This is a genomic window from Vibrio sp. 10N.239.312.C11, assembly GCF_041466065.1.
In the GTDB taxonomy this organism is placed as follows: domain Bacteria; phylum Pseudomonadota; class Gammaproteobacteria; order Enterobacterales; family Vibrionaceae; genus Vibrio; species Vibrio tasmaniensis_A.
In genome coordinates this window covers 1-57671 of sequence record NZ_JBFSRZ010000022.1, presented here as the reverse complement: position 1 = coordinate 57671, position 57671 = coordinate 1, and the positions used below count along the sequence as shown (strand labels likewise).

Genomic DNA, 57671 nt, shown 5'->3' with positions numbered 1-57671 from the left:
AGGCCTTGGTGCTTCTTACGTCGATGTAGACTGGGCAAAAGATAAGTATGGGTTCTCAACCTCTATCTTTGGTGGTTTAGAGTACAAATTTAGTGACCGATTAGCGTTAAACACACAACTACGTTGGTTAGGTACCGTTGTCGATAACGACACCTCCGGTGTTTGTAACATCCCAAGTAACGGGCAAGAGTGCATCATCCGCTTTGATACCGACTGGATGAACCAATTCCAAGCCAATGTCGGACTGAGTTTTACTTTCTAAGTATCGATGACCATCTCATACCAATAGAACCTCCGAATAGTTGGTCAGTTCAACTATAGAGTGTATGAATTTCAGTCATACGCTCTACTTTTAAATAAAGTCATATAACCTAATAAAACAGAAAAAATTAGACACATAAACCAATCAGAAAACCCCAAACCAATTCATACCTCTAAAATAACCATCATTTAACATCTTAAAGACCATAAGACCACAGTTATTAAACATACCTAATCTATTGCTTTAACCATTCTAACTAGGTAGGCTCATTAGCACGCATCAGCTGAATATTTCAGGTTATGCAAACACACATCAAACAATTAAGAATTATCCGCTGAGTTCTCCAATCGCTAACAACATAATAATCTAAACTTTTGCTTAATCACGGAAGATAAAGTAAACAGTCAAACCGTTTGCCTGTTTTAACTATCATCTCCTTACCAAGCACAGCGTGACGAGAAGCTTCATACCTCAGGGAAGTTGTAAAGGAGTTAAATATGAAGCGAGAACAGTGGGGATCCCGAGCAGGATTTATCCTTGCCGCAGTAGGATCTGCTATTGGTTTAGGAAACATTTGGCGTTTTCCATATATGGCTTATGAAAATGGCGGCGGTGCTTTTTTCATTCCATATCTATTTGCCATGCTTACGGCTGGTATCCCATTTATGATCCTAGAGTTCAGTATGGGTCAAAAATATCGTGGCTCTGCACCTGCAACCTTAGCGCGCATCAACTCAAAATTTGAGTGGCTTGGCTGGTTCCAAGTGGGTGTAGCGGCTGTAATCGCGGTCTACTATGTTGCCGTTATCGGTTGGGCAATTTCATACTTCGGTATGTCATTCAATCAAAGCTGGGGAACAGACACTAACGCATTCTTCTTCAGTGAATATCTAGCTCTAGGTGATAACTCACCGACGAACCTAGGTAGCATCCAATGGGGCATCGCTGGCGCAATGTTACTCGCTTGGGCAATCACTTATGCAGCTATCGTGGGTGGTGTTAAAGCTGGTATCGAACGTGCTTCTAAAGTAATGATGCCAGTGTTGTTCATAATGGTGATTTTGCTTATCGGACGCATGGTTTTCCTTCCTGGTGCTCTAGATGGTGTGAACTACATGTTCGAACCTGATTTCAGCAAGATCTGGGACGTAAAAGTATGGGCTGCTGCTTATGGACAAATCTTCTTCACGCTAAGTATCGGTTTTGCGATCATGCTGGCTTACTCAAGCTACCTGCCTGAAAAATCAGATATCACGAACAACGCGTTCATGACGGTTCTTATCAACTGTGGTTTCTCAATTCTTGCGGGTATTATGATTTTCTCTGTTCTTGGCTACATGGCTCAAGAACAAGGTAAACCATTAACTGAAGTAGTATCCGCAGGCGTTGGCCTTGCGTTTGTTACGCTACCTGCTGCGATTAATTTACTTCCAGCACCGTATATTCTGGGTCCACTATTCTTCTTTGCACTTGTTGTGGCTGGTTTAAGCTCTCATATCTCAATTATGGAAGCAGTAACATCTGCAATTATGGACAAGCTGAACTGGAGCCGTAAAAAAGCAGCAAGTATTGTTATTGGCGTTGGTGTTGTGGTGTCTATGGCATTTGCAACTAACGGCGGCCTACTTCTACTAGACCTAGTCGATCACTTCGCTAACAACGTCGGCATCATGGTAGGCGGATTCATTGAAATCCTTCTAATGGCATGGCTACTAAACAAAGTTAGCGATGTACGTACGTACGTCAATGAGATTTCAGATTTCTCTATTGGCGTATGGTTTAACGTATGTTTACGCTTCGTCACTCCAGTTATGCTTGCAATCATTCTTGCAACAAAACTAAGCGCATTGTTTACAGACGGTTACGGTGGCTACGACCTGACTCTTGGTTGGGCAATGATCGCAGGATTACTAGCGATTGGCATTATCATAAATATGACAAGTAAGAAGGAAGCATAATCATGACAACGAGTGCGATTATTATGATGGTTCTTGGTCTTGGTATCACTTGGGGTGGTGCTGCAATTTGCATAAAGCGTGCAATGGACAAACAGAAATAACCTTATTTAAACCATTCAAAAATGCCAGCTACTAAGCTGGCATTTTTTTGTCTCATCACCTAGAACTTATAGGTGATACCCAGTGCACCACCCACTTGTAATTCAACACCTTTATACATGTCGAGCTCTGGGTGAACTTGAGCGTACGCATTCCAACCTTCGTAGAAATTCACTTTAACACCTAAAGGCAAACGTAAGCCAAAATCATCATTCCACTCAGCCCAAGCACCTGCACCGACATACCAACTCAACGGAGCTTCAGTCTCAAACTGACCACGCTTCAAAATATAGTCAAATGCAGCACCGTCGTTGCCAATCGTGGCACGGTATTTCTGATCAAATTCGACAACGACACTCAGGTCTTGGTCAATGGCTAATCCAACTTCCAAATCTGGTGCTTCAGAAGCATGCACAAACGCGGCTCCGCTGCAGCACATAAGGCCGACCAAATAACGATGTTTCATAATATTCTCAGACTGTTTTTAAAAATGGTAGTGTACTGGGTTCACAAAGAGAGGTGTCATCGCTAGGTAAAAGCGAACTGGCGCTCAAGGTTCGGTATCGGCCTTCAACACATAGAGTTGAGTAGAACTAGTTGAGTAAGAAGAGCTTATACCAATCACAGTAAGTAAGTGTTCAGGAATAGCGCAGGAAAAAATCTTGAGAACAAGGCATAATTTTTTGATAAGTAGCTATTCTACAATCAAAAATTCTAACGAAGTTATCGAGGTTTTTAACAAGCTAGGATGACCAGTTATTTACTACGATTGGTATTAAACGTGAGGATATTTTGCATATTGCAGAAAACAAAAAAGGAGGCCGTAAGGCCTCCTTTCAATTTATTGAATCAGCGAATTAACCGTTGTTACGGATCCACTCATCCATGTCTGTCTTAAGGTTGTCAGACTTAGTACCGAAGATAGCTTGTACGCCACCAGCAACTACAACAACACCTGCAGCGCCTAGTTTCTTCAGTTTGTCTTGGTCAACAAGAGCAGTATCAGCTACTGCAACACGTAGACGAGTAATACAAGCGTCAAGACCAGTGATGTTCGCTTTACCACCGAATGCAGCAACTAGCTCACCAGCAAGTTCAGAACCTGTAGCAACTACTTCTTCTTCAGATTCGTCTTCACGGCCCGGAGTTTTAAGGTCAAGTGCTTTAATCACAGTGCGGAATACGATGTAGTAAATTGCAGCGTAAGCAACACCACATACAACCATTAGACCCATCTTAGACGCATTGCCAGATAGAACTAGGAAGTCGATTAGACCGTGTGAGAAAGATGTACCGTGTACAAAACCTAGAGTGTTCGCAAGAACGTATGCAGAACCAGCTAATAGAGCGTGGATTGCGTACAGTACAGGAGCAACGAATAGGAATGAGAATTCGATTGGTTCAGTGATACCCGTTAGGAATGAAGTCAACGCAGCAGAAGCCATGATGCCCATTACTTTAGCGCGGTTTTCAGGTTTAGCTGAATGTGCAATCGCGATTGCAGCAGCAGGTAGACCGAACATCTTGAACATGTAACCACCAGCTAGCTGACCGAAGCCATTGCCCGCAGCACGAGATGCGTCATCAGCAACTAGGTAACAAGTAAGAACACCGTTTTGAGTTTCGCCAGCAGCGTTTACACAAGTACCAGCTTCGAAGAAGAAAGGTACGTTCCAAACGTGGTGAAGACCAAATGGAATCAGAGAACGCTCAACGATACCGTAGATACCAAACGCCACTTGTGGGTTTTGGTGAGCAGCCCAATCAGAGAACGCAGAGATAGCGCCGCCAACTGGTGGCCATACTACAGATAGTAGGATTGCTAGACCAATCGCAGAGAAACCTGTGATGATTGGCACAGCACGCTTACCAGCGAAGAAGCCAAGGTACTCTGGTAGTTGAATACGGAAGAAACGGTTGAATGCCCAAGCAGCAACACCACCGACTAGGATACCACCTAGTACACCAGTGTCGATTTTATCAACGCCCATTACACCAGCCATTACGCCTAGTGTAGCAGTCATGATGCCGTAACCAACGATAGCAGCTAGACCAGCTACACCGTCGTTATTAGTAAAGCCAAGTGCTACGCCTACTGCGAACAGTAGTGCCATTTGACCGAATACTGAACCACCCGCTTGTTCCATTAAGTTTGAAACAATTTCTGGAATGAAAGGAAGGTCTGCTGCACCGACACCTAGCAAAATACCCGCAACTGGTAAAACTGATACTGGTAGCATCAGAGACTTACCAACTTTCTGCAGGCTAGCAAAAAGGTTCTTAAACATGTTTATGCTCCTGATAAAGATAAAATAATTATATGGGTCCTAACGGCACACCCCCGTAGCCTATATGTTAGCACCCAGTGAAAATGTAACCATGTATTGCATTATATTTTCTGCCGCTAAATATATATTGATGGGGAACTAACTTTCTAGTCACTTACGAAATTTAGTTTCAAAACACGTCTTGGATCACATGTCAAATATAGAAATGCAATGCTTTACAAGCCTATAACTAACTGAAAAGTAAATGAATTATAATACCCTTCTATTATTTTACTGAGTAAATAAAATAGAGGGTAATGTTATTTTTAGTAACAAAATTACAAATGTTGTAATTCACGCTCTCAAGTTCAACATATTCCGTAAACATTAAAAAAAAACGCATTTTTGGTGATCAAAAACACAAAAAGGGAGCTTTCGCTCCCTTTTGTTTGTTTAGTTAGATTTCTATCGCAAAAAAAGTTTTTGGTAATTTTTGGTCGTTTGTTCAGCAACCTCTTTCATTGATACCCCTTTTAACTGGGCGATATAAGCCGCAACTTCGACTACATATGCAGGCTGATTCTCTTTACCACGATATGGAATTGGCGCCAAATATGGCGAATCCGTTTCGATCAGCAACCTATCTAGAGGTAGGTTTTTCACAACGTCTTTAAGTTCAGTGGCTTGTTTAAAGGTCACAATACCTGAGATCGAGATATAGAAACCTAGTTCCATTGCCGCTTCAGCGAACGCTTGATCTTCAGTAAAGCAGTGAATCACACCACCACACTTCTCTGCTCCGCCATCGCGTAAAATAGCTAACGTATCTTCACGCGCGTTACGCGTGTGGATGATCAAAGGTTTATTAAGCTCAACAGCCAACTCAACGTGCTGCTTGAACCTGAGCTGTTGTAGCTCTGCAGTCTCTGGTTGGTAATGATAATCTAGGCCAGTTTCACCAATCGCCACCACTTTAGGGTTGCTCGCGTACTCACGCATTCTTTCTAAACAGAAGTCGCTCTCTACGTCGAGAGGGTGAACGCCACACGAAGCCTTAACATTATCAAACGGCGAGATCATCTCGATCATATTTTCAAACGAATCCAGCGTCACACCGACAGAAAGCAGTTGGTCAACGTTGGCTGCTTTCGCCTTATTAACCACGTCTTCTACGCTGGTGTGTAAATCTTGATAATCCAGTTTGTCTAAATGACAATGGGAATCTACGAACATGTTTCCTCGCAAGTGGCTATCAGCCAATTCATTATGAGTAGCTCCGTATTGAGCCCAGGGTGTTGCTTTAACTGCTCAATCAATATCAGCAGTTTATTCGACGCTGCATAAGCACTTTGATAAGACATCACCTCATACAGTGCTTTCGCACTCGGAATGATAGCCTGATTAGCTAAACCAAAATGCAGCTTTTGTACATCTGACAATAAATGCCAAAGCCAGCTAAGTTGAATCAAAGGGTCTTTGCTAAGCTCTGTAGAGAACTTCAGCATGTCGGGTTGAGTGCCTTTTATCACATTCACAAAGCCATCGAGCGCTTTTGTTGAAGCTTCGACGCCACCTTGATCAAACATTGCTTTCGCTTTCAGGGGGGCGTTGTCGTTCAATGTCAGTATGTACTGAGGAACCGTTTTACCAACTTCTCCATTTAACCATGCCGATCCTGCATCCAATTGTGGACACACCACATTAAATTGCTGGCAACGGCTAAGAATAGTTGGCATTAAGCGATTACTGTTGCGCGTTGAAAGGATGAAAATACAATTACTCGCAGGTTCTTCCAGTGTTTTCAACAGCGCATTAGACGCCGATTCATTCATCGCTTCAGCTGGACTCAGCAAAATGACACGCAAGCCACCCAACTGTGACGATTGTTGAGCCCAGCGGTTACTCGCACGCACTTGGTCAACGGTAATCGATTTACCTTCTTTCTCAGGTTCGATCACATGGAAATCAGGGTGACTCCCCGACTTCATTAATTCACAGCTGTGACAAAAGCCGCACGCTTCACTTTCGTAGTTAACACACATCAGTGCCGACGTGAGCTGACTAACCAGCGCTTCCACACCAAGCCCGTCAGGCGCATTAACGATCACAGAGTTAGGAAAACGTTCTGCATCGAGACTTTTTTTCCACTCACTCCATACAGGTGTGAGCCAAGAATAAACTTCAGCCATGACTACCTACTGTTTATCGAGCCAAGCACCTAGCGCAACTTTAATATCAGCAGCCACTTGCTCAATCTCTTGCTGTGCATTAACCACAAGAACCGTTTCGTCTTGTTCTGCAATCTCAAGGTAACGTTCACGCGTGCGATCGAAAAATGAGATGTCCATTTTTTCAATTCTATCAAGCTCACCACGGCCTCTGGCACGCTCTAGTCCTACTCTAGGGTCTAGGTCCAAATATAGTGTTAAATCTGGCTTAAAGCCGCCTAGCGTGGTTGCTTTCAGTGATTCCATAGTGCTACGAGCGATCTGACGACCACCACCTTGGTATGCTTGAGAAGACATATCATGGCGATCACCCAACACCCATTTACCACTGTCTAGTGCAGGCTTGATGACGTTTTCTACTAATTGAACACGCGCTGCGTACATCAGCAGCAACTCAGTCATGTCTTGCAGCTTCTCGCCCTCGTGTTCTTCTTTGACCAACGAGCGCATCTTCTCGGCAAGCACGGTACCACCGGGTTCACGAGTATTAACGATGTCAGCGACACCAGCTGTTTTCAATGTCTCAACGATGGCATTGATTGCTGTACTTTTGCCAGCACCTTCAAGGCCTTCAACCACGATAAATTTCGACTGATTCATAATTCTTTCTTTATTTGTTTTTTCTTAATTGCTTTAAGTAAGCTCGTACTGCACGGTTATGCTCAGTCAAACTCTTTGAAAATACGTGACCGCCGGTTCCACTCGCAACAAAATAAAGGTAGTTGCTCTTCTCTGGATTCAGAGCCGCGTTGATAGACGCTTTACCCGCCATCGCGATCGGTGTTGGCGGTAAACCGCTCATTGTATAGGTGTTGTACGGCGTTGGTGTGCGTAGATCTTTCTTACGAATATTGCCTTTGTAGCTATCGCCCATGCCGTAGATAACCGTTGGGTCAGTTTGCAAACGCATACGCTTGTTCAAGCGGTTAACGAATACAGAAGACACACGCTCACGCTCAGAAGCGACAGCAGTCTCTTTCTCGATGATAGACGCAAGAATTAAAGCTTCATAAGGCGATTTAAGAGGCAGTTTATCGGCTCTATTTTCCCACTCATCATTGACCACGTTCATTAGATCTCGGTGGGCACGTTTCAACAAATCTAAATCCGTTGTGCCATAGGTGTAGTGGTATGTTTCCGCTAAGAAAAGGCCTTCTAGCTTTTCATTTTCAATACCAAGCTTTTGTGCGATCTCTTTTTCAGAGACATCATTCAACGTCTGCTGAATGAATTCGTTGTCTTTTAGCTGAACAAGCCACTCGTCAAAACGACTGCCTTCTACAAAGGTAATGGTAAATTGGTGCTCCTTCCCTTCTACAAGCACTTGTAGCGCCTGCTCTAAGGTTAAACCCGGTTCAAGCAGGAATGTACCCGCTTTTACGTCTACAAGCTCAGGATGTAACTTACGGATTAATTTCTCATAAGGAGAAGCCTCGAAAAGCCCCTCGTTAATCAACTGGGCTAGAACGCGGTTAAAGCTGCTACCTGAAGCAACAGTCACGACTTGTGGTTTTTCTAATTGAATAACTTGTTTCAGGTTATCTTGCGCTTGGTTGTAAACATAAAAACCAGCAGCCGCGGCTGCGATTAGGCACAAGATAATAAAAATAAATAACTTTTTGATCACGAGTTTAGTTGTCCTTGAAGGCTACGAGTAACGGTTCCAATGTTGAATTGGGTATCACTAATACGGGTAACTGGGGCAACCCCTAAAATGGAGTTGGTCATGAAAACCTCATCAGCTTGCATGAGTTGAGATAAGCAGTAGTCACTAATAGTAACGGAAAGTTCAGCTTGATTCAGCGCGGTTAACACTTGCTTACGCATAACCCCAGCAACGCCACTTTGCGTCAGTTGAGGAGTGTGAATCGTCTGCCCTTTTCGCCAAAACAGATTAGCCATGGTGGTTTCAATCACGTTACCGGATATATCCAGAACCACGCCATCCACTTCACCGGCCTGATCCATTTCATCTTTCATCAAGATTTGCTCAAGGCGATTATTGTGCTTATGACCGGCCAATAATGGGCTCAAACCCAGTGCTTGTTGGCAGATACCGAGGTCTACACCGGAATCTTGCCACGCGGAATAATGATTTGGGTAATCAAATGTACTGATGGTTATCGTTGGCTTGGCGATATTCTTGGCACTGTAGCCACGACCGCCAGCCCCACGGCTAACGTGCAGCTTGAGCCCTGCTTTTTCATCATGAGGCTTGTTTTTATCTTGAAGATTCGTTGAACCATTAAGGCTCTTTGTACCAGGAAGCGCATTGTGTTGGATATGTTCAAGTGCATTATCGAGCCAAAGGTTAACCGTATTCCAATCAAGTTCGGAAATGCGTAACGCTTTAAGACAATCATCAACACGACGCTGATGATCGTGAAAATATTGAATCTGGCCATCTTGAACAAGCATGGTAGTAAAACAGCCGTCTCCATACTGAAACGAGCGATCTAAGATATCGACAGTTTGCTGACTTTCTCCATCAACCCAAAACATGTTTTTCCCCATAAAAAGAAACGGCTCAATGCTAAAGCATCGAGCCGTTTAAAAACAGTTCTAATTATGACTATCTACGATGTTTGACTCTTATATAAGATGATTAAATCTTTTTGAAGATCAAACAGCCGTTAGTACCACCGAAACCGAATGAGTTACATGCAGCATATTCCATACCGCTAACTTTACGCGCAGTGTGAGGTACTAAGTCAATATCTAAGCCTTCTTCAGGATCATCTAAATTGATTGTTGGTGGAACAATTTGATCAATTAGAGACATCGCAGTGATGATCGCTTCAGCAGAACCTGCAGCACCTAGAAGGTGGCCAGTCATTGATTTCGTAGAAGAAACCAAGACTTGCTTGCTGCCTGCTTCGCCAAGAGCACGCTTGATGCCCTTCACTTCCGCTACGTCACCTGCAGGAGTCGAAGTACCGTGTGCGTTAACATAACCGATTTGTTCACCAGTAATGCCAGCATCACGCATAGCCGCTTCCATTGCTAGTGCGCCACCAGAACCATCTTCACTTGGAGATGTCATGTGGTAAGCGTCACCCGACATACCGAAGCCAACTAGCTCACAGTAAATCTTAGCGCCACGAGCTTTAGCATGTTCATACTCTTCAAGAACCATCATGCCTGCACCGTCACCAAGAACGAAGCCGTCACGGCCTTTGTCCCATGGACGAGAAGCTTTTTGAGGCTCATCGTTACGAGTAGACAGTGCTTTAGCCGCACCAAAACCGCCCATACCTAGTGGTGTCGATGCTTTTTCAGCACCACCCGCTAGCATTGCGTCAGCATCGCCGTATGCAATCATACGAGCCGCGTGGCCAATGTTATGTAGGCCAGTCGTACATGCTGTAGAGATCGCGATGTTTGGACCGCGTAGGCCACGCATGATAGACATGTGACCCGCAATCATATTCACGATCGTCGACGGTACGAAGAACGGGCTGATTTTACGAGGGCCTTTTTCAGTTAGAGCCTTGTGACCGGCTTCGATCAAACCAAGACCACCAATACCAGAACCGATAGCAACGCCTACACGAGGAGCGTTTTCTTCAGTAATAGTTAGGGCTGAATCATCTAAAGCTTGAATACCTGCTGCGACGCCGTACTGGATGAACAAGTCCATCTTACGAGCATCTTTTTTAGTCATATACTCTTCGCAGTTAAAGTCTTTAACTAGACCTGCAAAACGAGTTGAGAAATTGGTTGCGTCAAAATGATCGATATTAACGATACCACTTTGACCAGCTAGCAGGGCTTTCCAAGAAGATTCTACAGTGTTGCCTACCGGCGACAACATACCCATGCCAGTGACAACTACACGACGCTTGGACACGATATTACACTCCGGGGATTGAGGTGATTTAAGATGAGGATAGATGAGTTAGATAAAACACAGGCGGTCGAGGTGACCGCCTGGGAGAGATTATTACTGAGCGCTAGTTACGTAATCGATAGCAGCTTGAACAGTAGTAATTTTCTCAGCTTCGTCATCTGGAATCTCAGTGTCGAATTCTTCTTCTAGAGCCATTACTAGCTCAACTGTGTCTAGAGAATCTGCACCTAGGTCATCAACGAAAGAAGCTTCGTTTTTAACTTCAGCTTCGTCTACACCTAGCTGTTCAACAATGATTTTCTTTACGCGTTCTTCGAGGTTGCTCATTTTTTCTTTTCCTTTACAGAGTTCGCTTTATGCGATGTTTTCCGTAGTTTATTCAATCTATTGAAAGTTGCAAGGTCAACTTTTCTGGTCAAACCACAATTTTCACGATTTTAACCGAAATTACGTATGATCTTGACTTAAATCATGCACAAATGTTGCACATAATTTACACCATGTACATACCGCCATTGACGTGAAGTGTTTCACCTGTGATATAAGCTGCCGCAGGTGACGCCAAAAATACCACAGCTTCAGCGATTTCGCGAGGGTCACCTAGTCGACCTGCTGGTACATTCGCCAAAGTTACTGCACGTTGGTCATCATTTAGCGCTTTAGTCATGTCAGTTTCGATGAAACCAGGTGCTACAGTGTTCACTGTAATACCACGAGACGCAACTTCACGAGCCATTGATTTAGTAAAACCAATTACGCCTGCTTTTGCAGCTGCGTAGTTAGCTTGACCAGCGTTACCCATAGTACCGACTACAGAACCAACGTTTACGATACGTCCTTGACGCTTCTTCATCATGCCACGCAATACAGCTTTAGACATGCGGAAGATAGGCGTTAGGTTAGTATCGATGATGTCATTCCATTCATCGTCTTTCATACGCATAAGTAGGTTATCACGAGTGATACCTGCGTTGTTAACCAGAATGTCAATCGCACCGAATTCATCGTTGATGGTTTTCAGTGTAGCTGCAATTGAGTCAACATCCGTTACATTAAGAGCAAGACCTTTACCGTTCTCACCTAGGTACTCACTGATTGCAGCAGCGCCGCCTTCAGACGTAGCAGTACCGATAACTTTAGCACCACGCTCAACTAAAAGTTCAGCGATTGCACGACCGATACCACGGCTTGCGCCTGTAACTAGTGCAACTTTGCCTTCTAAATTCATCATAACTTCTCTATTAAGTGTTTATTTACTTAGCAGCTTCTAGTGATGCAGTGTCATTAACTGCAGCAGCTGTCATAGTTTTTACGATTCGTTTTGTTAGACCGGTAAGAACTTTACCTGGGCCTAATTCTAGTAGCTTCTCTACGCCTTGCTCATTCATAGCTTGTACACCTTCAGTCCAACGAACTGGGCTGTACAGCTGGCGAACAAGTGCGCTTTTGATTTTTGCCGGGTCTGTTTCAGCAATAACATCAACGTTATTGATAACAGGCAGTGCCGGCGTGTTGAACTCTAGAGCTTTCAGAGCAACCGCTAGCTTGTCTGCTGCAGGCTTCATAAGGGCACAGTGAGACGGCACAGATACTGGTAAAGGAAGTGCACGTTTAGCGCCTGCTTCTTTACATAGTGCACCAGCGCGCTCTACTGCTGCTTTGTTACCCGCGATAACAACTTGGCCAGGTGAATTGAAGTTAACTGGAGACACAACTTCGTCTTGTGCCGCTTCTTCACACGCTTTAGCAATCGCTTCATCATCTAGACCGATGATTGCGTACATTGCACCAACGCCCGCAGGAACCGCTTCTTGCATCAGTTGACCACGTAGCTCAACCAGCTTGATCGCTTCTTTAAAGTCGATAACACCCGCACACACTAGTGCAGAGTATTCGCCTAGGCTGTGGCCGGCTAGGTTTGCAGGTTGCTCTAGACCAAGCTCTTGCCATACACGCCAGATTGCAACAGACGCTGTTAGTAGAGCCGGTTGAGTACGGAAAGTTTCATTTAGATTTTCTACTGGACCATCTTGAACCAATGCCCATAGATCGTAACCAAGTGCTTCTGAAGCTTCAGCAAATGTCTTTTTAACAACATCATACTGTTCGCCTAGGTCAGCAAGCATACCGATAGCTTGAGAGCCTTGGCCTGGGAATACGATAGCAAATTTGCTCATAGTAATTTTCCTTTAAGCAAAGCAAAAAATTGAATAAGGCACATAAGTTATGTGCCTTGTTTGTTGATTATCGCTTGGGGTTAGAATTTAACTAACGCAGAACCCCAAGTGAAGCCGCCACCAAACGCTTCAAGTAGAAGCGTTTGACCACGTTTAATTCGCCCGTCGCGAACAGCCTCATCAAGGGCCGTTGGTACGGTAGCTGCCGACGTATTGCCGTGCTTATCAAGAGTAATCACAACTTGATCAAGCGACATCGTCAGCTTTTTAGCGGTTGCCGAGATAATACGGTAGTTCGCTTGATGTGGAACTAACCAATCAAGCTCTGACTTATCCATATTGTTCGCCGCTAATGTGTCTTTCACTAGCTTAGAAAGCTGAGTTACCGCCACTTTAAATACTTCGTTGCCCGCCATGTGCAACCATTTGTCCGCATCACCGCCACGCTCTGGAACTTCTAGGCTTAGAAGCTCACCATATTTACCATCAGAGTAAATGTGAGTAGACAAAATACCTGGCTCTTCGCTTGCGCCAACAACCACCGCACCTGCAGCATCACCAAATAAGATGATAGTAGAGCGGTCAGTCGGATCACAGGTTTTTGACAGTGCATCCGCACCGATTACCAAAACGTTCTTACACATGCCAGTCTTGATGTGTTGATCAGCAACAGACAGTGCGTAGACAAAACCAGAACACGCCGCAGCCAAATCAAACGCAGGGCAGCCTTTGATACCAAGCTTGCCTTGTACCTGACATGCCGAAGACGGAAATGTGTGGCTACTGCTGGTTGTCGCAACGATGATTAAATCAATATCTTCTTTGTCGATACCTGCCATTTCAATGGCATTCTCAGCAGCGTAAAACGCCATATCCGCAACAGTTTCGTTTTCCGCTGAAATACGACGCTCTTTAATACCTGTTCTAGCAACGATCCACTCATCGCTAGTCTCTACCATTTTCTCTAAGTCTGCGTTAGTACGCACCTGAGATGGCAAGTAGCTGCCAGTACCTAAAATTTTGCTATACATGAAGACTAATAATGCCTCTCGAGTAAAACCGCTTCCAAACGATCGCTAATGCGACTGGGGACTTGTCGTTTGACCTCGTGTACTGCCTCACCAATCGCGTTGACGACTGCAGACACATCAGCACTTCCATGGCTTTTAATGACAATGCCGCGCAATCCTAACAAACTTGCGCCGTTATACTGGTCGGGGTTCAAGGTTTTTAATTCAGTAAATAGCTCAGAAAACAACATTCTGGCGATCCAACCCTTTATTGTTGAAGCCATCATGCGCGTTTTTAGCTTATCAATAAAGAGCTGAGCCGTACCTTCACACGTTTTTAAGCAGACATTGCCCACAAAACCATCACATACGACGACATCAGCAGCATCTTGAAGTAATTGATTACCTTCAATATAGCCTATGAAGTTCACAGACTGAGTATTCGACAACATTTCAGCGCATCGTTTTACAAGGTCATTGCCTTTGATTTCTTCAGCGCCGATATTCAAGATAGCGACACGAGGCACGCGACCTAAATGTTGTTCTGCTAATGCACTGCCCATTACGGCAAACTGAAACAGTGAATCCGCGTCACTAGAAACGTTCGCTCCTAAATCAAGCATCCATGTACGGTTGCCAGAAGCGGTAGGCAAAGCTGAAACCAATGCAGGCCTATCAATACCAGGAAGGAGTTTGAGTCGGAAACGAGATAACGCCATCAGTGCGCCGGTGTTGCCACCACTCACACAAGCATCAGCTTGTGACTCGGCAACCAGATCGATAGCAGCACGCATAGAGCTACCCTGACTGTTGCGTAGGGCCAGTGAAGGTTTTTCAGAATTGGAAATGACTCGATCACAATGCTGGATACTCAAACGAGAATCAGGCATTCGACCTAATGAAGATAATTGAGATGTGATCGCGTTTCGATCACCTATTAGAATGACTTTTAGCTCTGGGAAATACGACAGTGCCTGCACGGCGGCAGGCACTGTAACACGAGGACCGAAGTCCCCGCCCATTGCATCAAGCGCAACGGTTAGATTTTGCAAAGGTCAACCTTACTTGTTGATAACCTTTTTGCCGCGGTAGAAACCTTCGGCAGTCACGTTGTGACGTAGGTGAGTTTCACCTGAAGTTGCGTCTACAGAAAGTGCAGCTGTAGTTAGCGCATCGTGTGAACGACGCATGCCACGCATTGAACGTGATTTCTTGCTCTTTTGTACGGCCATTGACCCTACTCCTATGTAAATTCTTAAAGATACTTACTAATAAGTTACTTCTTTAAGTTTTTTAAAACATCAAATGGATTCGGCTTTTTATCTTCCTCAATTTCTTCAGGAAGTTCACCAAACACCAAGTTATTTGAGTTAACGCTACATTTCGCATCGTCGTGCATTGCTATTTGTGGCAATCCAAGGATGAACTCGTCTTCAACTAATTGAATCAGGTCTAACTCACCGTACTCGTTTAGATCTACCAAATCGTACTCTTCCGGTGCTTCCTCTTCACTTTTCTCGCTGTAAACAGGAGTATAAGTAAATTGGACATCGCACTCATGTGCGAAAACCTCATTACAACGTTGACACTCTAAATCGACTTCGACGTTAGCTTTACCAGAGATAACGACTAATCGTTGTTCATCAAGCCCAAATGACATTGAGACTTGCGCGTCACGTTTTACGCCTTCAGTTGTTTCGGTTAAACGCTTTAAAAGACTGACTTGAATGATACCATCCATATCGAGTCGTTTTTGAGCCGTTCTTGCCGGATCAACTGTACGCGGTATTTTTTCCTTTTGCATAGGGCGCGAATCTTATCTTCCAAATCGTGTTTAGTCAAAGGAAATGGCAAAAAAAATGTACTTTCCTACCTTTCCTGTTCAGAGCATTATGAATAGCAGGCTAAGTTACGTTATCCTGAACTAAATGCTTACACGAATTGTAAATTAAAATGAGAAATTACCAACTAGTTTTAGCTTCTACATCTCCATTTAGGCAAGAGATCCTCAAAAAACTACAGTTAGACTTTGTCACAGCGAAGCCTGACTGCGATGAAACGCCACTTCCAGAAGAGACTCCTCAACAATTGGTAATGCGTCTTGCTGAAACCAAAGCCAAGTCTTGTGCTGTCGAACAACCAAGCCTAGTGATTGGTTCCGATCAAGTATGTGTGATTGACGAAGAAATTATTGGCAAACCTCATACTCGTGAGAAAGCGATTGAGCAGTTGTCTCGTCAAAGTGGTAAGAGCATCACTTTCTATACTGGGATAACGGTATGGAACAGCGAGACCAGTAAAGCTGACACGCGTCTCGACACCTTTGTTGTGCATTTCCGCGATTTAACTGAGCAACAGATCATTTCTTATGTTGAGAAAGAGCAGCCTTATTACTGCGCGGGCAGTTTTATGTGCGAAGGGTTAGGTATTGCATTGTTTAAACAGATGGAAGGTAAAGACCCAAACACGCTGATCGGCTTACCTCTGATCGATTTAGTCGATATGCTTGAGGCACAAGGAATGAACGTGTTGTAAGCGATACTTACCACTCTGTTGGAGATTCCCTACTCCTTCCTTCGTCAGTCCAGGGAATGACGGAACGCGAATTTTATCTAATCCGCTAATGATATAGAACGTGACCTTAAAAAGTCGTCATCCTCAAGAGCGAGGAACGAGCGAGTTGGGGAGCTTCTGCAACATATGAAAATAAAAAAGGTTGACGATATTCGTCAACCTTTTCCATTTGATGCATATTATACTCAATTCACGAAAAATCTCGTATCTTCTTAAAGCTTACGTAAACCAGTTAAGGCTTTCTCTAGCCTTCTTTCCATTGGCGCCGAGATATCCATCTTCTCTTCGCTACCCGGGTGGGTAAACTTGATGTTGGCTGCATGTAAGAACAGACGATTCAGTCCTACTTTGCCCGTATAAGCATCGAAACGACGATCACCGTAACGATCATCCCAAGCTATTGGATGACCAGTATACTGAGCGTGCACACGGATTTGGTGTGTACGGCCTGTAATTGGGCTAGCTTGAATCAACGTCGCCTCTTGGAATTTCTCTAAAACCTTAAAGCGGGTTTCAGAAGCTTTACCATTCGGGTTCACTCGAACAATGCTATTCACTTCATTTTTTAACAAAGGTGCGTTGACGACTTTACAGCTGTTTTTCCATTCGCCCATCACTAAAGCGAAATAGTATTTTTGAACCGTTTTTTCACGGAACTGTGCTTGAAGGTGTCTTAGCGCCGAGCGCTTCTTAGCAACAAGCAAAATGCCAGACGTATCTCTATCAATACGGTGCACTAACTCAAGAAAACGAGCATCAGGGCGAAGAGCACGTAATGCTTCAATCGCGCCAAACTTCAAGCCGCTGCCACCATGAACCGCAGTACCTGATGGTTTATTGAGAATCAGCATGTGATCATCTTCATAGATGATGCACTGTTCCAATTCCGAAACCTTATTGAGTTTCGTACTCGGTACGTTCTCTTCCGTTTTCTCTTCAATAGTAACGGGAGGGATACGTACTAAGTCGCCAGCTTTTAGTTTGTACTCAGCCTTGATACGTTTCTTGTTAACGCGGACTTCGCCTTTACGCACGATTCGGTAAATCATGCTTTTCGGGATGTTTTTTAATTGGTTGCGTAAGAAGTTATCAATACGCTGACCAGCCATATCTTCGTCAATGTCGACAAATTGGACTTGGGTTCTAATTTCGCTCATTGGGTTATTGTATCACTGTCACTTTTGATAATTGAGATTTTCTTAACCCTATTCTGAACTTATTTATCTAAAATCCCGGCGACTCTATCCCTAAAAGGTCATTGAAGTTCTATATTTCTTTGATTCTTCGAACAAAAAAGCACCAAGCTTCCTGCAAATTAAAATATCAATTGATAAATTATTTATAGACAGTGAGTTAGAGCTATCAAAACCCAAACAAAAACTGTTTTTTTTACCGCATTACGACAAAGCAGATTGCTGTGTTTACCGACCACTGCTATAGTTCACAGCTGCTATCAATGGATTGACTAATATTTAAACAGCTAACCATTCATAAGCAAGTAAATGAGTAGATGACTCAGATTAGACAGTGCTGCAATCGGCGTAAGACACGGTCAACTGAGTTCCTTATCGCTCTACTCACGTACACTCATGTTGAGTATTCACCGCCACATCGCGGATCATAGGCTAACTCCCTATGATGACTGACGTGCCCCAGAGCATCCCTCTCCAGCCGGGAGGCTGCACCGATAAAGCCATGGGATCTGGCACCATGAGAAACGAACTAAAGCGATAAGACCAATGATGAAAATAAGAAAAGACAATGAGAATTTCTAAATGAAAAGAATGTTAATTAACGCAACTCAAAAAGAAGAGTTGCGTGTCGCTTTGGTTGATGGCCAGCGACTGTTCGATCTAGATATCGAAAGTCCAGGTCACGAATCAAAGAAAGCGAATATCTACAAAGGACGTATTACCCGTATTGAACCAAGCCTAGAAGCGGCATTTGTTGATTACGGCGCAGAACGTCACGGTTTCCTCCCTCTTAAAGAAATTGCCCGCGAATACTTCCCTGAAGGTTATACATACCAAGGCCGTCCTAGCATTAAAGAAGTGCTAAGAGAAGGACAAGAAGTAATCGTACAAGTTGAGAAAGAAGAACGTGGTAGCAAAGGCGCTGCACTGACAACTTTCATCTCTTTGGCGGGTAGTTACTTAGTTCTTATGCCAAATAACCCTCGCGCTGGCGGTATTTCTCGTCGTATCGAAGGTGATGAACGCACTCAACTGAAAGCAGCATTAAGCACTCTTGAGCTTCCTCAAGGTATGGGCTTAATCGTGCGTACAGCGGGTGTAGGCAAAAGTGCAGAAGAGCTTGAGTGGGACTTGAACGTTCTATTGAATCACTGGGGCGCTATCAAGCAAGCTTCTGATTCAAATGCAGCTCCTTTCCTTATTCACCAAGAAAGTAACGTTATCGTTCGTGCGATTCGTGACTATCTACGTCGTGATATTGGCGAGATTCTAATCGACAGCAATACTATTTTTGAACGTGCACAAGCGCACATTCAATTAATACGCCCAGATTTCATGAATCGCGTTAAGAAATACGATGGTGAAGTACCACTATTCAGCCATTACCAGATTGAAAGCCAGATCGAATCTGCTTTCCAACGTGAAGTTCGTCTTCCATCTGGTGGTTCTATCGTAATCGACCCAACAGAAGCTCTGACTTCTATCGATATCAACTCTGCTCGTGCAACAAAGGGCGGCGATATCGAAGAAACAGCACTTAACACTAACCTAGAAGCAGCCGATGAAATTGCACGTCAATTACGTCTACGTGACCTAGGTGGTCTTGTTGTTATCGACTTTATCGATATGACTCCGGTTCGCCACCAACGCGAAGTAGAAAGCCGTCTACGTGATGCCGTTCGTTTAGATCGCGCACGTGTTCAGATTGGTCGTATTTCTCGCTTTGGTCTTCTAGAGATGTCTCGTCAACGTTTGAGTCCATCACTAGCAGAAGCAAGCCACCACATTTGTCCTCGTTGTACAGGTACTGGTGTTGTTCGTGATAACGAATCTCTAGCACTATCTGTTCTACGTCTGATCGAAGAAGAAGCTCTAAAAGACAACACTGCGCAAGTTCTTGCTGTAGTCCCTGTTCCTATCGCTTCTTACCTATTGAACGAAAAACGTCGCTCAGTAAACCACATCGAGAAGAACCAAGAAGTTAAGATCACTGTAGTTCCTAACTCTGACATGGAAACACCGCACTTTGAGGTTATCCGTGTTCGTGAAGGTGAAGAGTTCGACCTACTGTCTTACTTGCTGCCTACCAAGCTAGAAGCTCTAAAAGAAGCAGAAAGCAAAGAGCCTGCAGAACAGACTATTCGTCCTAAGAAGATCGAAGAGCCAGCTCTTAAAGGCTTCGCAGCTCCTGCTCAATCAGCACCGACTCCTGCTCCAGCTCCTAAAGCTGTAGAAGAGAAAAAAGCTGAATCAGCAGCGACTCAAGAACCAGGTTTAGTTGGTCGTTTCTTCAAAGCTATCGGTAGCTTCTTATTTGGCTCTTCAACTCAAGAAGAGAAAAAAGAAGAAGAGAAGCAAGAAGAGAAACCTAAGAACAATCGCAACAACGGCAACCGTCAACGCCGTGATCGTAACGATAACCGTCGTCGTAACCAACGTGGTGACCGTGGTGAACAACGTGGTGAGCGTGGTGACAATCGTAACGAAAACCGTGACAACAAACGCCGTCGTAAACCAGTTCGTGATGAGAAACCTGAAGAGCAGAAAGAAACTGCTCCACAGCAAAATCGCCAGCCTCGTAAGCCTAAGCAAGACCGTCGCAATAAGTCACGTGATGAGCAGAAGCAACGCGAAGAGCTAGCACCATCTAAATTAGCAGAAGAAGGTCTACAGCTAGCGGCAGAAGCTCAAGCTGATAAACTAGAAGCGCCTAAGGCTAAGCCAGAAGCGAAAGCAGCTAAGATTAAAGAGCGTCGTCAGCGTCGTAAACTGAACAAACAAGTTCGTATTAAAGACCAACAAGCTGAAGCTTCAGAAAACTCGTCAAATGAGTCTGCTGTTGCTAAAGAACAGTCTATTGCGAAAGAACAATCAGTAGCTCAAGAGCAAAAAGTTGCGGAACAAGTAGAAGCAACTCAAGCAAACGCTGATGAACAAACAGAACAGGAAGAGCCGAAGCAACGTCGCAACCGTCGTTCTCCACGTCACCTACGTGCAAGTGGTCAACGTCGTCGTCGCGGTCGTGATCGTCGTCCTAACCCATTCCGCCTACGTAAAGGTGGTGTAGCTTCTCCAGAGATGGCTATGGGTAAAGTGATGCCTCGCTTCATTCCAAAACCTCACCATAATCAGGCAAAACCTGAAGTGGCTGAAGTTCAAGTAGCAGTTGAAACTCAAGTTGCTGTACAAGAGCAAAACGTAGCTCAAGAGACGGCACCACAAAGTAACACAGCTATGGCTGGCGGCTTTGCATGTCCTGAACTTGCGATGGGTAAAGTCATTATCCGCCGTGAAGAAGCTGAAACTGTCGTTGAAACTCAGGTAACTGAAGTTCCTGCGGTAGTTGAAACTGAGAAAGTTGAAACTCCAGTGATTGCTGAAACTGCGAAAGTTGAATCGCCTGTTGTAGCAGAAGCTGTGCAAGTAGAAGCAACACCAGTTGTTGAAGCTGAAGCACCTAAAGCTGAAAGTGTAAAAGTAGAAGAAGCTCCTGTGGTAAAAGCAGAAGCTCCTAAAGCGGCACCAAAGGCAGCTGTTGCTAAAAAACAAGCAGGTTCACCAATGACTAAAGCTCCTGGTCCTCAAGAGATCAAAGAGATTCAAGTTGTTGCGGCTCCATTCCGTACTGAGCGTTTTGTATCGAAAGGTGCAGGTAGCCAAGCAGCGTCAAATAAAGCCGGCGCAGGCATGACTAAACCTCAATACTAATGAGCTTCGCAGAGTAATCTGCAGAGAACTATCTAAGGGCGACTTATTCATAAGTCGCCCTTTTTTTATATCCACAGTTCCGATTAGTTATAATAGATATATTGCTCAAAATAGGGTTCAACCTTGAACTTAATCACATTTTTGGGTAGCATTCGCGCACTTATATTTTCGACACTTAGCTATTGCCGCTCTTTTTCATCACTGTTTGGCTACGCAATACACTCGTGTCGGTAAACCCATTTTAAGCATAGCTGAGCAAACATGTTCGAATTCCCACAATTTTCAAAGCACTCTGTAAAAAATGATGTGCTTTCAGGTCTTACCGTAGCCTTAGCTCTAGTACCTGAAGCCGTAGCATTCGCCTTTGTTGCAGGCGTTGACCCAATGGTTGGTCTTTACGCAGCATTCATCGTAGGTTTAATCACTTCTGTCTTCGGCGGTCGTCCAGGTATGATTTCTGGTGCAACTGGCGCAATGGCTGTTGTAATGGTTAGCCTAGTAGCAACCCATGGCGTTCAATACCTATTTGCGGCAGTTATGCTAGCCGGCCTTCTGCAAATTGCAGCGGGTGTATTTAAGCTAGGTAAATTCATCCGTATCGTTCCGCACCCAGTAATGATTGGTTTCGTGAACGGTTTAGCGATCGTTATCTTCTTAGCGCAGCTTGGACAATTTAAAGCACCAGACGTAACAGGTGCGCTAACTTGGTTACCAAGCGGTCAAATGACACTAATGCTAGGTCTAGTCGCACTCACTATGGGTATCATCCACTTCCTACCTAAGCTCACTACAGCAGTACCTTCTTCATTGGTAGCTATTGTTACAGTAACAGCTTTGGTTGTAGGCCTTGATCTTGAAACTCGCACTGTTGTTGATTTCCTACGTACTATGTCTGGTGACGAAGCAGCAACACTAGCGGGCTCTCTACCAACATTCTCTATTCCAGCAGTACCGTTTAGCCTAGAAACGCTATACATCATCCTGCCTTACGCAGTGATTCTTGCAGCGATTGGTCTAATCGAATCACTACTAACGCTAACCGTACTAGACGAAATGACAAACACTCGTGGCCAATCTAACCGCGAATGTGTTGGTCAAGGTATGGCGAACGTGACGTGTTCAGTATTTGGCGCGATGGGTGGTTGTGCGATGATCGGTCAATCGATGATCAACGTAAACTCAGGTGGTCGTGGTCGTCTTTCAGGTATCGTAGCGGCAGTTGCACTACTGATGTTCATCCTGTTCGGCTCTGCACTGATTGAAATGATTCCTCTAGCAGCACTTGTGGGCGTTATGTTCATGGTTGTTATCGGTACGTTTGAATGGGCAACCTTCAAGTTGGCACGTCGCGTTCCTAAGCAAGACTTCTTCGTTATCGTCCTTGTAACTGTAGTTACAGTACTAACAGACCTTGCGGTAGCAGTTGGTGTGGGTGTTGTTGCTTCTGCACTAATGTTTGCATGGCAACATGCTAAGCACATCTACGCAGACACATCGGTTAACGCTGAAGGCTCTAAAGAGTACAAAGTTAACGGTCCAATCTTCTTTGGTTCAACCGCTAACTTCCTTGAGTTGTTTGACTCATACAACGATCCACAAGATGTTATCGTTGATTTCGCAAACTCACGCGTTACTGACCACTCTGCTATTGAAGCGATCGACACGATTGCTGACCGTTACGCGGCACTAGGTAAAACACTTCACCTTCGCCACCTAAGCCAAGACTGTGTTGCTATGCTGCACAAAGCCGGTAGCTTAGTTGAAGCGAACGTTGCAGAAGACCCAATCTACAAAGTAATGTCTAAGTAAGCTTAGTCATAGCTTAAAGCTAGATTTAGAAAGGCCGACATTCAATGTCGGCCTTTTTTATATCGATGAACCTTGATACTTTATCGCCCACCAAGAACACAGCCTCTACACTATATTGAACGCAGTATCGCTTCGCTCGACTCTTCGATTAAATCCAACACTAATTCAAAGCCATTCCCCTCACCATAATAAGGATCGGGAATTTCTTGATATTGTGACTCTCCAAAACTCAAAAATAACGCGAGCTTGTATTGGAGGTGAACTGGACACTGGCTCACTAAGTCATCTAAATTCGCCTTGTCTGCCGCAAGTATCAGGTCAAACTCTTCGAAGTCATTATCTACCACTTTACGAGAAGTAATCCCTTTAAAGCTGTAGCCTCGCTTCTCTCCTGCTGATTTTGAACGTGAGTCTGGCGCGTTGCCTTGATGAAAGCCAATTGTCCCAGCGGAGTCGACCGTTACATTAATATCCATCTGCTGAGCTTTCTTTCTCAGCACCGCTTCACCTGTTGGCGAACGACAAATATTCCCCATACAAACCACGAGTATCTTTTTCATCCGTAATCACCTGTTCTTCCGATGGTTTTTGCTATCGTTAAGTTAGGCTATGATAGGCGTAATCACAACTTAAAAGGATTTGTTATGTCGACCGAAGACAACAAAGAACAACGCCATAAAGCAAGACAACAGAAAGTAAAAGAGCAAGTCGATGCACGTGTTGCAGCAGCGCAAGAAGTGAAAGGACTGTTATTGGTTATTACTGGCAACGGTAAAGGGAAATCGACATCAGGTTTCGGTACGATTACACGTGCAGTCGGTCACGGTAAGAAATGTGCCGTTGCTCAGTTTGTAAAGGGAACTTGGGATAACGGTGAAAAGAACGTTCTTCAAAAACTCGATGTAGAGTTCCAAGTGATGGGTACAGGCTTTACTTGGGAAACTCAAAGTAAGGCAAAAGATATTGAAGCCGCACAGCGCGTATGGAAAGAGTGCCAACGCATGCTAGCTGATGAGTCGATTGATGTAATTCTGTTTGATGAGCTGACGTACATGGTGAGCTATGGCTACATTGAATTGGATGAAGTGGTAGAAGCTCTGAATAACCGCCCTAAAATGCAATCAGTGATCATCACAGGCCGTGGAGCGCATCGAACTTTAACGGACATGGCCGATACCGTGTCTGAAGTTCGTAACGTTAAACACGCTTTTGAATCTGGTGTTAAAGCTCTGCAAGGCGTTGACTGGTAATTGCATTCAACCAGAGATCCCCGACTCGGTCATTCTTCCCTCTCGAGGATGACGACCACTAGACTGTCACGCCCTTGAACAAGGCACTAATACCTATCGTCATTCCCTAATGCGAGGGGCGAGCTTCATAGGGAATCTCTCTTGGGTATTATCGGCAGCCAAACAAAAGCGCCATTCCTCGTAATAAGGAATGGCGCTATTTATATGCTATTTATTTAAAATGGCGATTAGTTAAACAAGCCTTTGAGTAAACCATTGACTGCATCTCTAGTTTTCTCATCTTTGATCTTGTCACCGTATTTTTCTTCAAGTTTCTTAATACCGCGATCAATCTCTTTTTCAGCTTTCTGTTTCAACACATCATCAAAAACAAGCCCAAATTTCGGGTCAGCCCACTGGCCGGTTACCTTAATTGGAATCGTCACATCTTTGAGATCATCAATGCTCTTACCACCCTGGCCTTCAAGCGAACCAACAATTGACGTGCGAACCAGGAAGTCGACCGTTTCATTGATGAAGTTTGCTTTACCTTGACCTGTCACGCGTAAAAGAGGCGACTGTGCCGATAAGTCGTTCGTTGAAACCCAACCTTTATCAACCTTGAGTGTTGCTTTCATTGCACTAAAATCTGTCTTTTGAGACTCATCTTTGCTTTCGACTTTTTCGCCTTTGATCTTAGCGTAGTTTTCTCTAATCAGTTGCGCGATGTTGATGCCATTAACCGCACCATCTTCAAAGTTAATCGCAATAGTACCTACCAAGTTCTTCTTGATTCCTGTTGGCGTCAAGCTCTTACCTTTAACGTTAACATCGATATTACCGGTACCTTCCAGCGTATCGTTGTTCGCTACGTCAACCAGTAACGGTTGTACTTTTACGCCTTTAATCTTTTTCTTAGCCGTGTAAGTCGCAGGCGTCTTGCGTGCATCTAATCGTGCTGTTGCCGAGATAGAGCCTTGGTAAAGATTCGAGGTAAACGATGTCAGATCTGCGATACCACGGTTAACTGAGAACGCCGTTTTCACGTTCTGCATTTTTGCGTTGTTCGCCTTGAACTTATCGATTGTGATATTACCTTTCACATCGAGCGTTTTCAGAGCTGACAGATCAGGTTCTACTTCTTTCGCAGGAGCCGAGTTATCTGAACTTGACGTCGAAGAAGCTGTAGTATTTGAAGTTGAGCCACCAGCAGAATCAGAAGGCGCAGCGCTCGCTGTTTCTTCTGTATTACCTAGGCCTAAGAACTCATCTAAATCGATGTTCGGGCTATGAAGAGAAAAACGAACCTTTGGTATTTCAGATAAAGTGATGTCCGCTTTACCGTCTAGTGCGATAGCGTTAGCTTGCAGCTTCTCTAGCACAAAGCTCAAGTGACTCTTCGTTAGATCAAAGCTTAAGTCAGACAGCATATCCACTTTCATTGGTGATTGAGGAAGCGTTTCACCTTTGAATGTTGAGTCTAATGTTAACTTGTTCAGTGTAACTTTTGAGATCGCGCTATCGACAGTTAAGTCACCGCCACCTTTAAGATCAAGGTCAAGACCAGCAGCATTACCAATCACCGCATAAGTCAGTTGGTTAACCTTATCGAACTCAAACGTATTTAAGCCAATCTTCGCTGACTCGATCGACGTTGGTGGATCATTGAACTTCGCATTAAGGTCAATATTTCGTAATGCGTAGCTTGCAAAGCCTTCCGCTAATTTGAATTCAGCACTGCCATTTGCAGAGAACTTCTGTTGGTTGTTTTCACCAGAAGCCGCAAATGTCGCGGTCGTCCATGTATCAACGGCAAACTCAGAAAGACTCAAAGACACATCGTATAGCTTAGTGAATGAACCTGCTTGCTTGTCGTCCATCTCAAACAATGCGTTTGAGACTGTTACACCTGCAAGATTGATCGTCCAGCCAGATGTGTCTGTAGAAGTTTGCTCTTGAGGCGCCGGTGTTGCTTCAGAACTTGTATCCGCTGCAGGTTCAGACTCCTTAGGAGCAGACACTTGTGTGAGCGCATCGATGTTCTTGCGACCATCTTTAAGCGTTTCTAAATAAAATTCTGCACCATCTAGAGTGATATTGCCGATCTCTAGTTGATTGCTAAATAGCGGAGTAACCGAAACATCAACGCCAACCGTATCAACCTTAAACAGGTTTGGTTGAGTGAACCCTTCAGGGTTACGTAATTCAGTTTGACCAAGTTCGAAGCCAATAGATGGGAAGAATTGCCAACTGATATCACCCTCGATCACGAGCTCTAGGCCTGTGTGTTTTTGGGCTTGTTCGACAATTAATGGCTTAAATTGGTTGGGATTCACTAACAGCACTAGTGCCAGAATTGCTGCAACGACAACAAACACTGGTACAGCTATGAAAATGAGTAGTTTCTTCATCCGCATATTCCTTGCTTAGATTCCAAAAGAAAGTGGCACTATAAAAGTGCCACTGATTCGGTAAAAAATAAAGCTAAGTGAGTCACTTAGGCAAAATTTTGTTCGATTAAGACTTCAACAACTTCGCAATATGCGCTTTTAGCACATCAATCGCAATACGGTTTTTACCACCACGAGGAACGATGATGTCTGCATGTTGTTTTGAAGGCTCGATAAACTGCATGAACATTGGGCGTACTGTTTCTTGGTATTGTTTAAGTACCGTATCCATTGTTCGACCACGCTCTTCTACATCACGCTTAACACGACGTAGTAGACAGATGTCCAACGGTGTATCCATAAATACGCTTGCGTGCATTAGTTTACGAAGACGCGGGTCTGTCAGAAGCAGAATACCTTCTAAAATGATCACTTTCTTAGGAGTAAGTGTAGTCGTTTCAGAAGTGCGTGTGTGCTCTGTGTAGCTGTATTCAGGAACTTCTACGGCATTGCCACTCATTAGCTGCTGTAGATGTTCGCATAAAAGGTCATGATCTAGTGCATTTGGGTGGTCGTAGTTAGTTTTAACTCGCTCTTCCATACTCAAGTGACTTTGGTCGCTGTAATAGCAATCTTCCGTGATAACACCAATTTGATGGTCGCCTACTTTTTCGCGCAGCTCATTATAAATCGTACTCGCGATCAGGCTTTTTCCTGAAGCTGAAGCGCCAGCGATACCTACGATGACACATTGATTATTATCAGACATTAATTTGCACCCGATATGGTTTGGTGGTGGGAATAGATAAACCGCCTGATTATAGGGGCTAAAGCATATAGATTCTAGTCGCGATGTTAGCTAATTGCAGTCAAATTGATGATCTCAATACATTTACTTAAAACAATCGTTTGCTTTCAAATAACTTAAATACAACTATATGCACAACCCCTATGGCTATCCACCTAATCCAACCGTTGTTTATCTCACCCAAACGTGATTTACACACCTTTGTGATCAGCCATTGCTATTCAACCATCGAGAAGTTAATCGCCTCTGGTCTCGCCTTACCAGTCCAGAACATCTTCGCAGCCACGTTCTCAGCAAGCTCTAAGTAATGACGCGTGTGTTCACTGTCTGGACGACGTATAACGGTTGGGCAACCTGCATCAATATCTTCCCGTACATCAAGGTGCAGCGGAATTTGCGCTAAGATATCGAGGTAAAACTCTTCTGACATGGCTTCCGCGCCACCAGCGCCAAAGATATGCTCTTTCTCGCCACAGTGGCTACAGATATGGTAGCTCATGTTTTCCACTAAGCCTGCCACTGGCACGCTCACTTTATCAAACATCGCCACACCTTTACGCGCATCGGCTAATGCCAAATCTTGAGGGGTGGTCACCACAACCGCGCCCGTCACTGGGATCTGCTGCGAAAGCGTTAGCTGAATATCACCCGTACCCGGTGGCATGTCGATAACAAGGTAATCCAATTCTGGCCATACGGTTTCATTCACGAGCTGACCTAACGCCTTAGCCGCCATTGGACCACGCCAGATAGCTGCATCATCTTTTGATACAAGGTAACCGATAGAATGCGTAAAAATGCCGTGCGCCTCGATTGGCATCATCCATTTGTTGTTCTGCACTTCTGGTTTTGCGTCTAGCTGACCGAGCATCATCGGCACAGATGGACCATAGATATCCGCATCCAACAAGCCCACTTTTGAACCTGACTTAGATAACGCAAGCGCAAGGTTTACCGAAGTTGTCGATTTACCCACCCCACCCTTTGCCGACGTCACGGCGATAATGTTCTTAACGCCCTTCAAAGGTGTCGCGACTGTTGTTTCTAGCGCAGACGGCTTCACTTTTACTTCAAACTGAAAAGCGCTAACAAGTTGCTGTTCAATCTGGGAGTGGATCCACTGTTCCAGTTCAACCGCGAGCTGATTGGCAGCAAAAGGCAAGGTAATAACAAATGACCCACGCGGATCAACCGATACAATATTTTGGTGTAGCGCCCACTCTGGGATGAGGATTGGTGACTCGAACTCATTCAACCATGAACAGAAATCTTGCTTAGAAGTAAAGTTACGCATTGGGGCTCCTTTTTTTATTTATGCTATCACCCACGAGATGAAGACTGAACCCCTAAAAAACTAGGGGAATCCTTTGTCTGATACCTTGGCGTATCACACGTTATAAAGTAGTATTACCTCTCAAAATTTATACCTATCAAAAAAGCGAATTATTAAGTATGGCAACTGATCCAAGACAACTTTTGGTAACTTGTGCGCTTCCGTACGCTAACGGCTCTATTCACCTTGGTCATATGCTTGAGCATATCCAAGCTGATATCTGGGTTCGATACCAGCGTCTACGTGGCAACACTGTAAACTTCATCTGTGCTGACGATGCTCACGGCACGCCAATTATGCTTAAAGCTCAACAGATGGGTATCACGCCAGAAGAGATGATCGCTGCTGTTAGTGAAGAGCACCAAAAAGACTTCGCTGGCTTTGATATCAGCTTTGATAACTACCACAGCACACATAGCGAAGAGAACCGTGAACTGGCTTCTCACATCTATCTCGAACTTAAAAAGAACGGCTTCATTTCTAGCCGTACTATTTCTCAGCTTTTCGATCCTGAGAAAGAGATGTTCCTACCAGACCGCTTCGTAAAAGGTACTTGCCCTAAGTGTAAGTCAGAAGACCAGTATGGTGATAACTGTGATAACTGTGGTGAGACATACAGCCCAACTGAGCTAATTAGCCCTAAATCAGCGGTTTCTGGCGCAACTCCAGTAATGAAAGATTCTGAGCACTTCTTCTTCGATCTGCCTCAGTTCGAAAGCATGCTAAAAGAGTGGACTCGTTCTGGCTCTCTACAGAATGAAACTGCAAACAAAATGCAGGAATGGTTCGAGTCTGGCCTGCAACAGTGGGATATCTCACGTGATGCACCTTACTTCGGTTTCGAAATCCCAGGCGAGAAAAACAAATTTTTCTACGTTTGGCTAGACGCTCCTGTTGGCTACATGGCTTCTTTCAAGAACCTATGTGACAAGCGCGACGATCTCAACTTTGACGAGTACTGGAAGAAAGACAGCACAACTGAGCTTTACCACTTCATCGGTAAAGACATCGTTTACTTCCACAGCCTATTCTGGCCTGCAATGCTAGAAGGCGCTGGTTTCCGTAAGCCAAACAACGTATTCGTACACGGCTACGTAACGGTGAACGGTGCGAAAATGTCTAAGTCGAAAGGCACATTCATTAAAGCAAGTACGTACTTAAATCACCTAGACCCTGAGTGTCTACGCTACTACTACGCTGCGAAACTAAACAGCCGTATCGATGACCTTGACCTTAACCTTGAAGACTTCACTCAACGTGTAAACGCGGATGTAGTAAACAAGATTGTTAACCTAGCGTCTCGTAACGCAGGCTTCATCACTAAGCGTTTCGAAGGCAAGCTTTCTGCTGAATTTGCAGAACCAGAACTTTACAACGAATTCGTTGCTGCTGCAGAGCGTATCGGTCAGCTATACGAAACTCGTGAGTTCAGCCGCGCTATCCGTGAAATTACTGCACTAGCTGATAAAGCTAACCAGTACATCGACGAAAAAGCACCTTGGGTTCTTGCAAAAGAAGAAGGTAAAGAGAAAGAGCTTCAAGAAGTTTCTTCTGTCGGTATTAACCTATTCCGCGTGCTAATGGCTTACCTGAAACCCGTTATGCCAGAGCTTGCGGCTCGCACTGAGGCTTTCCTAAACGAAGAACTAACGTGGGAAGCGATTGCTACACCGCTAACTGATCACGAAATCACTAAGTTCAAAGCGCTGTTTAGCCGTATTGATCCGAAGAAAGTGGAAGCAATGATCGAGTCTTCCAAAGAAGATGCAGCCGCAGAAGCAGCTGCGAAAGAAAAAGCAGAAGCTGAAAAAGAGCAAGCAAGCCAAACTGAGCTAGACAAAGAGCCAATCGCAGACGAGATTGAATTCGATGCCTTTGCAGCAGTCGATATGCGTATTGCTCGTATTATCTCATGTGAAGAAGTACCAAAAGCGAACAAGCTACTGAAGTTCCAACTGGACATCGGTGGTGAAACTCGCCAAGTATTCTCTGGTATCAAGTCAGCGTACAAACCTGAAGAGCTAGAAGGCAAGCTAACTGTCATGGTAGCAAACCTTAAACCTCGTAAGATGAAGTTTGGTATGTCTGAAGGCATGATCCTAGCTGCTGGTCCTGGTGGCAGTGACTTGTGGATCCTTGAACCACACGAAGGTGCTCAACCTGGCATGCGTGTAATGTAGCTCTGGCTTCAGTCAGATAACAAGCACTCATAGCGAAATCCCTAATGCACTTTTAACTTGAATGAGTTGATAAGCATTGGGGATTTTTTATATCTACCGAAAATAAGCGTTCTCTGTTAGAGTCGCCGTCAACTATGCTATGTAGAGTAGAAATTTGTTTGCCGACAATAACGGGCTAACCAACACCTTTTACTCTTCAAACCCTTTTTAGGAATCCCCAGTGACTAACAACGAAATCTTGCGTCGTATTCAACACGCGCTAAACCTTAAAAATGCACAGATCATTAAAGCTATCGAGCAAGCTGATGTGACCGTTGCTCATGACCAAGTGATTAATTGGCTAAAAGACGACAACGACAAGTCATGCTCTAAGATGAAAGATAAAGAGTTAGCGGTATTCCTAAATGGTTTTATCAATATTAAGCGTGGCAAAAAAGAAGGTGTTCAACCTAAACCTGAAGTTGCTCTGACTAACAACATGATTTTCATGAAGCTGCGTATTGCGTTGAACATGAAAGCAGAAGATGTATTAGATATATTAGAAGTGGTAGGCATCAGCCTAAGTAAGTACGAGATTGGTGCCTACTTCCGTAAGCCAGAGAACAAGAACTACAAAGTATGTGAAGACCAACTACTTTGCGATTTTCTAAATGGCGTGCAATTTACTAACCGTCCAGACTCAGAAGAGTTTGCAGGGTAAGTTACTGCCTATTGATACGTTTTCACCAACTATCAATAAATAAAAAGCGGCGAGATAATTTGATTATCTCGCCGCTTTTTCGTTTCTTTACGTCGTTTACTCAATAAGTAAAACAACCGAACAATACTTTTATGAAAAGACTTAGCTGTCGTCTTCAGTAAAGTTTGTCGGTAACGTTGTCTTCATCTCGTTCCAAATCTGTGCGCTTGCGATACCGTAGTTACGAATCACAAGTGGTAAATTCTCACGCTCACCGCTTTCACAAATAACAAACAAGTTTTTGTAGAACTCCATGGCTAAACGACGAGCTTCTGGGTTAGAGAAGTAGTAGCTGCCAACACGGTCGTACAACTTACGAACACCATTGAAGATCAGGCCATAAATTTGGTTACCTGAATGGAATGCTAAACGTTGGAAAAGCATGTAATCGTAGAAGTTAAAAGTTTTAGCAATTAAGATCGTTTGACGCTTCGCTTCATCTTTTTCTACGTCTTCTTTCACCGATTGTTTGATCTTGTCAGCATATGGCGACGATTCTAAGAATTCATCCCAAGTAGGTGCCGCAAGTAAAGATTCACAAGATTCAATTACGTTAGTAATCGTACGCTCTGAAGCCTCTTTATTTGCTTTGAATGCATAACGCATAAAGATAGGGCTGATGTTAGTACGAGCAGCAAGCAGGTCTTCTACCATTTTACTTGCGTTATCAACGTCCAACGTCATTAATGTATCAAGGATATGAAGACCTGACGTTTCCATAAACTGATTAACTTTAGTTGGCTTACCGTGTTGGATTGTCAACCAACCATCACGAGCAAGACGCTGAAGTACTTCACGAAGCGTAGTACGTGTAACACCAATCAGCTCAGAAAGCTCACGCTCTGCGGGCAAGATAGAACCTGGAGCGAAACGGCCATTCCAAATACTTTCAATGATATACTTTTCTGCAAATCCTGCCGGGCTCTTTGCCTTAATGACCATCTACACTTCAATCCAATTTAATTATTTTGTTCTAATTTACTCATCATACCACTAGTTAACACCCTGCGGAAATACCCCCAAAAAATTTTACTCACTCAAAACCCAAGTAGAGTTAAAACTCTAAAGTTCAGCACACGTTTGCACTCAAGGTTTGGATAGCAAGCGACTACAAACCATCATTTAAACAAACCATTAACACAACAAATTCTTTTTAAAATCAATGAGATTGGTCATATTTTTAAATCTATTAATTTGCAATATTAAGTTGTAATAATCATATATAAGCCGTCGTTATTCTGTAAATTTTAATCATTTCGCTGAAATATTGATTCTAGTCGGTTTTTATCACATTTTAAGTGGTATGCTTGCGCTACTTTGATCGCGTTTCTCAACAAAAAAGAGGTATTTTTAGTGCTACAGGGGTTTTCCTGTTGACTAAATGTTATCTAAGAGTAGAGTTGCGCTCAAAAATAAGCAGTGCTTGAGTTTCTAAGGGAGTGACTTGGCAAGACCACAGAACATTACATGGAATGTAGTTTTTCTAAGTCACTGTTAGTTATAGGTTTTAACTAAATCTACAGCTCGATTCTCAAAATGTTGTATTGCTTGTCTATTCATAATCAACATAAAAGAGTATTAACATGCCGATGTCTCTCGGAAACGCTTTTATCAAAAACTTCCTTGGTAAAGCTCCTGATTGGTATAAACTTGCCATCATTTCCTTTTTAATCATCAACCCGTTTGTTTTTTTCCTAGTTGACCCATTTGTTGCGGGGTGGCTATTAGTGGTTGAGTTTATTTTCACTCTAGCTATGGCTCTAAAGTGCTACCCTCTCCAACCCGGTGGCTTATTGGCAATTCAAGCCGTCGCCATTGGCATGACTAAACCAGAAATGGTTTATCATGAGCTACAAGCAAACCTACCAGTATTACTCTTACTCGTATTCATGGTTGCTGGCATCTACTTCATGAAAGAACTACTTCTGTTCATTTTTACGAAGATCCTGCTCGGTATCCAATCCAAAATTCTACTCTCTGTCGCTTTCTGTGTCGCCGCAGCATTCTTGTCTGCCTTCCTAGATGCGCTGACAGTAATCGCCGTAGTCATTAGCGTTGCAGTGGGCTTCTACTCTATCTACCACAAGGTTGCATCAGGTAAGGGCACAACGTCTGCGCACGATCATACTCATGATGAAGAGATCTCTGAGCTAACACGTGATGACCTTGAAAACTACCGCGCATTCTTACGTTCACTACTTATGCACGCCGGTGTTGGTACTGCTCTGGGTGGTGTAATGACCATGGTAGGTGAACCACAAAACTTAGTAATTGCTAAGCAAGCGGGTTGGGAGTTCGGTGAATTTATTATCCGCATGCTGCCAGTTACACTGCCTGTTTTCTTCTGTGGTATTTTAACTTGTGCACTTGTCGAGAAATTCAAAGTGTTTGGCTACGGTGCAGAGCTGCCAAATAACGTTCGCCAAATCTTAGTTGAATTTGACAACAAAGAACGCGCAAACCGTACAAAACAAGATGTAGCTAAACTATGGGTTCAGAGTGCAATCGCAGTTTGGCTTATTGTTGGCCTTGCGCTTCACGTCGCTGAAGTCGGTTTGATTGGCCTTTCAGTGATCATCTTAGCTACAGCGTTTACAGGTGTAATTGAAGAACACTCGATGGGTAAAGCCTTTGAAGAAGCACTGCCATTTACTGCACTTCTTGCCGTCTTTTTCGCGGTTGTTGCTGTAATCATCGACCAGGCTCTATTTAAGCCAGTAATCGATGCTGTACTTCACGTTGAAGATAAAGGCGCACAGCTCGCACTCTTCTACGTAGCCAACGGTATCTTGTCGATGGTTTCTGACAACGTATTCGTCGGTACGGTTTACATCAACGAAGTTAAAACAGCTCTGGTTGAAGGCGTCATCACTCGCGACCAATTTGATCTGCTTGCTGTTGCTATCAACACAGGTACCAACCTACCTTCTGTTGCTACGCCAAACGGCCAAGCTGCATTCCTATTCCTATTAACGTCAGCACTTGCTCCGTTAATTCGACTGTCTTACGGCCGCATGGTCATCATGGCTTTGCCATATACTCTCGTATTAGCACTTGTTGGCCTTGCCGGTATTGTGTTCTTCGTAGAACCGATGACAGCATGGTTCTATGATGCAGGTTGGATCATTCACCGTACGGGTGAAGTGGTAGCTCCAGTTATCTCCGGTGGCCACTAACCCGGACTTCTATCGCTAAACACAATAGGTGCATCTAACTAATCAAAAATATTAGTTGATTAGGAAACTTATCCAAGATAAAAAGCTCTGAGTAATCAGGGCTTTTTTATTTTATTGACAGGATTAAATTCGTGAACTTTTTTGCAATGCTCAAAGACTTCTCTAAGGGACGTTTATCTTGGCTTTTACTGCTGGCTTTTATTGTCTTTTTTGAAGCATGTGCTCTTTTCTTTCAGCACGTGATGATGCTTGGCCCTTGCGTAATGTGTATCTACGAGCGCGTTGCTATGCTCGCTATCGGCATCGCAGCAATGATTGGTGCTATTGCCCCGCATAATCCGATTTCACGTTGGCTAGGTCTACTTGGTTGGGGGTTAGGTGCGTATAAAGGGTTGATGCTTGCTTTAGAGCACGTTGACTACCAGTTTAACCCATCTCCTTTCGCTACCTGTGACCTGTTCGTGACCTTCCCTAGCTGGGCACCTCTAAACCAATGGGCTCCGTGGATGTTTGAGGCCTACGGCGACTGCAGCAAGGTTGTATGGCAGTTCTTAGAACTTTCAATGCCTCAATGGCTAGTGATTATCTTCGCGGGTAACTTGGTTGCTTTCGGTTTTGTAGTGATTTCTCAATTCGTTAAATCGAAGAATGACTAACAATTAGCACATCATGTTAAGAAACGAAAAAGTCGACATTACGTCGACTTTTTATTATCTATTAACAATGCAATTAAGATTTTTTACCACAGCACTGTTTAAACTTTTTACCACTTTCACACGGGCAAACATCATTTCGGCCGATGCCCTTAAACGGATTCACACTTTGAGATTTATTTCCGAGCATCGCTTCATCCGCTGCTAGCGCAACTTCTGTCACCATCAAATCGACTTGCCCGACGAGATCATTCAAAGTTGGCGGGGTTTCTAATCCAGCTGCTTTCATTTGCTCGATTGTCTGTTCTTCATCAATCGCCAGCATGAATGTTGTTAACATTGCTTGTAGCATGCGTAATGTGCCATCTGCGATTGACGTTTCCTGCCACTGTTCTTCAATCGTCGGCCAGACCATCATAAAACCTTCAGAAAAATCGGCTAGCTGTTCAGCAAAATTATCTGCATCAAGCACTTCTGTAAGCAAATATTCACTTCGCTGAATGAGGTTATGTTGGCGATTAATTTGCTCGGTGACTTGAGGAACGAAGTCCTGACCAGTTTCAGGAATAGCTATAGGTAACCAAGCCTCTGGATCAAGAGGTTTAGTTGCAAGGTTAGATGCAAATATAGCACCTTCTACAAACTGGGCTGTTACGTCGTTAATTGAGTCAGGAAGACTCAATAATTGATACTTCATATTACTTCACTAGTCGGTCAATTCTGTTGTCTCCATTATACCCACAAGGCTAACAATTAGTAATTATTCGTATAGCTCTATGATTAATTACACCTACCAGTAGCCACGCAAACATTATCTTTAGTTCAATTCAGCAAACTAAACTTATTTCATTTTGAAAATTTAAGTTTGAAGTGTAAAAGAGTCATTGAAATATTTAGTTATATATAGAATACATTATGAAACAACACCAAAATGGTTTTACTTTGATAGAGCTAGTCTCTGTCGTCGTTATTTTAGGCATACTTGCCGTTACCGCAGCTCCTCGCTTTCTAAATTACCAACGCGATAGCCATGAAGCTATAGCTCAAGGTGCTTTTTCTTCTTTTCGAACTGCGGTTAACCTTTACCACTCACAGTGGCTTGTTGATGGAGAGCCTGATTTTAATCAAGATGTCGATTATGGTGAAGGCAGCGTTTATCCTTCATCGACTGGTTTTCCAATCGCTGTTGATCAACTACCGATTAATTCGGGGACTGCAATTAGAGGGAGTGACTGCGCAAGGCTTTGGCGGGCGCTCATGAATACTGACCTCACCGTTAGAGATCACGGTAGCTCAGTATTCCCTTCAGAAGAACCGATCGTTGCTTGGTATACATCAGATCCAAGCTGCTATTACTACTACACTGATGGTTACTCGCTAGGCGAAGATTTACCAAGGCTCAACTACTTCCCTCTAACCGGTGAAATAACTGTTACGTCAGATTCACCTAGCTCATAGTGACAAGCTTTTAACTTGCCCGTACAATCACGCGTCTTAATTTTCGATCCATTCAGTTTCGGTAAAGCAAATGCGAGTAATACTTGGCCCTATGGAGGGCGTTTTAGACCATCTAATGCGTGAAATTCTCACAGAGATCAATGATTACGATCTCTGTGTGACGGAATTTGTGCGCGTAGTTGATCAACTTCTTCCTCCGCATGTTTTTCACCGTATTTGCCCTGAATTGCATCAAGGCTCTCAAACCATGGCTGGTGTTCCAATCCATCTCCAGCTTCTAGGACAACACCCAAATTGGATGGCCGAGAATGCTTTTCAAGCTGCTAGTTTAGGCGCTAAAGGCATTGATCTTAATTTTGGTTGCCCTGCAAAAGCGGTAAACAAAAGTAATGGCGGTGCGTCACTGCTAAAAGAACCAGAACTCATCTATCAAGTGGTGAAGTCTTGTCGAGATGCGGTGCCAGCACACATTCCCGTATCTGCAAAAATTCGATTGGGTTGGGAGCACCCGGAAGAGTGCTTTGAAATTGTCGACGCTATCGAACAAGCAAAGGCAGACGAACTCACTGTGCATGCAAGAACCAAAGTTGGCGGCTATAAAGCCAGCGAAATTAAATGGGATTACATCAATCAAATAAGAGAAAAAACGTCTCTACCTTTGATTGCTAATGGGGAAATCTGGAACTATCAAGATGGTCAAGATTGCATAGAAGCCACTGGCGTCGATTCATTGATGGTCTGTCGTGGCGCTTTCAACATTCCAAATCTTGGCAACGTCGTTAAGCACAACCACCCAAAAATGCCGTGGAATAAAGTCATCGAACTTTTGCTACGCTATTCAGAGTTTCAAATAAAAGGGGACAAAGGCATGTACTACCCCAATAGAGTGAAGCAGTGGTTTGTTTATCTAAGTAAAGGCTACCCTGAAGCGAACGAACTATTTAAAGAAATTCGCACTTTCAAGAAAGCGCCACCTATTGTGGAGCGCCTTCAGCGTTATCAAGAGGAACATCGCCAAACTGTGTGAGTTAGTTCCCCTTCTTCTCTAACATAGAAGTTCAATAGCGTGGTTAAAATACGATGCGGTCTTTACCTGTCGTCTTAGCCACGTACAACTTTTCATCCGCGTGTTTGAATATCTCTTCAAAGCTTAGGTTATTATGCTCAGCTTCAGTAATACAAACACCACCAGAGACAGTAAAACCATTAGGTACAATGTTAGCTGAGTTTGCACAGACAGCATTTTTAACACGCTCTAATGTCCTCATTAACGTTTCACGATCATCACCTTTAAGATAAACGACAAACTCTTCACCACCAAACCTTGCTGCTACATCACTACTTCGAATGCTATTACTTATCTGGCGGGACATGTAGCGAATAACATCATCCCCTTTGTCATGCCCAAAGGTATCATTAATCAACTTGAAATTATCAATGTCAAATACAGTCAAGGCGAATAACTGGTCATGCTCCACACTGCGCCAAAAAGCTTCCAATCCTCTGCGATTTAGCAGCCCGGTCATCGGATCTTTAGCTGCTAGCTCTTTGAAGTAACCACGTTCAATATTGGAGTTAACGAAGAAAAAGAGCGTTACAGAGAATAGATATACGATGATAGCGACAATCAGACTGTCTTTCTCGTAGACAAAAAAGTGCTCTACCTCTTTGGCAAAATCTAATTCGTAGTACATCGCGTGATGAGAGGTGACTCCTTCCAGTTGTATCGCGCGATAGAAAGTAGCGCTATCAACCGGATTAACCAAGGTGGTATCAATAATATCGATTCTACCGGCTAAGTGCTCATTCGAACTCGCAAGCAATTTACTGGCGTCAATCTCAACAGAAAGCATTCCTTGATGTATCCCCTTATGAAACACCGGAATCGTCATGCTTATCATACGGTCAAGAGAGTCAAATCGATACGCAGGACCCGTTAAAGTCAATTGTTCTGGATTGTTGGCGGTTCTTTGCCAATACGGGCGGCTTTTTATGGTCGAAAGTAGTTCTTTCCCTAGCTCTTTAGCAAAGTCTTCTGGCGAAGAGATCACATACCCACGAGTATCAATAAAGTGTACGCCGTTGTGATATTCATCAAGCTGGGACAAAAATGAAAGAATTGGCGCGAGAGCAATTTTTTCTGACGCACTTTTATAGCTATCACTGGTTTCATTACAAAGGGGTTCTTGACCAACCAACATATAGTCGATATCGACAGAGGGGATATCTGCGGTTTTTCCGTCAGCAAGAAGTAATACGTCAATGGGCCAAATTCGGCAAAGACCATCAACCACTTGCTTATTGTGATCAAGGAAAAGAGGGTTTCCTGATTTGTAGTAATTAGAGAAGCTGTAATCTAGAGCGGTAACAATTTTGGTCGTTCGTTTAAACACTTCTTCAATACGCTGAAACTCACTGCTGATGTCTTTTTCAACCGCATCAAAATAATTTTTTCCTATCAGCCCAAGTAACATGGTCGCGATCACAGCGGGAAAGCCGAAGACAAAGGTAAGGCTAAAGTGCCTATTTACTTTCATAGAATGTGCTCTTAGCGCTCAGTTATTTTCATTAGTTCCATTAATATTATGACATTAATCGACAGCCCTCTCGATGTAAAATAATGTAAGTTGGTATTAACGATGCACCTATCGGGTAAATAACTACTTAAAAATGAATAAAATAGATCGCAGCTAATGGTGAGAGTCGACTAATGTTGTTCATTATGATGGTTTAAGTCCCTGTTAACAAAGTGACTTATCAAACATGATTTTTTTGATGTAAATACCTATTAACGACTGACTATCGCACGATCAACCACAGACTTAGGTAGCGTCAAACCAAGCATACGAGCGGCATCTAGGTTAACTACCAACTGAGAGCTTTGAGCCGTTTTAACACTCAACTTCCCTGGTTTTTGTCCGTCCAAAATAGCGGCCACATAATCAGCGGTCTGCACCCCAACGTCATAGTAATCTAGACCTAACCCAGCTATTGCTCCCTTGCCAACATAAGACGTTGCTCCTGCAACCACGGGTGTGCCAGCTTGGTTTGCTGCATTTATAAGTCCTTCAATACCGCTTGCCACCGTGTTATCGGTTAGCGCGTAGATAACATCAGATTTTTTAGCCACGGATGCTGTTTTTTCTTCTACATCATCGATAGTCAACGCTTTAGCAGTATGCAAAGTAAAGCCAAAGTCTCGTGTAGACTGCTTTAACAGCCCTACTAAAGCAACAGCATTTGCCTCTGCTGGGTTATAAACCACACCGACTGAAACTGCATTGGGGAGTAGCTCTTTAATAAGAGATACATGTTGGGAAATAGGTGATAAGTCAGAAAGGCCCGTGACATTTCGTCCCGGCTGCTCCAATTGTTTAACAAGTCTTGCTCCGATAGGGTCTGTCACCGCGGTGAACACAATCGGGATCGTTCGAGTCGCTGAAACCAACGCTTGAGAGGTCGGTGTCGCGATGCCAACTAATACATGAGGGTTCTCACTAACTAACTCTCTGGCTATTTTTGCTGCCTGAACGGGATTGCCACCAGCCATTTCATAAGAAAACTCTAAATTTTTACCCGGTTCGTAACCTTTTGCTCTCAATCCTTCAAGAAGCCCTAGACGCGTCGCATTCAGATCTGGATGGTCGACAACTTGTGAAACCGAAACTTTGGCAACGTTCGCCATTACATTGCTTGTCCATAGCAACAACAGACAACTTACGACCGCTGCCAATACCTTTTTTACAGAACTCATTATCGCTCCCTGAATCAAGCTCTACTCATTATTGCTCGCTCAAAGAGAACAACATCACTATTGATATTATCACCAGTAACCATTGATAACTTGAAGTTATATTTAACAAAAACACAACAAGGCTCGAAAAATGCGTGAAATAGCGAGAGGCAGAATTTGAAAGGTAAGAAACTACATGAGTAGTAAGAGAAAAAAGAATGAGGGGAGCGGGATAAATAAAAACGAAGTGAAAATATTAAAGTCAAACCTGAGAACAAACCATCAATGAAGAATAGTTGCTCTCAGACAAGAGGAGAGTTGAAACTCATTAGAACCAACGTTCCATTGAGGATTTATCTAGCTGACGAAATGCGCGATTTAAAATGATCGCCAATTCTTTATAACGAGGGCGCGACTTCATTGGCTCTAACGCAAAACCCGTTTCCGTGATCTTCTCGTGAAGTTCGCGATACCACGATACTAGCGCAGGTGGAAGTTGTGTGTTTGAGCGATTACCTAACCACCACATGCCTTGAAGCGGTAAGCTGATTGCAAACAAAGCCATGACCACTGCTTGTGGCATCGCTTGATAATTATTAAAGACCATTTGTGTAAGAACACTAATAGCAGCTATCGCTGGCATCACTTTCACGCCAAAACGCGTCGCTTTGATAATGCGCTGTTCAGGGAAGATCGAGTTTAACTCTTTGCGGACGGGCCAGAGATCCATGTACTTTTGGCCATCTTTTAAACTACTCGCTAAACCAACTCTATTGCTCATATGAGTCTCCCATTAAAAAAAAGTTGAAACCATCAACTAAAAACACAAAAATTTGACGAAAAATAATATTCTTTCAAATTTTTTTGTTATATTTGCACAATATCGCTATTATTTGCAGACCTCAATCTCATTGTTGCCCTTATTTACAATTTAAGCAACTTTGAGAAGACTTCTGCAAGGAATGCACAAGCCTCTTTTTGATAAAGAGTGCTTTCAATTTATACGGAAATTAACGTTTTTTTGACCAAGGTTAGTACGCAAGCCCATGTGCTTCGACTATTCTTGAGATTAATTTTCATCCTTAACTGATTTCGATCAGAAAAATAAACAGGTAGTCATTAATGTCTAAGCTAGTTTTAGTTTTAAACTGTGGTAGTTCTTCTCTTAAATTCGCTGTTGTTGATGCAGAATCAGGTGCAGAGCACCTAACTGGTCTTGCTGAGTGTCTAGGTCTTCCAGAAGCTCGTATGAAATGGAAACTTGATGGCAAGCATGAAGCACAACTAGGCGCGGGCGCAGCTCACGTAGAAGCACTATCTTTCATGGTAGAAACTATTCTTGCTTCTAAGCCTGAGCTTAAAGCTAACCTTGGCGCTATCGGTCACCGTATCGTACACGGCGGTGAGCAGTTCACTTCTTCTGCGCTTATCACTGATGAAGTTCTTAAGGGTATTCAAGACGCTGCGACTTTTGCACCTCTTCACAACCCTGCTCACCTTATCGGTATCGAAGCGGCTCAAAAAAACTTCCCTGGTCTACAAAACGTTGCTGTATTTGACACTGCGTTCCACCAAACAATGCCTTCTGAGTCTTACCTATACGCTCTACCGTACAACCTGTACAAAGAGCACGGCATCCGTCGTTACGGCATGCACGGTACTTCTCACCTATTCATCACTCGTGAAGTTGCAGGCCTACTAAACAAGCCAGTTGAAGAAGTTAACATCATCAACTGTCACCTAGGTAACGGCGCTTCTGTATGTGCAATCAAGAACGGTCAATCTGTAGATACTTCTATGGGTCTTACTCCTCTTGAAGGTCTTGTAATGGGTACACGTTGTGGTGACCTAGATCCTGCAATCATCTTCCACCTACACGACGCTCTTGGTTACTCTGTTGAAGAAATCAACAACATGCTAACTAAAGAATCTGGTCTTGCTGGTCTAACTGAAGTGACTTCTGACTGTCGTTTCGTTGAAGACAACTACGGCGAGAAAGAAGAAGCAACTCGTGCAATGGACGTGTTCTGTCACCGTCTAGCTAAGTACGTTGCTGGTTACACTGCAACTCTAGAAGGTCGTCTAGACGCAATCACTTTCACTGGCGGCATCGGCGAGAACTCTGGCCCAATCCGTGAAATGGTTCTTAACCGCCTAGGCATCTTCGGCATCGAAGTTGACGGTGAAGCTAACCTTAAAGCTCGTTTCGGCGGCGAAGGTACTATCACTACAGCTAACAGCCGTATCCCTGCAATGGTTATCTCGACTAACGAAGAGCTAGTAATTGCTGAAGACACTGCGAAACTAGCAGGTCTTTAATTGATTTTCCTGACTAGCTTCACTCGAAGCTAGTCAGTTTTTCATATCAAGAAAATGGGGCTCAACTTCTATTCCTACCCCAATATGTTTATCGGTGGGAATAGCGGTTGAGCTTTTTTATTTCCAATAGTCAAAGGTGTTCGTCAATGTCACGTACTATTATGCTTATCCCTACAAGCGCTGGTGTTGGTCTTACTAGTGTTAGCATGGGTGTTCTTCGCGCTATGGAGCGTAAGGGCGTAAGTGTTTCTTTCTACAAGCCAATCGCTCAACCTCGTAGCGGTGGTAACCAGCCAGATTTAACCTCTACTATCATCAGCGCGAACAGCGACATTAAGATTGGTGAGCCAATCGCAATGACAAAAGCTGAAGCTTTGATCGGTAGTGAAAAAACGGATGAGCTTCTTGAATCTGTTGTTGAGCAATACAACAAAATCAACAAAGACGCTGAAGTAACGCTAATCGAAGGCCTAGTCCCTACTCGTAAGCACCCGTTTGCAAACCAAGTGAACGCAGAAATCGCAAAAACGCTTGGCGCAGAGATCGTATTCGTTGCGACTCCTGGTACTGACAACCCTACGCAACTTAAAGAGCGTATCGAAGTAGCATGTTCTAACTTCGGCGGTACAAAAAACAAGAATATCAAAGGCGTAATCATCAACAAGCTTAATGCTCCTGTTGATGAAGCTGGTCGTACTCGCCCTGACCTATCTGAAATCTTTGATGATGCAGACAGCGCTCAGCAAGCGAACCTTGAAGTAATGCAAATCTTCAATTCTAGCCCTATCCGTGTTCTTGGCTGTGTGCCATGGAGCATCGACCTAATCGCAACTCGTGCGGTTGATATGGCTAAGCACCTTAACGCTGAAATCGTTAACGAAGGTGAAATCTCAACTCGTCGTATTAAGAGCATCACTTTCTGTGCACGTTCTCTACCGCACATGATTGAGCACTTCAAGCCAGGTTCACTGCTAGTAACTTCTGCAGACCGTCCTGACGTTATCGTTGCTGCGGCTCTTGCTGCGAAAAACGGTGTTGAGATTGGCGCAATCCTACTGACTGGCGGTTACGACATTCCAGAAAGTATTGCTAACCTTTGTGCACCAGCATTCGCTTCAGGTCTACCGATCTTCAAAGCTCAAGGTAACACTTGGCAGACGTCTCTAAACCTACAGAGCTTCAACCTAGAAGTTCCTGCAGACGATAAAGAGCGTATCGAGTTCGTTAACGATCACGTTGCAAGCCACATTGATGGCCCTTGGATTGATTCTCTATCTGAAGGTACTCAAGGCATCCGTCGTCTAAGCCCACCAGCATTCCGTTACCAGCTAACTGAATTTGCTCGTAAAGCGGCTAAGCGCATCGTTCTTCCTGAAGGTGACGAACCACGTACAGTTAAAGCTGCGGCTATCTGTGCTGAGCGCGGTATCGCAACGTGTGTACTTCTAGGTAACCCTGAAGAAATCCGTCGCGTTGCAGCGCAGCAAGGTGTTGAGCTTGGCGCTGGCGTTGAGATCATCGACTCTGCATCAGTTCGCGAAAACTACGTAGCTCGTCTAGTAGAACTTCGTGGCGCTAAAGGCATGACTGAAGTTGTTGCTCGTGAGAAGCTAGACGATTCAGTATTCTTAGGCACTATGATGCTTGAAGCTGGTGAAGTTGACGGTCTAGTATCTGGTGCTGTTCACACAACGGCGAACACTATCGTTCCTCCGTTCCAGATCATCAAGACTGCTCCTGATGCTTCTATCGTATCTTCAATCTTCTTCATGCTTCTGCCTGATCAAGTGCTTGTATACGGTGACTGTGCGATCAACCCAGATCCAACAGCTGAACAGCTTGCTGAAATCGCTATCCAATCTGCAGATTCTGCTGCTGCATTCGGTATCGACCCACGCGTTGCTATGATCTCTTACTCTACTGGTGAATCTGGTAAAGGTGCAGACGTAGATAAAGTGCGTGAAGCAACCAAACTTGCTCAAGCGAAACGTCCTGATCTAGTGATCGACGGTCCTCTTCAGTACGACGCAGCAATCATGGAAAACGTAGCCGCTTCTAAAGCGCCTAACTCTCCAGTTGCAGGTAAAGCGACAGTATTCGTATTCCCAGACCTAAACACGGGTAACACGACTTACAAAGCGGTACAGCGTTCAGCAGATCTAGTATCTATCGGTCCAATGCTTCAAGGTATGCGCAAGCCAGTAAATGACTTGTCACGTGGCGCTCTAGTAGACGATATCGTTTACACTGTAGCTCTAACGGCTATCCAAGCAGACCAAGCAGCTCAAGCTGAAGAAAAAGTAATTAACTAATTACATTTTCTCGTTCTTAAATGCTTTAAAAGTATCAAAGCCTATGCTATTTGCATGGGCTTTTTATCATCGAAAATTGGTCGAAATGACAAACCTCGCTCTATTCGTACGCCACCCAATAGCTGTATTTTCACTTTTAGCTAAACCACTGATTTATCGGGTTGTCTTTTTCTTTCCTTTCTATTATTAACCTACCGTACGTTTATCTGAAAAGTGCGATCTTTGACGTTTTTATTCTTCGCAATGATGATTTGTTTTGTTATATTATTTTACATAATAAATAAACTTCTTTGTATTTCATAACACTATGACGTCAGATACTCGGCTGATCACGTTGATCAAATGGCTCCCAGTTAGCTTTATCGCACTTTTTTCACTCGTACTAATTTCTTCATTTCTGTACAACTCACACCTGTCTAACCAAAAACAATTAGTTAGAGCTGAGCAACTATTTAAAGATCAGCACAAACAATTGCTTAAAAGCCAAGTCGACGTAGCAAAAAGCCAAGTTCTCTATTTAAAATCAACCACCGAGTCAGAACTAAAACAAGTCGTAAAAGAACGATTAGAAGAAGCACATCGAATCTCTACTCGTCTCTACGAAGACAACAGATCACAGCCAAGAGAAATAATCGAATCCATCATTAAAAGTGCGTTAAAAGACATTCGCTTCAATAGTGATCGTGGTTACCTTTTTATTGTTGATCGCCAAGCTAAAGGCATCATGCACCCATTCTGGCCCCACCTCGAAGGACAGGACCTTTCCACGCTTAAAGATACGCGAGGCACTCCCATCGTCACAGAAATGGTCAAACTGTCACTAGAGAAGAAAACAAGCTTTTATAGGTGGTGGTTTCACAAACCAGGTGACAACAAGACAGAGTACGAAAAAATTGGATATTCTGTCTACTTTGAACCACTAGACTGGGTTATAAGCTCCGGTGATTATGTCGTTGATGTTGAAAGTGACCTAAAACAACAATCATTAAATTGGCTGAAAAACTTAACGCTTCCTGGTTCTGATCAGCTTTTCGTACTCGACAAGCAAGGCGTATTTTTGGCGCACGAGTCGCAAGAACTCATTGGGTCAAAACATCCTACATTTCAGTTAATTATTCAAAGTCAAAACTCAACTAATTCACTCCAAGAACGATTTATCAGCCTCGATAACGGGTTGGCTAACAATCGTTCGCAAGACACCATTAACTATGTAGCAAAAATTCCAGACTGGGAGTGGTATATCGTTGGTAGTGCTTATACCCAAGCCATTGAACAATACTCTATCGCACACAAACTGGTCACCGAAGAATCACTAAAGCACGATACGATTGAACTCATCATTTATAGTGCAGCAAGCTTCCTAACTTTGCTGGTCATTAGTTTCTATATGGGTAATGCCATCGCACGACGTTTTACTACCTTCCAAAACAGAATTAAACATGACTTCCATAAACTAGAGCAGAACCGTAAAGAACTCTCTTACTTGGCTCACCACGACTCACTCACCGGTCTTTACAACCGAACTGCATTAAAAGAGAGCTTTGCGGTCATACAAGAAAGAAACATACAAAATACGACTAAAATCGCTGTACTTTTTATCGACCTAGATGATTTTAAAAATATTAACGACGCTCATGGTCATGGCTATGGGGATCAACTGCTCAAAAACATTGCTCAAACTCTACAACATTTAACTGAGCCGAATGAAATGTATTTCCGTTTTGGCGGGGATGAGTTTATTGCGATTATAGACAATCTACCGACAGCTGAATCTTTGACACCAATTCTTAACAAGATTAAGCAGGCAATCGAACGCTCATACAATATCAAAGGGGAAAGCCTATCAATTAAGACAAGCATCGGCGTATCCTTATCCCCCGATCATGCTGACAATATAGAAATGTTAATCTCTAAAGCTGATATGGCACTCTATTTCGCGAAACGTACAAGCAAAGGCATTATTCAATTATTTAACGAGTCTATTTCTGATGATATCCACAGTAAACTCGAGATTGAGAACGCGCTTAATTCTGCTTTAAATAACGAAGAACTGTACGTTCACTATCAACCTCAAGTCGACGTACATTCAGGTGTAGTGTTAGGGGTAGAAGCGCTCTGTCGTTGGCAAAACAAAAAGTTAGGATTTATTCCACCTGACGTATTTATCAGCATGGCGGAAAAAACGAATCTAATTAATGACATTACGTTCTTTGTCGCTGAAACTAGCATGCGCCATATTAGCAATATCAATAGTAAGCAGGGGGTCTCTCTATCGTTGTCTATCAACCTATCTCCAGCAGTGTTTACTCAGCATAACTTGGTTGAACGCTTCTCAGAGCTTGCTGCCAAATACGCATTTACACCAGCCAAGATCAAAATTGAGATTACAGAAAGTGTACTAGTTGAAGATCTGCAAGCCGTCACGCGGGTAATGAACCGCTTCCAAGCACTAGGTATGCAAGTTTCCATCGACGATTTCGGTACGGGTTATTCATCATTAAGCTATATTGCCTCCCTGCCTATCAATGAGATCAAGATAGATAAATCATTTATAGATACTATTGATACCGATGAGAGGCAATTTGCACTGGTTGAAGCGATTACTTCTCTAGCAAGTATTTTCAATTTCGACTTGGTCGTGGAAGGTATTGAGACTCAAGCACAGTTGCAGTCTATTAAGCAATTGTACTGTAGCGCAGTTCAGGGCTACTACTACTCACGTCCGGTAAGCGCAACAGACCTCGTTAAGTATCTAGAGCTACAAAATCAAAGAGAAGCCTTTGAAGTGTAATTCGATATCAGCCTGACCCTATATTCCGGTAAGTTAAATTAAATAACTGCGTTTATGGGGTGACTCTAAATCAAGGTAAGGCCCTTTGGGGACAACTTGAGTCGGATTAATGCCTGTATGGCTGTAATAATAGTGGCGCTTGATGTGATAAAAATCGGTCGTCTCTTTAATGCCTTCGACCTGGTAGAGCTCTTTTAAGTAACCCTGAATATGGACGTAGTCTGAAATTCGCTGCTTATTACACTTAAAGTGCCCAACATAAACGGCATCAAATCGAACCAGAGTGGTAAACAAGCGCCAATCCGCTTCTGTAATCTCGTTACCCGCTAAATAGCGATGTTCGCTAAGGTGAGCGTCTACTTTGTCTAAGGCTTCAAATAACGCATCATACGCTTCTTCGTAGGCTTCTTGTGTCGTTGCAAAGCCCGTTCGGTACACACCGTTGTTAATGTTTGGGTAGATATAGTCATTCCACTCATCAATCTTCTTTGCCAGTTCCCACGGATAGTAATCATCGGTGTTGCCTGTCAGTTCATTAAACTCTGAGTTAAACATACGGATAATCTCAGACGACTCGTTACTCACAATGGTGTTAGTCTTTTTATCCCACAACACAGGCACCGTCACTCTACCCGAGTAGTCAGGTTTGGCTTGAGTGTAGATTTGATGCATGCGCGTATGGCCGAACAGAGGTTCAGGTAACCCCATTTGCCAACCATCACTCATCATGTCTGGGCAAACCACCGTCACGTCAATGTGATCGGTTAGGTCTTTAAGCTCTCGGAAGATAAGGGTGCGGTGCGCCCAAGGGCAAGCCAATGATACGTACAAGTGATAACGGCCGCTTTCAGGCTGAAACTGCGCGGACGCTTTATTCTCTACCCAGTGACGAAAGCCTGCATCTTCACGAACAAACTTGCCACCGCTTTCTTTGGTGTCGTACCAAACATCATGCCAAACACCTTCAACTAACTTGCCCATATCCAAACCTCTGTCATCCAAAATTTTTTATACCAATCACAGTAAGTAAATGTTCAGAAATAGCGCAGAGAAAAGGCTTGAGAACAAGGAAGAATTTTTCTGTTAGTAGTTATTCTACAATCAAAAATTCTAACGCCGTTATCGAGCGTTTTAACAAGCTAGGATGAGCAGTTATTTACTACGATTGGTATTAGTATAAAAAAAGCCAACTTTTTCTAAACTAGAAGAAGTTGGCTTAGTTGTTCAAATTATTTGATGAAGCTTATTTAATATGGAACTTTAGACACAAAAAAAGCGCGACTCTAATAACTAGTCGCGCTTAAGCCTGTCACAGGCTGAACCGTTTTAAATAGGCTCTAGACTTGTACGTGCAAGCAAGATACTGCGTGTACGTCATCGCCTTGAATGGTTGGCTTGGTTTTCGCACACGCCTCAGTTGCTTCAGGGCAACGAGTACGGAACACACAACCTGATGGTGGGTTGATTGGCGATGGTAAATCACCTTCCAGCATCTGAATCGTTTTGCTGCGCTCTAAGCGTGGGTCTGGAATCGGAACTGCAGACATCAATGCTTTGGTATATGGGTGTTTTGGGTCTGAGAACAAGGCATCTGATTCACCTAGTTCAACAGCATTACCTAAGTACATCACCAATACACGGTCAGAGATGTGTTTCACCACTGACAAATCGTGCGCGATGAATACCAAAGACAAACCTAACTCTTTCTGTAGTTCCATAAGAAGGTTTACTACTTGAGCTTGGATAGATACATCCAGAGCAGAAACAGGTTCATCACAGATGATCATCTTAGGCTTCAAGATAAGTGCACGTGCGATACCGATACGTTGACACTGACCACCAGAGAATTCATGTGGGTAACGGTTGATTACGTTGGGTAGTAGACCAACTTTTGCCATCATATCTTTAACTCGATCTTTCACTTCCTGTTTAGAAAGCTCAGGATAAAAAGTCTCTAGAGGCTCAGCAATGATGTCGCCTACTGACATACGCGGGTTGAGTGATGCTAGCGGATCTTGGAAGATCATCTGAATCTCTTTACGAGTCTCACGACGCTTCACTTCCTGCATCTTAGTCAGGTCTTGACCTAACCACATAACTTCGCCTTCAGTTGCCTCAACTAAACCAATAATTGCGCGCGCAAATGTTGATTTACCACAGCCAGACTCACCTACTACACCTAGCGTTTCGCCTTCGTAAAGATGAACATCCACACCATCAACGGCTTTAAGGTTTGATGGTTTCGCCCAAGGCCAAGCAGACTTAGCCGCAATGCTAAAGTGAACTTTTAGGTCTTTAATATCTAATAGTAATTCTTTACTCATTTTGTCCAAGTCTCCCAATCTGAAAAACAAGCACGCTGACGGTCTTTAGCAAATGGCTGTAGAATCGGTGCTTCTTGCTTACAACGGTCCATTACACGGTGACAGCGGTCTTGGTAAGGACAACCTGTTGGTAGGCGAAGTAAGTTAGGTGGGTTACCTGGAATCGTCGGTAGAATTTCACCTTCGGTATCCAAACGAGGAATCGCTTTAAGCAGGCCTTCCGCATAAGGGTGGCTTGGCTCGTAGAAGATTTCATCAACCGTGCCATATTCCATTGTACGACCTGCATACATCACAAGTACTTTGTCACACGAACCAGCAACCACACCTAAGTCATGAGTGATCATGATGATTGCTGTATTGAACTCATCTTTAAGTTCGTTCAGCAATTCCATGATTTGCGCTTGAATGGTTACATCCAACGCCGTTGTCGGCTCATCAGCGATAAGCAATTTAGGGCGACACAGTAGTGCCATTGCGATCATCACACGTTGACGCATACCGCCAGAAAATTCATGTGGGTACATGGTTATACGCTTGCGTGCTTCAGGGATTTTCACCGCTTCCAGCATACGAACTGATTCTTCGAACGCTTCTGCTTTACCCATGCCTTTATGCAGCATAAGTACTTCCATCAGCTGATCACATACTTTCATGTAAGGATTCAGTGACGTCATTGGATCTTGGAAGATCATCGCGATCTGTTCAGCTCGTACTTTGTTCAGCTCTTTTTCAGGCAGGTTAAGAATTTCATTGCCTTCAAACTTTGCGCTACCTGAGATGATGCCGTTCTTAGCTAGCAGCCCCATCAGTGCAAATACCGTTTGTGATTTACCTGAACCCGACTCACCAACAATACCCAGCGTTTCGCCTTGGTTAAGTGAGAAGTTCAAGTCGTTTACTGCGGTTACGATACCATCTTGCGTGGTAAATTCGACGCGCAGATCTTTGACATCTAATAAGCTCATCATTGCTTCCTTCAATCTTTTATAGCTTTTGTATTTTTATTTGCTATTTCTTTATCTGTCTTTTGGATCAAGCGCGTCGCGCAGACCATCACCTACGTAGTTAAAGCAGAACAGCGTAACTACCATGAATGCCGCTGGGAATGCCAATTGCCAAATAGCAACTTCCATTGTTTGCGAGCCTTCTTGTAATAGCGCGCCCCAACTTGTCATAGGCTCTTGAACACCAAGACCAAGGAAAGATAAGAATGATTCAGTAAGGATCATGCTCGGAATAAGTAGCGTCGAGTAAACCGCAACAATACCCAATACATTCGGTACGATATGACGTGTAATGATCTTCCATTTACTTACACCACATACGTGAGCAGCCTCGATGAATTCTTTGCTACGTAGACTCAACGTTTGACCACGTACGATTCGTGCCATATCGAGCCAAGCAATAGCACCGATAGCAACAAAGATAAGTACAATATTACGACCAAAGAATGTTACCAGTACGATCACAAGGAACATGAATGGTACTGCGTACAAGATCTCTAGGATACGCATCATCACTCGGTCAGTACGACCGCCAATGAAACCTGAAGCTGCACCGTAAAGCGTACCAATCAGTACCGCTACAAATGCGCCCATCACACCAACCATCAGAGAAATACGGCCGCCGATCATCGTACGGACGTATAAGTCACGACCTAAACTGTCGGTACCAAACCAATGATCCGCATTTGGACCAACGTGCATTGCGTACCAATCAGTATCATCGTAAGCATGCTGCGCCAACATAGGTAAGAAGATTACCGATAGCACCATGATAATTAGAATGAACAGGCTTATCATTGCCGCTTTGTTGCGCATAAAACGAATACGCGCATCCTGCCACAAACTACGACCTTCAATTTCCAGATTCTCAGAGAATTTTTCGATCGCTTCTAAGTTTTCTTTTTTCTTCAACATAACCATGCGTCCCTGTTAGTAGCGAATTTTCGGGTCAATAAGCGCTAGTAAAATATCAACGATAGCGTTGAACAAGATGAATAGGAAACCAATCAAAATGGTTACACCCATTACTAACGAGTAGTCACGGTTAAACGCGGCGTTAACAAACAGCTTACCGATACCCGGTAGGCCGAAGATGGTTTCAACAACAACTGAACCTGTGATGATACCTACGAAAGCAGGCCCCATATATGAAACAACAGGTAGCATTGCTGGCTTAAGCGCATGTTTAAGAACGATATAACGGTAACTTAGGCCTTTAGCACGAGCAGTACGGATAAAGTTACTGTTTAGAGTTTCAATCATGCTACCGCGAGTGATACGAGCAAAGGTAGCTACATATAGAAGAGACATCGCAATAACAGGTAGCACAATGTACGCGAAGGTGCCGCCATGCCAACCACCTGCTGGGAATATATTCCAGTGCAGGGAGAAAAGGTAAATAAGCGCTGGTGCCAATACGAAGGATGGCATCACCACCCCGAGCATGGCTGTCGACATTATGGTGTAGTCGACCCAGGTATTGTGCTTCAACGCGGCTATAGTACCGACGGTGACCCCCATAATTAGCGTAAAGATAAAGGCAACGAAGCCTACCTTCGCAGATACTGGAAGCGCAACAGCAATCAGCTCATTTACTGTGTAATCTTGATATTTGAAAGATGGACCAAAATCACCCTGAAGGATGTTGGTTAAGTACGTGGTGTACTGTTCAAATACTGGTTTATCTAAGCCGTATTTAGCTTCGATGTTAGCCATAACTTCTGGCGGTAATGGACGCTCGCTTGAAAACGGGTTACCCGGTGCGAAACGCATGAGAAAGAAAGATATAGTGATCAACACCAACATCGTTGGAATCGCTTCAAATATCCTTTTCATAATGAATTTAAGCATAAACTCACTCTTTCAGTCTGTGACAATTAAAATTAGAAAGACGCTACATGCGCATGTTACGCATGTAGTGTCTGTATCGTTATAGTTATATTAACTTTTTAGAATCGAAGCTTATTGAGCCTTGATGTATAAGTCTTTCGAGAAGATCTTATCTTCCGCGTTGTTCGTAGGGAAGCCACCAACGTGCGGATTTAGTAGACGTGATTTCACGTATTGATAGATAGGTGCGATAGGCATATCGTTAGCCATTAGCGCCTCAGCTTCAAGATAAAGTGCTTTACGCTCTTCTTCTGAAGTCGAGTTCAGTGCTTTATCAATGATTTGATCGTAAGCCGCGCTGTCGTAGTGAACACCACCGGTAGTGTTGTTACTCTTCATTAGCGTTAGGAATGACGATGCTTCATTGTAGTCACCACACCAACCAGCACGAGCTACTTCGAAGTCACCAGAATCTTTAGAAGATAGGTAAGTTTTCCACTCTTGGTTTTCAAGTGTAACTTTAAGACCCAGTGTTTTCTTCCACATAGAACCTAGTGCTACAGCAATCTTCTTGTGGTTTTCAGAAGTGTTGTAAAGTAGGTTGAAGTTTAGTGGATTGTCTTTACCGTAACCCGCTTCTTCAAGAAGACGTGCCGCTTCTACGTTACGTTCTTTTTGAGACATTGTACCGTACTGAGGAAGCTCAGGATCGAAGCCCGCTGTGATTTCAGGCGTCAGGAAATATGCTGGTTTTTGACCTTGCGCTAAGATAGCGCCAGTCACGATGTCACGGTCAATTGCGTAAGAGATAGCCTTACGTACGCGAACGTCATCAAATGGAGCTTTCTTCGTGTTGAAGATGTAGTAGTAAGTACACAAGTTACCAGCTACAGATACGTCTTCTGCGTGCTCTTTCTTAAGACGCTTGAAGTGCTCAGTTGGAAGTTCATTTGTGAAGTCGATTTCACCAGATAAGAAACGGTTCATTTCCGCAACTTGGTTTTCGATTGGTAGGAAGGTTACTTTGTTTAGAACAGTTTTGTCGTTGTTCCAGTATTGGTCGTTACGCTTTAGAACTAGACGTTCGTTAACAACCCACTTATCAACAGAGAATGCGCCGTTACCTACGAAGTTACCCGGCTTGGTCCATTGGTCACCGAATTTTTCAACAGTTGCCTTGTGTACTGGCTTCACTGTTGTGTGGCCCATCATCATTACGAAGTATGGTACCGCTGTTTCTAATTCAACAACAAGTGTGTTTGCATCTACAGCTTTAACGCCTAGCTCACTCTTGTCTTTCTTACCCGCTACGATGTCTTTCGCATTCACCATCTTGGTATATTCCATGTACCAAGCGTATGGAGAAGCAGTGGCAGGATCAACTGCACGTTTCCAGCTGTAAACGAAATCTTCAGCTGTTACAGGATCGCCGTTAGACCATTTTGCATCTTTGCGTAGGTGAAAAGTGAATGTTTTGTTGTCTGTCGTTTCCCAGCTCTCAGCAACACCAGGGATAGTATTACCTTCACCGTCCTGGTTCACTAGACCTTCTAGAAGATCACGAATTACGTGAGATTCTGGTACACCTTGAGATTTGTGTGGGTCGATAGTCGCAACTTCAGTACCGTTACCGCGAACAAGTTCCTGAACTTTTGCTAGTTCTGTACCTGCTGGAACTTCAGCAGCGATAGAAAGAGTAGAAGTGGCAGCCACTGCCAAACCAGCACCTAGAAGAAGGGCCTGAGTGATTTTATTCTTGTACATTTAATAAACTCCAAGTTTTTCGTATTGCATCCATGACTTCTTTGCTAAGTTCACTGAACGGCAGTGATTTAGATTTATTTAGCTTAAAATATAAGCATAAAAATCTAAAACCTTACAAAGATTGAGGCACACACTATCAACCATTGAAGTAATTTGCCATAAACAAGTCGCAAAAAATCGGATAATTCTCCGAAATACTCAAGGTATCAGTGTAAATATCTAATAAAATCCTAATGAATAGTGAGTTACACATAGGGATTTATTAAATAACAGCCTTTAGTGTTGATGTATCTGTGTTGATACTTTTTTTTAGCATCTTATGCTAGAACACCTTTGATAAGTTAACATTAATGCCACATTAAATCTAAGTGCACATCACATATCCCCTAAATAGACTGTACTATTTGTGAGGGTTATCACTTTATACAAAACAGCATAATGCACTGCACCAAAACAGATGCAGAGCTGCACCAGTACAGAAAAAATAAGCCAAAGAATTTATATGCAACTCGAATGATTAATCATTTAATAAACACCCTATTTTTTATAAATGACTTTGTTGCACGCACAAAAAAACCGACGTTCAACGTCGGCTTTATTACCTAAGTCCTAACCTGAAATGCGTTATCACGTTAAGGACGAAACATTATGTGGGATAATTTACTTTTTCCAGCGCTCTGCAGCTTTGGTATCAGAATCGCGAGAATCAACCCAGCGAGTTGTTTCAGTGGTACGTTCTTTTTTCCAAAACGGCGCTTTGGTTTTGAGGAAGTCCATAACAAACTCGCACGCTTCAAAGGCAGCCCCTCGGTGCGCACTGGATACACCAACGTAAACAATCTGGTCACCGATATCTAGGTCACCAACACGGTGAATCACTCGCATCTTCTGAATAGGCCAGCGCGCTTCAGCTTGATCACAGATCTCACTCAGCGACTTCTCTGTCATACCCGGATAGTGCTCTAGAGACAAACCAATCACGTTGTCGCCAAGGTTCATGTCGCGAACTTTACCAACAAACGTCACTACCGCTCCTGCAGCGGTGCCTTGAGCTAGATAATCGTATTCGTCACCCACAGAAAAATCTTCTGCCGTAACTAGTACTCTTGGATCAATAACTCGAGAGTCGTTCATGGCTAACCTCCAGTAACAGGTGGGAAGAAAGCCACTTCATCGCCGTCTTTCACTTCAGTTGTCAAAGGTACGATTGATTGGTTAAGTGCAGCCAGAAGTTTGCCCTCCTCCATTGCGATATCCCATTTGCCTTCTTGTGTTACAAGGTGGCTGCGAATCGCTTCAATAGTATTGAATTGTGCATCGACTTCTAGGCTATCGACACCGACAAGTTCACGAGTTTGAGCAAAGAACAGTACAGTAATCATGATTCCACCTTGAAGTGACCAGATTTACCACCCGTCTTCTCTAACAGGCGTACATTTTCGATAACAATGTCTTTTTGAACAGCTTTACACATATCGTAAATCGTTAGCGCAGCTACGGAAGCAGCCGTAAGCGCTTCCATCTCAACGCCCGTCTTACCTGCAAGTTTACAAACAGATTCAATGCGAACCTTGTTTTCAGACTCGATAGCTTCTAGCTGCACTTCTACTTTAGTTAGTAGTAGAGGGTGACACAGTGGAATCAAGTCCCACGTTTTCTTAGCCGCTTGGATGCCAGCAATACGTGCCGTCGCAAAAACATCACCCTTATGGTGGCTACCAGAAACAATCAGTTCTAGCGTTTCTGCTGACATTTGAACGAAAGCTTCCGCTCTCGCTTCGCGTACAGTTTCCGCTTTAGCCGACACATCGACCATGTTCGCTTCACCAGACGCGTTAATGTGAGTAAATTGGCTCATGCTCAAACCACCTTATACAGAAAGATGTGGCATGAAGTTACAAGGACGGTGGCTAGCATCCATCTGTTGCTTAATGATCTTAGTCCAACCTGTACGGCACGCACCTGTAGAACCTGGCATCGCAAAGATAACCGTGTGGTTAGCAAAACCCGCGATTGCACGCGATTGAATCGTCGAAGTACCGATCTCTTCGTAAGACACTTGGCGGAATAGCTCACCAAAGCCTTCTACTTCTTTGTCGAACAGTGGCTTAAGTGCTTCTGGGGTGCTGTCACGAGAAGTGAAACCCGTACCGCCAGTGATCATGATCGCTTGGACGCTGTCATCAGCAATCCACTGAGATACGATCGCACGGATCTTGTACATGTCATCGATAACAATTTGCTTATCAACCACGTTGTGACCAGCTTCCTTAGCATGCTCAGCTAGGTAACCACCTGACGTGTCATTTTCTTCTGTACGAGTATCTGAAACCGTTAGTACTGCAATGTTCGCTGCTTGAAATTTGCTTTCTGCGTGACCCATTTGTTCACCTATATAAATTTTTCAATTATGAGGGCGTGTTGACCTTTCGTGATTAAATTTTGTTCGAGATAAAAGCGTTTTAATCGCGGCGAGGGGGAAGTAGCCTA

General features: G+C 43.6%; 51 protein-coding genes (1 of these 51 running past the window's edge). 16 read left to right on the top strand and 35 right to left on the bottom strand.

Annotated features, from left to right (window positions below; genetic code table 11):
- The 3 genes from AB6D07_RS11650 to AB6D07_RS11640 form a co-directional block, all read left to right on the top strand.
- Positions 1–262: the end of a hypothetical protein gene (locus AB6D07_RS11650; protein ID WP_009848988.1), read on the top strand. 332 nt of this gene lie to the left of the window's left edge; 262 of the gene's 594 nt are visible here — the last part of the coding sequence; its start codon lies off the left edge, out of view; its stop codon occupies positions 260–262.
- 497 nt (positions 263–759) lie between these two features.
- A complete protein-coding gene (locus AB6D07_RS11645) occupies positions 760–2220 on the top strand; it encodes a sodium-dependent transporter (RefSeq protein ID WP_017102818.1) in 1461 nt (486 codons plus the stop codon).
- Between the two features lie 2 nt (positions 2221–2222).
- On the top strand, positions 2223–2321 hold the full coding sequence (locus AB6D07_RS11640; RefSeq protein WP_009848986.1) for a methionine/alanine import family NSS transporter small subunit: 99 nt from the start codon (positions 2223–2225) through the stop codon (positions 2319–2321).
- Between the two features lie 59 nt (positions 2322–2380).
- Here AB6D07_RS11640 and AB6D07_RS11635 read toward each other — a convergent pair whose 3' ends face one another.
- The 15 genes from AB6D07_RS11635 to yceD form a co-directional block, all read right to left on the bottom strand.
- Positions 2381–2785 carry a hypothetical protein gene (locus AB6D07_RS11635; protein ID WP_017100270.1) on the bottom strand — a complete coding sequence of 135 codons (405 nt, stop codon included), beginning with the start codon at positions 2783–2785 and terminating at the stop codon, positions 2381–2383.
- A gap of 391 nt (positions 2786–3176) precedes the next feature.
- Complete coding sequence (gene ptsG, locus AB6D07_RS11630; RefSeq protein WP_009848984.1) at positions 3177–4607, bottom strand: PTS glucose transporter subunit IIBC; 1431 nt, start codon at positions 4605–4607, stop codon at positions 3177–3179.
- Between the two features lie 444 nt (positions 4608–5051).
- Positions 5052–5819: a TatD family hydrolase gene (locus AB6D07_RS11625; RefSeq protein ID WP_017102819.1), complete on the bottom strand. Its 768-nt coding sequence runs from the start codon at positions 5817–5819 to the stop codon at positions 5052–5054.
- The gene (locus AB6D07_RS11620) at positions 5810–6775 is read right to left on the bottom strand and encodes a DNA polymerase III subunit delta' (RefSeq protein WP_017102820.1); all 966 of its coding nucleotides are present in this window, start codon (positions 6773–6775) and stop codon (positions 5810–5812) included. The genes AB6D07_RS11625 and AB6D07_RS11620 overlap by 10 nt, the downstream gene beginning before the upstream one ends.
- A 6-nt stretch (positions 6776–6781) precedes the next feature.
- Positions 6782–7414, bottom strand: coding sequence for a dTMP kinase (gene tmk, locus AB6D07_RS11615; protein ID WP_017102821.1), 633 nt, complete (start codon positions 7412–7414; stop codon positions 6782–6784).
- Positions 7415–7424: 10 nt separating this feature from the next.
- Positions 7425–8441, bottom strand: a complete 1017-nt coding sequence (gene mltG, locus AB6D07_RS11610; protein ID WP_012603571.1) for an endolytic transglycosylase MltG — start codon at positions 8439–8441, stop codon at positions 7425–7427.
- On the bottom strand, positions 8438–9316 hold the full coding sequence (gene pabC, locus AB6D07_RS11605; RefSeq protein WP_017102822.1) for an aminodeoxychorismate lyase: 879 nt from the start codon (positions 9314–9316) through the stop codon (positions 8438–8440). Before pabC ends, mltG begins: the two co-directional genes overlap by 4 nt.
- Positions 9317–9419: 103 nt before the next feature.
- Positions 9420–10664: a beta-ketoacyl-ACP synthase II gene (fabF, locus tag AB6D07_RS11600; protein WP_004736554.1), complete on the bottom strand. Its 1245-nt coding sequence runs from the start codon at positions 10662–10664 to the stop codon at positions 9420–9422.
- 93 nt (positions 10665–10757) lie between these two features.
- Positions 10758–10991 (bottom strand): acyl carrier protein, encoded by a 234-nt coding sequence (acpP, locus tag AB6D07_RS11595; protein WP_012603569.1) that lies wholly within the window; start codon positions 10989–10991, stop codon positions 10758–10760.
- 166 nt (positions 10992–11157) lie between these two features.
- Positions 11158–11892, bottom strand: coding sequence for a 3-oxoacyl-ACP reductase FabG (gene fabG, locus AB6D07_RS11590; RefSeq protein ID WP_029222897.1), 735 nt, complete (start codon positions 11890–11892; stop codon positions 11158–11160).
- A gap of 25 nt (positions 11893–11917) precedes the next feature.
- A complete protein-coding gene (gene fabD / locus AB6D07_RS11585) occupies positions 11918–12841 on the bottom strand; it encodes an ACP S-malonyltransferase (protein ID WP_017102823.1) in 924 nt (307 codons plus the stop codon).
- A gap of 80 nt (positions 12842–12921) precedes the next feature.
- Positions 12922–13872 carry a beta-ketoacyl-ACP synthase III gene (locus AB6D07_RS11580; RefSeq protein ID WP_010437276.1) on the bottom strand — a complete coding sequence of 317 codons (951 nt, stop codon included), beginning with the start codon at positions 13870–13872 and terminating at the stop codon, positions 12922–12924.
- A gap of 5 nt (positions 13873–13877) precedes the next feature.
- Positions 13878–14903 carry a phosphate acyltransferase PlsX gene (plsX, locus tag AB6D07_RS11575; RefSeq protein WP_012603565.1) on the bottom strand — a complete coding sequence of 342 codons (1026 nt, stop codon included), beginning with the start codon at positions 14901–14903 and terminating at the stop codon, positions 13878–13880.
- Positions 14904–14912: 9 nt separating this feature from the next.
- Positions 14913–15083 (bottom strand): 50S ribosomal protein L32, encoded by a 171-nt coding sequence (gene rpmF, locus AB6D07_RS11570; protein ID WP_004737376.1) that lies wholly within the window; start codon positions 15081–15083, stop codon positions 14913–14915.
- A gap of 44 nt (positions 15084–15127) precedes the next feature.
- Positions 15128–15655 (bottom strand): 23S rRNA accumulation protein YceD, encoded by a 528-nt coding sequence (yceD, locus tag AB6D07_RS11565; RefSeq protein WP_004733994.1) that lies wholly within the window; start codon positions 15653–15655, stop codon positions 15128–15130.
- Positions 15656–15804: 149 nt separating this feature from the next.
- On the opposite strand from yceD, the gene AB6D07_RS11560 reads away from it, so the two are divergent.
- Complete coding sequence (locus AB6D07_RS11560) at positions 15805–16386, top strand: nucleoside triphosphate pyrophosphatase (protein WP_009848611.1); 582 nt, start codon at positions 15805–15807, stop codon at positions 16384–16386.
- A gap of 251 nt (positions 16387–16637) precedes the next feature.
- On the opposite strand, the gene rluC is transcribed toward AB6D07_RS11560, so the two are convergent.
- Complete coding sequence (rluC, locus tag AB6D07_RS11555; protein ID WP_017099038.1) at positions 16638–17582, bottom strand: 23S rRNA pseudouridine(955/2504/2580) synthase RluC; 945 nt, start codon at positions 17580–17582, stop codon at positions 16638–16640.
- Between the two features lie 618 nt (positions 17583–18200).
- Here rluC and rne point away from each other — a divergent pair.
- Complete coding sequence (gene rne, locus AB6D07_RS11550; RefSeq protein ID WP_017102824.1) at positions 18201–21326, top strand: ribonuclease E; 3126 nt, start codon at positions 18201–18203, stop codon at positions 21324–21326.
- 261 nt (positions 21327–21587) lie between these two features.
- Positions 21588–23135 (top strand): SulP family inorganic anion transporter, encoded by a 1548-nt coding sequence (locus AB6D07_RS11545; protein WP_017102825.1) that lies wholly within the window; start codon positions 21588–21590, stop codon positions 23133–23135.
- Between the two features lie 110 nt (positions 23136–23245).
- Here the strand turns inward: AB6D07_RS11545 and AB6D07_RS11540 are convergent, their stop codons facing one another.
- Positions 23246–23695, bottom strand: a complete 450-nt coding sequence (locus AB6D07_RS11540) for a low molecular weight protein-tyrosine-phosphatase (RefSeq protein WP_017099041.1) — start codon at positions 23693–23695, stop codon at positions 23246–23248.
- 84 nt (positions 23696–23779) lie between these two features.
- On the opposite strand from AB6D07_RS11540, the gene cobO reads away from it, so the two are divergent.
- Positions 23780–24385: a cob(I)yrinic acid a,c-diamide adenosyltransferase gene (gene cobO / locus AB6D07_RS11535; RefSeq protein ID WP_029222898.1), complete on the top strand. Its 606-nt coding sequence runs from the start codon at positions 23780–23782 to the stop codon at positions 24383–24385.
- A 227-nt stretch (positions 24386–24612) separates the two neighbouring features.
- On the opposite strand, the gene AB6D07_RS11530 is transcribed toward cobO, so the two are convergent.
- The 3 genes from AB6D07_RS11530 to apbC form a co-directional block, all read right to left on the bottom strand.
- Positions 24613–26775: an AsmA family protein gene (locus AB6D07_RS11530; RefSeq protein ID WP_017102827.1), complete on the bottom strand. Its 2163-nt coding sequence runs from the start codon at positions 26773–26775 to the stop codon at positions 24613–24615.
- Between the two features lie 106 nt (positions 26776–26881).
- Positions 26882–27523: a uridine kinase gene (gene udk, locus AB6D07_RS11525; protein ID WP_004734002.1), complete on the bottom strand. Its 642-nt coding sequence runs from the start codon at positions 27521–27523 to the stop codon at positions 26882–26884.
- 256 nt (positions 27524–27779) lie between these two features.
- The gene (gene apbC / locus AB6D07_RS11520) at positions 27780–28856 is read right to left on the bottom strand and encodes an iron-sulfur cluster carrier protein ApbC (RefSeq protein ID WP_372091353.1); all 1077 of its coding nucleotides are present in this window, start codon (positions 28854–28856) and stop codon (positions 27780–27782) included.
- A 158-nt stretch (positions 28857–29014) separates the two neighbouring features.
- Here apbC and metG point away from each other — a divergent pair, with 158 nt between their 5' ends.
- Both metG and AB6D07_RS11510 read left to right on the top strand, forming a co-directional pair.
- Positions 29015–31075, top strand: a complete 2061-nt coding sequence (gene metG / locus AB6D07_RS11515; RefSeq protein WP_017102828.1) for a methionine--tRNA ligase — start codon at positions 29015–29017, stop codon at positions 31073–31075.
- A gap of 220 nt (positions 31076–31295) precedes the next feature.
- Positions 31296–31775: a DUF1456 family protein gene (locus AB6D07_RS11510; RefSeq protein WP_017099045.1), complete on the top strand. Its 480-nt coding sequence runs from the start codon at positions 31296–31298 to the stop codon at positions 31773–31775.
- 141 nt (positions 31776–31916) lie between these two features.
- On the opposite strand, the gene fadR is transcribed toward AB6D07_RS11510, so the two are convergent.
- Positions 31917–32756 (bottom strand): fatty acid metabolism transcriptional regulator FadR, encoded by an 840-nt coding sequence (gene fadR / locus AB6D07_RS11505; protein ID WP_009848622.1) that lies wholly within the window; start codon positions 32754–32756, stop codon positions 31917–31919.
- A 641-nt stretch (positions 32757–33397) separates the two neighbouring features.
- Between fadR and nhaB the strand changes: the two genes are divergently transcribed.
- Together nhaB and dsbB are read left to right on the top strand one after the other, a co-directional pair.
- Positions 33398–34990: a Na(+)/H(+) antiporter NhaB gene (nhaB, locus tag AB6D07_RS11500; protein ID WP_009848623.1), complete on the top strand. Its 1593-nt coding sequence runs from the start codon at positions 33398–33400 to the stop codon at positions 34988–34990.
- 131 nt (positions 34991–35121) lie between these two features.
- Positions 35122–35646 carry a disulfide bond formation protein DsbB gene (gene dsbB, locus AB6D07_RS11495; protein WP_009848624.1) on the top strand — a complete coding sequence of 175 codons (525 nt, stop codon included), beginning with the start codon at positions 35122–35124 and terminating at the stop codon, positions 35644–35646.
- 73 nt (positions 35647–35719) lie between these two features.
- Here dsbB and AB6D07_RS11490 read toward each other — a convergent pair whose 3' ends face one another.
- Positions 35720–36340, bottom strand: a complete 621-nt coding sequence (locus AB6D07_RS11490) for an SEC-C metal-binding domain-containing protein (RefSeq protein WP_012603553.1) — start codon at positions 36338–36340, stop codon at positions 35720–35722.
- A gap of 218 nt (positions 36341–36558) precedes the next feature.
- On the opposite strand from AB6D07_RS11490, the gene AB6D07_RS11485 reads away from it, so the two are divergent.
- Together AB6D07_RS11485 and dusC are read left to right on the top strand one after the other, a co-directional pair.
- Positions 36559–37101 carry a prepilin-type N-terminal cleavage/methylation domain-containing protein gene (locus AB6D07_RS11485; protein ID WP_009848626.1) on the top strand — a complete coding sequence of 181 codons (543 nt, stop codon included), beginning with the start codon at positions 36559–36561 and terminating at the stop codon, positions 37099–37101.
- A 70-nt stretch (positions 37102–37171) separates the two neighbouring features.
- Complete coding sequence (gene dusC / locus AB6D07_RS11480; RefSeq protein ID WP_017099046.1) at positions 37172–38128, top strand: tRNA dihydrouridine(16) synthase DusC; 957 nt, start codon at positions 37172–37174, stop codon at positions 38126–38128.
- Positions 38129–38171: 43 nt separating this feature from the next.
- Here the strand turns inward: dusC and AB6D07_RS11475 are convergent, their stop codons facing one another.
- The 3 genes from AB6D07_RS11475 to yfbV all read right to left on the bottom strand — a co-directional run bounded on the left by AB6D07_RS11475 (position 38172) and on the right by yfbV (position 41615).
- Positions 38172–39638 carry a sensor domain-containing diguanylate cyclase gene (locus tag AB6D07_RS11475; protein ID WP_017102829.1) on the bottom strand — a complete coding sequence of 489 codons (1467 nt, stop codon included), beginning with the start codon at positions 39636–39638 and terminating at the stop codon, positions 38172–38174.
- Positions 39639–39889: 251 nt separating this feature from the next.
- Complete coding sequence (locus AB6D07_RS11470) at positions 39890–40855, bottom strand: ABC transporter substrate binding protein (protein ID WP_017099048.1); 966 nt, start codon at positions 40853–40855, stop codon at positions 39890–39892.
- A gap of 307 nt (positions 40856–41162) precedes the next feature.
- On the bottom strand, positions 41163–41615 hold the full coding sequence (gene yfbV / locus AB6D07_RS11465) for a terminus macrodomain insulation protein YfbV (protein WP_009848630.1): 453 nt from the start codon (positions 41613–41615) through the stop codon (positions 41163–41165).
- 341 nt (positions 41616–41956) lie between these two features.
- Between yfbV and AB6D07_RS11460 the strand changes: the two genes are divergently transcribed.
- From AB6D07_RS11460 to AB6D07_RS11450, 3 genes are all read left to right on the top strand, one after another.
- A complete protein-coding gene (locus tag AB6D07_RS11460; protein WP_009848631.1) occupies positions 41957–43153 on the top strand; it encodes an acetate kinase in 1197 nt (398 codons plus the stop codon).
- 146 nt (positions 43154–43299) lie between these two features.
- Positions 43300–45465: a phosphate acetyltransferase gene (gene pta, locus AB6D07_RS11455; protein ID WP_029222899.1), complete on the top strand. Its 2166-nt coding sequence runs from the start codon at positions 43300–43302 to the stop codon at positions 45463–45465.
- Between the two features lie 307 nt (positions 45466–45772).
- Positions 45773–48256, top strand: a complete 2484-nt coding sequence (locus tag AB6D07_RS11450; RefSeq protein ID WP_017102832.1) for an EAL domain-containing protein — start codon at positions 45773–45775, stop codon at positions 48254–48256.
- A gap of 33 nt (positions 48257–48289) precedes the next feature.
- Here the strand turns inward: AB6D07_RS11450 and AB6D07_RS11445 are convergent, their stop codons facing one another.
- The 10 genes from AB6D07_RS11445 to moaB all read right to left on the bottom strand — a co-directional run bounded on the left by AB6D07_RS11445 (position 48290) and on the right by moaB (position 57564).
- On the bottom strand, positions 48290–49237 hold the full coding sequence (locus AB6D07_RS11445; RefSeq protein WP_017102833.1) for a glutathione S-transferase family protein: 948 nt from the start codon (positions 49235–49237) through the stop codon (positions 48290–48292).
- A 356-nt stretch (positions 49238–49593) separates the two neighbouring features.
- The gene (gene oppF, locus AB6D07_RS11440) at positions 49594–50580 is read right to left on the bottom strand and encodes a murein tripeptide/oligopeptide ABC transporter ATP binding protein OppF (protein WP_029223024.1); all 987 of its coding nucleotides are present in this window, start codon (positions 50578–50580) and stop codon (positions 49594–49596) included.
- Positions 50577–51548, bottom strand: a complete 972-nt coding sequence (locus tag AB6D07_RS11435) for an ABC transporter ATP-binding protein (protein ID WP_009848635.1) — start codon at positions 51546–51548, stop codon at positions 50577–50579. Before AB6D07_RS11435 ends, oppF begins: the two co-directional genes overlap by 4 nt.
- Before the next feature lie 51 nt (positions 51549–51599).
- Positions 51600–52502 (bottom strand): oligopeptide ABC transporter permease OppC, encoded by a 903-nt coding sequence (gene oppC, locus AB6D07_RS11430; protein WP_009848636.1) that lies wholly within the window; start codon positions 52500–52502, stop codon positions 51600–51602.
- A gap of 15 nt (positions 52503–52517) precedes the next feature.
- Positions 52518–53438 (bottom strand): oligopeptide ABC transporter permease OppB, encoded by a 921-nt coding sequence (gene oppB / locus AB6D07_RS11425; RefSeq protein WP_012603542.1) that lies wholly within the window; start codon positions 53436–53438, stop codon positions 52518–52520.
- A 111-nt stretch (positions 53439–53549) separates the two neighbouring features.
- Complete coding sequence (locus AB6D07_RS11420) at positions 53550–55181, bottom strand: ABC transporter substrate-binding protein (RefSeq protein ID WP_009848638.1); 1632 nt, start codon at positions 55179–55181, stop codon at positions 53550–53552.
- Between the two features lie 660 nt (positions 55182–55841).
- Positions 55842–56315: a molybdopterin synthase catalytic subunit MoaE gene (moaE, locus tag AB6D07_RS11415; protein WP_009848639.1), complete on the bottom strand. Its 474-nt coding sequence runs from the start codon at positions 56313–56315 to the stop codon at positions 55842–55844.
- 2 nt (positions 56316–56317) lie between these two features.
- A complete protein-coding gene (gene moaD / locus AB6D07_RS11410; RefSeq protein ID WP_017103580.1) occupies positions 56318–56563 on the bottom strand; it encodes a molybdopterin synthase sulfur carrier subunit in 246 nt (81 codons plus the stop codon).
- Complete coding sequence (moaC, locus tag AB6D07_RS11405) at positions 56560–57039, bottom strand: cyclic pyranopterin monophosphate synthase MoaC (RefSeq protein ID WP_004734026.1); 480 nt, start codon at positions 57037–57039, stop codon at positions 56560–56562. Before moaC ends, moaD begins: the two co-directional genes overlap by 4 nt.
- A gap of 12 nt (positions 57040–57051) precedes the next feature.
- Positions 57052–57564 carry a molybdenum cofactor biosynthesis protein B gene (gene moaB / locus AB6D07_RS11400; protein ID WP_010437177.1) on the bottom strand — a complete coding sequence of 171 codons (513 nt, stop codon included), beginning with the start codon at positions 57562–57564 and terminating at the stop codon, positions 57052–57054.
- Positions 57565–57671: the final 107 nt, after the last annotated feature.

What these genes read in the sequence shown, in the direction of transcription:
- yfbV (WP_009848630.1), bottom strand. Translation starts at nt 41,615, where the DNA reads ATGAGCAATAGAGTTGGTTTAGCGAGTAGTTTAAAAGATGGCCAAAAG.
- pabC (WP_017102822.1), bottom strand. Translation starts at nt 9,316, where the DNA reads ATGTTTTGGGTTGATGGAGAAAGTCAGCAAACTGTCGATATCTTAGAT.
- oppB (WP_012603542.1), bottom strand. Translation starts at nt 53,438, where the DNA reads ATGCTTAAATTCATTATGAAAAGGATATTTGAAGCGATTCCAACGATG.
- rne (WP_017102824.1), top strand. Translation starts at nt 18,201, where the DNA reads ATGAAAAGAATGTTAATTAACGCAACTCAAAAAGAAGAGTTGCGTGTC.
- moaE (WP_009848639.1), bottom strand. Translation starts at nt 56,315, where the DNA reads ATGAACGACTCTCGAGTTATTGATCCAAGAGTACTAGTTACGGCAGAA.
- oppC (WP_009848636.1), bottom strand. Translation starts at nt 52,502, where the DNA reads ATGTTGAAGAAAAAAGAAAACTTAGAAGCGATCGAAAAATTCTCTGAG.
- udk (WP_004734002.1), bottom strand. Translation starts at nt 27,523, where the DNA reads ATGTCTGATAATAATCAATGTGTCATCGTAGGTATCGCTGGCGCTTCA.
- metG (WP_017102828.1), top strand. Translation starts at nt 29,015, where the DNA reads ATGGCAACTGATCCAAGACAACTTTTGGTAACTTGTGCGCTTCCGTAC.
- cobO (WP_029222898.1), top strand. Translation starts at nt 23,780, where the DNA reads ATGTCGACCGAAGACAACAAAGAACAACGCCATAAAGCAAGACAACAG.
- moaB (WP_010437177.1), bottom strand. Translation starts at nt 57,564, where the DNA reads ATGGGTCACGCAGAAAGCAAATTTCAAGCAGCGAACATTGCAGTACTA.
- moaC (WP_004734026.1), bottom strand. Translation starts at nt 57,039, where the DNA reads ATGAGCCAATTTACTCACATTAACGCGTCTGGTGAAGCGAACATGGTC.
- oppF (WP_029223024.1), bottom strand. Translation starts at nt 50,580, where the DNA reads ATGAGTAAAGAATTACTATTAGATATTAAAGACCTAAAAGTTCACTTT.
- dusC (WP_017099046.1), top strand. Translation starts at nt 37,172, where the DNA reads ATGCGAGTAATACTTGGCCCTATGGAGGGCGTTTTAGACCATCTAATG.
- AB6D07_RS11435 (WP_009848635.1), bottom strand. Translation starts at nt 51,548, where the DNA reads ATGAGCTTATTAGATGTCAAAGATCTGCGCGTCGAATTTACCACGCAA.
- AB6D07_RS11560 (WP_009848611.1), top strand. Translation starts at nt 15,805, where the DNA reads ATGAGAAATTACCAACTAGTTTTAGCTTCTACATCTCCATTTAGGCAA.
- AB6D07_RS11470 (WP_017099048.1), bottom strand. Translation starts at nt 40,855, where the DNA reads ATGAGTTCTGTAAAAAAGGTATTGGCAGCGGTCGTAAGTTGTCTGTTG.
- pta (WP_029222899.1), top strand. Translation starts at nt 43,300, where the DNA reads ATGTCACGTACTATTATGCTTATCCCTACAAGCGCTGGTGTTGGTCTT.
- AB6D07_RS11645 (WP_017102818.1), top strand. Translation starts at nt 760, where the DNA reads ATGAAGCGAGAACAGTGGGGATCCCGAGCAGGATTTATCCTTGCCGCA.
- apbC (WP_372091353.1), bottom strand. Translation starts at nt 28,856, where the DNA reads ATGCGTAACTTTACTTCTAAGCAAGATTTCTGTTCATGGTTGAATGAG.
- yceD (WP_004733994.1), bottom strand. Translation starts at nt 15,655, where the DNA reads ATGCAAAAGGAAAAAATACCGCGTACAGTTGATCCGGCAAGAACGGCT.
- fabG (WP_029222897.1), bottom strand. Translation starts at nt 11,892, where the DNA reads ATGAATTTAGAAGGCAAAGTTGCACTAGTTACAGGCGCAAGCCGTGGT.
- fadR (WP_009848622.1), bottom strand. Translation starts at nt 32,756, where the DNA reads ATGGTCATTAAGGCAAAGAGCCCGGCAGGATTTGCAGAAAAGTATATC.
- AB6D07_RS11450 (WP_017102832.1), top strand. Translation starts at nt 45,773, where the DNA reads ATGACGTCAGATACTCGGCTGATCACGTTGATCAAATGGCTCCCAGTT.
- AB6D07_RS11635 (WP_017100270.1), bottom strand. Translation starts at nt 2,785, where the DNA reads ATGAAACATCGTTATTTGGTCGGCCTTATGTGCTGCAGCGGAGCCGCG.
- AB6D07_RS11545 (WP_017102825.1), top strand. Translation starts at nt 21,588, where the DNA reads ATGTTCGAATTCCCACAATTTTCAAAGCACTCTGTAAAAAATGATGTG.
- AB6D07_RS11620 (WP_017102820.1), bottom strand. Translation starts at nt 6,775, where the DNA reads ATGGCTGAAGTTTATTCTTGGCTCACACCTGTATGGAGTGAGTGGAAA.
- nhaB (WP_009848623.1), top strand. Translation starts at nt 33,398, where the DNA reads ATGCCGATGTCTCTCGGAAACGCTTTTATCAAAAACTTCCTTGGTAAA.
- rluC (WP_017099038.1), bottom strand. Translation starts at nt 17,582, where the DNA reads ATGAGCGAAATTAGAACCCAAGTCCAATTTGTCGACATTGACGAAGAT.
- AB6D07_RS11640 (WP_009848986.1), top strand. Translation starts at nt 2,223, where the DNA reads ATGACAACGAGTGCGATTATTATGATGGTTCTTGGTCTTGGTATCACT.
- AB6D07_RS11460 (WP_009848631.1), top strand. Translation starts at nt 41,957, where the DNA reads ATGTCTAAGCTAGTTTTAGTTTTAAACTGTGGTAGTTCTTCTCTTAAA.
- AB6D07_RS11485 (WP_009848626.1), top strand. Translation starts at nt 36,559, where the DNA reads ATGAAACAACACCAAAATGGTTTTACTTTGATAGAGCTAGTCTCTGTC.
- AB6D07_RS11625 (WP_017102819.1), bottom strand. Translation starts at nt 5,819, where the DNA reads ATGTTCGTAGATTCCCATTGTCATTTAGACAAACTGGATTATCAAGAT.
- AB6D07_RS11490 (WP_012603553.1), bottom strand. Translation starts at nt 36,340, where the DNA reads ATGAAGTATCAATTATTGAGTCTTCCTGACTCAATTAACGACGTAACA.
- AB6D07_RS11445 (WP_017102833.1), bottom strand. Translation starts at nt 49,237, where the DNA reads ATGGGCAAGTTAGTTGAAGGTGTTTGGCATGATGTTTGGTACGACACC.
- fabD (WP_017102823.1), bottom strand. Translation starts at nt 12,841, where the DNA reads ATGAGCAAATTTGCTATCGTATTCCCAGGCCAAGGCTCTCAAGCTATC.
- acpP (WP_012603569.1), bottom strand. Translation starts at nt 10,991, where the DNA reads ATGAGCAACCTCGAAGAACGCGTAAAGAAAATCATTGTTGAACAGCTA.
- AB6D07_RS11530 (WP_017102827.1), bottom strand. Translation starts at nt 26,775, where the DNA reads ATGAAGAAACTACTCATTTTCATAGCTGTACCAGTGTTTGTTGTCGTT.
- AB6D07_RS11475 (WP_017102829.1), bottom strand. Translation starts at nt 39,638, where the DNA reads ATGAAAGTAAATAGGCACTTTAGCCTTACCTTTGTCTTCGGCTTTCCC.
- ptsG (WP_009848984.1), bottom strand. Translation starts at nt 4,607, where the DNA reads ATGTTTAAGAACCTTTTTGCTAGCCTGCAGAAAGTTGGTAAGTCTCTG.
- AB6D07_RS11420 (WP_009848638.1), bottom strand. Translation starts at nt 55,181, where the DNA reads ATGTACAAGAATAAAATCACTCAGGCCCTTCTTCTAGGTGCTGGTTTG.
- rpmF (WP_004737376.1), bottom strand. Translation starts at nt 15,083, where the DNA reads ATGGCCGTACAAAAGAGCAAGAAATCACGTTCAATGCGTGGCATGCGT.
- AB6D07_RS11580 (WP_010437276.1), bottom strand. Translation starts at nt 13,872, where the DNA reads ATGTATAGCAAAATTTTAGGTACTGGCAGCTACTTGCCATCTCAGGTG.
- tmk (WP_017102821.1), bottom strand. Translation starts at nt 7,414, where the DNA reads ATGAATCAGTCGAAATTTATCGTGGTTGAAGGCCTTGAAGGTGCTGGC.
- moaD (WP_017103580.1), bottom strand. Translation starts at nt 56,563, where the DNA reads ATGATTACTGTACTGTTCTTTGCTCAAACTCGTGAACTTGTCGGTGTC.
- AB6D07_RS11540 (WP_017099041.1), bottom strand. Translation starts at nt 23,695, where the DNA reads ATGAAAAAGATACTCGTGGTTTGTATGGGGAATATTTGTCGTTCGCCA.